Origin of the sequence: Aquiflexum sp. TKW24L (assembly GCF_023502205.1) — a bacterium.
In the GTDB taxonomy this organism is placed as follows: Bacteria; Bacteroidota; Bacteroidia; order Cytophagales; family Cyclobacteriaceae; genus Cognataquiflexum.
On the sequence record NZ_JAMFLG010000010.1, the window covers coordinates 1 to 57,671 of the forward strand.

Sequence of the window (57,671 nt, forward strand, 5' to 3'; positions counted from 1 at the left end):
AAAGGGCGAAACTTATCGAAGAAATGAGCTTTCTATAATTGGATAAATCTAAAGTTAACCAAATGTTAACATAATTCCTGTTGAGGTTCATTTGTTATCTTGTAATATTGCGATATATTAATTAAGCCATTATTCCACTTGCCTACAACTATGAAAAGACTATTCGTTTCCATTTTATTTTTATCAATCATATGGAGTTGTTCTTCCGAAAAGAATTCGAAAACCGAATTAGCTTCTGATGAAGAAAAAAGTTTTCCGGCCGTTTCCACAAACTTAAATTCCCCATCCATGTATCCTGTCCTTAACCAATACATCGAAAGTATTCAATCAGAAATGGAAAATATCCCTGCGGGAAGGAAAAAAGAACTACAAAAACTTGCGCTTTATATCCAGACTAAAAAGAATTCAGGAGAAGCCGCAAATCTAGTTTTCATCTGCACCCACAACAGCAGGAGAAGTCATATGAGTCAATTGTGGGCTGCAACCGCCGCAGAATATTACGGCATTTCTGAAATATTCACTTTTTCCGGAGGTACTGAAGTCACAGCATTCAACCCAAAGGCAGTAGCAGCTATGGAAAGGGCAGGATTTACAGTAGAAAATCCCGGCGGATCCAATCCAAATTATCAGGTAAGATTTGCGGATAATGGCCCAAAAATGGAATGCTTCTCTAAAATTTACGACAACCCATCCAATCCTCAGGAAAATTTTGTGGCCATCATGACTTGCTCGGAGGCAGATAAAAATTGCCCATTCATTCCCGGTGCTTCCATGAGGTCTCCTATCCCTTACGAGGATCCAAAGGATTTTGATGGAACACCTCAGGAACAAGCAGCCTACGATGAAAGATGTCGTCAGATAGCCACTGAAATGTTTTTCCTAATGTCAAAAGTCAAAGCATAAATTCTCCTTTTCGATTCATGTTTGATCAAATCAACGGTTGGGTCTCTGACCAACTAGCCATCAGTTCTGGGCCAAGTGCCTATCTCTTCCTCTTTTTGGGTGGTGTATTGGCTAGCCTTTTGCCCTGCGTCTATCCTGTATATCCTCTGACTGTCAATTTTCTCAGAAACAGGAAAAGCGATCTGGGAAAATTCGCCCATCCCCTGATTTACTATGCGGGTTTGGCATCTATTTACTTTGGCTTTGGGATCATAGCCGCTTTGACAGGAGGTGCATTCAATCAGGTTTTGCAATTGCCCTTGGCTAATCTGAGTATTGGCTTGCTATTATTCGTAATGGCTTTGGCGACGGTTGACTTGCTTCACCTGCCGTTTTTTGGAGGTCAGGTCGAAAGCGAAAAAAATGGATTGGGCGGTACATTCGTAATGGGTGCAGGTGCAGGTCTTTTGTCCTCCGCTTGTGTGGGTCCGATTGTAGTCAGCATACTCATTGCCATTGCTTCAGGAGCTTCTGAAATCACTTTTGGCTTGACTTTGGGAGCGGCTTTCAAGATGATGCTTTTTGGTTTGGGTGTCGGAATACCGGTTTTGCTTTTAGGTGTTTTTGGAATGGCTTTACCAAAAAGCGGAAAATGGATGTTGTCTGTTCAATGGGTATTCGCGATTATGATCGGCTATTTTGCCATCGGATATTTTGTCAAAGGACTAAACGGATTAGGATTTAACGACCAAATGGCGAGTTATACCATCATTGGCGCTATACTTTTTGTATATGCGATTTTTCAGATCCAGTCAGTCCAGAAGACCAAACAAGAAAAAATCAAAACCGCTTTGTATTCTCTTTTGGGAGTAATTGGGTTTTTGATCATGGCTTCCAATGTATTACCGGGTCAAGCTGTTGGTGGAAACAACTTGACAGCGTCAAATTCCGATTCGGATAATATCGAACAAAAAGGAGAACTGACTTGGTATCTCAACAAGGAAAATGCTTACAGCAAAGCAGGAGAAACCGGCAAATTGGTATTTGTAGATTTCCATGCGGATTGGTGTACCAATTGCAAGGCTTTTCAGGAGAAAACACAAAAAGACGAACAGCTGAATGCCGCTTTGCAGAATGCTGTTTTGTATAAAGTGTACGACACTTCTACTGAATTTGACAAATACAGAAATGACCCCAGATTCCCTGAACTCAAAATCGGCATCCCTTTCTTTTTGATCACCGATGCCTCAGGCAATGTATTGTACAAGACCAATGACTTTACCAAAACAGAGGAAATGATTTTGTTTTTGGAATAAATTCAAGAGTTTGATTCCTGCTTGAATTGCTTCATTTGGAATTCAGTTTAAGGAATTTGGTTAGATCCTTATCATGAAACATTAGTTTATTTTCACTTTCCATACTTTACTACTATCGCCAACTGCCCTGCATGGTAAGCCGTATGGGTGGTGATCCTTCCCAATGATTCCGCTTTGGTCTTTTTCCCAAATTCCCTTGTTTCGATGATGGTATCCCAATCATTTTGGTTTGCAATGGCTATCTCCAATTGCTTTCCGGCCTCTTCAGTCAACGCCAACAAAGGTTCCAAATCTGTCCATTCTCCGGTATCTCTTCCTGCTTTGAGCGTTTGGGCATCTACTTTGACATCCATATTTCCAAAAACATTTTTGGCGAAAAGTAACTCCACTTCAGCCATGTGCCGGATCAGGAATCCTACCGAATTTGGACTGGCACCAAGTTTTTTGATTAAATCCTCCTGTTTTAAGTTTGCAAGCTGGATGGTAAACCGGGTGCGGCCTTCTCTCCAAAGTTCGATCAGTGCTTTCATGATAGATAAGTTTATTGTTTTATGGGAAGGCATAGCTGCCAAGTCCCTTTGATGATGAGGTCTTCAATATGCCCTGCCTCTTCCCTGTCATTTCTAATGTAGTGCATGTGAAGCTGACTCGGCGGATTGTTTCCCATAGCAGGCATGGCAAATCTTCCGCCCGCTGTCGTCGCTGCAAATCCTATTATCCAGACATTTTGATTATTTAATTCTAGAGGATAGTCATCCTGCTTTTTAGCCATTGGTGAAAAGTCAGCAACGGTTTCAGGCCTGAGAAAAGCAATATGTGCCTCGATATGGTCTACTTTGGCTTTTATCCTAAAAGGAAAACCACCCACCGTATCCAAACCTGCTTTTCCTGCTTCTCTCAAGATGATTTTGGTAAGTTCATGTCTGTCAGAGATGGGCTCTGTAAATATTGTTTTTTGCCAGGCAGCCACATTACTTCTTACCAAAAAAATCGCTTTCTTATCATAGGTTTGCTCCCAATATGGCTGCCTATCTTTATCCAAGCCTGCATAGAGTGCTTTACCATTGAAGACAATGATTTCTCCCTGAAGATTTTCCATGGCACCAATCGCATAAAGAAACTTTCTGTCAGTGATGGTATCCAAATCGATATTGGCTGATAGATTCTTTTCCTTCATGATCTGTGCCGTCGATCCTATAAGTTGGATGCTTTGGGCTTGGCTCAACAATGGAAAAATGGTCAAGGAGAGTAAGAGGATTTTTTTCATGATATAAAGATTATAAGGAACAGCTTCCGGCATTTTTATTCAGGATATCAGTTTTGATAAAATCTCCTTTCAATACAGGTTTCCATTCAAAGCCGTCTATGGCCTTGATTTGAAATATTTCTTTGGCATCAGCATCCAAAAGAAACTGTGTAAAATCGTCCTCCAAATTCCTGAGCTCCAATAACTGACAATCAGAAAGCTCTTTTTGTACCGCAAGTATTTCCATTTCCTTGATGGCTGAGGGCTTGACACCATCCTTGAGATTGACCTGATAGGTGCTACCATCGGAGATTTTTTGCACCACATAAAGTCCCTCAATGGCATCATCCACATAAAAAGTCCCAAATTGATACCTTGCCCCGGTCAGGTAAACAGCCACATCGGTCAGACAGGGAGAAGATTTAGAAACGATCCTCAAGTCTGTCCTATCGATCAGCCCATCCGGAAATAATGTTTCTAAAGCCTCGTTCAAACCTAATGCCCCTACGACCAATCCATCACAAAGATGACCATGGAATTTGACCATGTCATCCAATCCAACTTCCTGTTGAAATCCCAGTCGACCTTTAGAAAAATCTGTATCAGTGGTTTTGAAGCTGATTTCCTTCTTTCGTTTGGGAAGGTAAATGATAACTCCTTCTAGCTTGGTTTCTATTTTATCCAAATGTCCTGTGAAACTTTGGGCATCATTGATAAAATGGATATGGATATTGCTGTTTTGGGGCGTGTATATCCCTTTTCCGATTTGGGAGTAAAAGCCGATCAGTTCACCAGATTCATTCTCATGCGTGTAATTTTCCTGATTTCGCCTCGACTTAAACCCAGAAAATTCCTCTGATCTCGGCGTCACGATATGGGTGACCATCAGGTCAAACTCCCCTGAAATTTTAAAAACAAATGGTTTTGAAAGGTCAAATCCTTTGGATAAAGCAACTTGTTCAATTGACTTTTCTAAATCAGCCATGCTTGTAACTTGCCCGTCGATCGGAAAAGATTCCCATTCTTCTACTTCTCCATAGACAAAAAATGGCGCTTTCACATCCCATTCTTTCTGAATGGAGGCTTTACCATCCAAGTCCGCTTTTCCTGCAAAAGGAATCCCATCTACCAAGGTAATTTCTCCCTGCATTTTTCCCAAAGGACCCAAACCAAAAATCCGGGGATACTTTTTAAGAGTATCCAAGCTGATGTTTGGAGCAAAATTGTTCCTTCCCATTTCACTCATTGCACCGGCTGATTTGATTTCCCCATGTTGAGAATACCCTAGAAAGCTTGTCAAGATCAGGAAAACCAAAAGGGATAATTTTTTCATATTTTACAATTCAAGATATGATGTGGTTAAAGAAGCCAATTGAAAAGAAAACCCGAAACGATGATAAAGAAGGTCACTGTGCCAAAGAAAATGGCGATCATCTTTATGTTCATGACTTTTTTTAGAAGGGTGGCTTCCGGGATCGAAAGTCCTATGGTCGCCATCATAAAGGCAATGGCTGTACCGATGGGAATTCCTTTGACGACCATCACCTGTACAACAGGTAGGATTCCTGCGGCGTTGGCATATAGAGGAACAGCAAGGATTACGGCAAGCGGAACAGTCCACCATTGACCGGCACCAAGGTATTGCTCAAAGAAGTTTTCGGGAACATAACCATGCATCGCAGCACCTATCCCGATCCCGATGATCACATAGACCACGATGCTTTTGACAATTCCCCAAGCTTCCCCGCCAATGCCGGGCAATCGCTGAAGGAATGGCGTGGATTCTGATTCAAAACCTTCCTGAACTTTATTTTTGTTTTGAATCAACTGTTGGACCCAAGGGGTCAGGTGTTTTTCTAGGTTCAGTTTACCCAAAACAATACCACCGATCATTCCCAGCAAAATCCCCACAGCCGCATAGATCAAGGTGAACTTTAATCCAAACATGCCCAAGAAGATGGCAAGGGCTATTTCATTGACCAATGGAGAGGTAATCAAAAACGCAAAAGTGACTCCCAGTGGAATGCCTCCCTGCACAAATCCAATGAACAGTGGTACGGAAGAACAGGAACAGAATGGCGTGATCGCCCCAAAGAGCGAAGCAAGGAAATATTCCAAACCATACAACTTTCTTCTGTTGAGAAAATCCCTCAAGCGCTCAACCGGGAAATAGGTATTGACAATCCCCATCAAGAATGTGATTACAAAAAGTAAAATCAAAATCTTCAGCGTATCATAGACGAAGAAATTGAGGGCAACACCCAGACGGCTTTCTGCCTCTACATTGATAATGCCGAAGATGAGCCAATCTGCGAAAGTTTGTAACCAGTCAAACAATACCTTAGTATTTAATTATGCAAGTGCTGCAATGATTTCCTGCGAAGTGGGAACTTTGCCCTTTATCTTGACCACTTCATCCACGACCACCGCCGGAGTGGAAAGGATATTATAGGCCATGATGTCCTGGATGTCTTCCACCTTTATAACAGTTGCTTCAATGCCTTCCCTTGCAATAACTTCTTTGATGATGGCTTCAGTCTGTTTGCATTTGGGACAGCCTGTACCTAGGATTTTGATCGTTTTCATGATTGTGTTGGATTAAATAAGCTTTCGAATAATTGAGAAGCCTCTGCCCATTTTTCTTTGTTGAGGCAGTATTTGATTTTAGGAGGCATGATTTCTCCCTGTATCAATCCTGCTTCTTTCAAGGCTTTGAGATGCTGCGAAATGGTAGATTGCGCCAAGGGAATCAAGTCTGTCAAATCACCATTGTAGCAGCAGGATTGTCTATTCAGCAGATTAAGTATCTGTACCCTGACCGGATGTCCCATGGCTTTGGCATATTGAGCGAGGAGGATTTCCTTTTCCTCGTAATCTACTTTAATTGCTGTTCTTTCCATATTGAAATTGTACATCGTAAAAGTACGATGAATAGGAATGGATGAAGGTGATATATATCACCCAGGCGTATGATTTTGGTTTGACATGATGCTTAAGTTCATTATTTCATTTTCTGAAAAAGCCAGAAAAAGTATAGGTTAGTAAAAAAGTGACAAAGAGGGATAAGGGAATGGGGGTAACTTTGAGAAGTTGCCCTAAAATGGGTAATGGAATTACTGCTGAAAAGTGAACCATTCCCCAGATTTTACTTCTTTTACATTTTCCATTACCCAAATTCTATGAGTCCGCACCCTCCTTCTTCAAGGGTGTTTTCAAAACTTTTACCAAAAAATGAATGGTGGCTCCCGTAACCAAGCCTTGGCTGATGATGAGCATAATCAATGGAAGTAGGTTCATTTTGCTAACAGTTTGGTCCTTTTGATATTTGCGATGTGTACTAACATGGTGATGAACAGAAATAATACTACCAACTGAATTCTTGCAAAGTTGGCATAGAATACCTTATCCTCTATTAAATCCCGATCAGTAGCGCTCTTTGCCTCTGTTAGTTGGCTCTTAAGCTCATACAAAGACAATTTTCTGATAATAGAGCCATTATCTAACTCCCATCCCTGTCCACTCAGTAGGTTGTTGATATTGGTGGTCCAGTCATTTCCCTGAGGTGTCACCAATGCCCCTATAAAAACCAGTAGCAGCAAAAACGGGGTTACATATTTGATGATGAACTTAAACACATTGGGAACCTTGATGTCAGCACCATCCGTGATTTCCTGCCAACCTCTGTTTATTCCAAAAATCCATGAAAATAAAACGGATTCTAATAAGGCAAACAATACTAAGCTGACTGTTCCTCCCCAGTAATCATATTCATCAAATACCCCGAGATGATAATAAAAGACCGTCGGCAATCCCATAATCAAAGCCAAAAGTCCAAAAGACCAGGCGCCCCTTTTCATTCCCCAGCCAAATTCATCTTTCATAAATCCCATCCAGGGTGTTCCCATGGCAAGTGAAGAGGTAATGCCTGCAAAAAACAACAACCCAAACCAGAATACTCCGGAAAACATCGCCATGGTAGTGCCCCATTGCTGAAACAGAAAGGGCATCGTCTGAAATGCCATTCCAAATCCTGCATTTTCCAATACCCAATCCAGACCCAAAAATCCGGCGGCTATAGGAATAACAATGGAGCTTCCAAGAACCACCTCGACAAATTCATTCATAAAGCCTGCAGAAACTGCGTTCAATGCGACATCATCATTGGCCCTGAGGTAAGAGGCGTAACATTGGATAGTGCCCATTCCTACCGATAGCGTAAAGAAAATTTGTCCGGCAGCTGCAAACCATACCTTTGGATTAAGTAAGGAATCAAACTGTGGTGTCCATAGAAAATTCAACCCATCCCATGCGCTTGCATCGGGGAACTCTATAGAACGGCCGGATTCTCCCAAAGTCAAAGCCTTCACTGCTAAAATAATCCCAAAAAGGATCAAGAGAGGCATGCCGATTTTGGCTGCTTTTTCGATCCCTCCGAGGCCTTTCGATAGAATATATACATTCAGGGCCAATACCAAAACATAGAATATGACAGGTTCATATGGGATGCCGGTACTGTTGGAACCAATCGAAATGTAACTGTCAAAAAATTGTGCCACCTGCGTTTGGGACATGCCTTCAAATGTGCCCAACATGGTGTGCAGGACATAAGACAGACTCCAAGTCTCGATATAGGTGTAATAGGCCACGACGGCAATGTTTGTAAAGATTCCAAACACTCCTATATATTTCCACAGACTCCCTTTGCCCATCGTATCCAAAATGAATGGCGTACTATGGTTACCGTATTTTCCTCCAAACCGACCGGAAGACCATTCAATAAACAAAAGGGGTATACCCATTACCAAAAAACAAACAAGGTAGGGAATGATAAAAGCGCCTCCTCCGTTTTGGACAGCCTGAACAGGAAAGCGGAGGAAGTTTCCAAGACCTACAGCATTACCTGCCATAGCGAGAATAAGGCCCAACCTAGAACCCCAGGCATCTTTGGCCAATGTTTTCTTTTCCATGAGTATATGATAGAAAAGCTAAATTAAAATGTGAGTGAATGATGTGGTTTATGTCCACGGTCTACTGTATCGACATACAGGACACGCAATAAAAATTTGGATTACTTCAAAAAAAGAAAAATATAGGATGCATTTGGTCCAAAAGGCCGGTAAACCGCAATCCTTTGATACTTCTAAAACCAAAAAGTGAATGAGGTAAATGGATAGATCGGTTTACAAAAAACCAACAAATACTCCCAAAATGCTTGTTGCTATTATCATGAGAAAATATGGAAGTAGTATTGCTTCCTGTAACCATGATGTCCTGCCAATCAACAGAAGACGGGCAATTGTTTCTTGTAAGGTTTTCATAAACCGCCTCAGTGGAGGGATTTGCAAGGCTTTCAAAGCTTTGAACATCTCCTATTGAAAAAGTGAAGATGGAGATAAAGAATATCCCGGATGCAAATACTTTAAATACATCAAGCAGCTGACCACCCATTCTTTGAAATTTTGCTCAAAAGAAATTAAAAATACCACACTTAACAAATGACTACCAAATATTTTTATTGATTCATTTTGATTCTGAAAAAATGTGGAAGGTAACCAACTGTAAATAAAACATCACGATATTTGTTGGGCCTAACTATGCGATAAATATCTGGGACTTCCGTCCTATTGATTTTTTGAGCGGAGGTATTCGGTTTTAATAATAGAAATATTAATTACATTTTAAAGATTTGAGAACTTTATGACGCTTCTATTTATATATCTTTTTATTGCCCTTATCACATCGTTTTTATGTTCTATAATGGAGGCTGTTTTGCTTTCTGTCCCGATCTCATATTTAAAATCAAAGTCGGAATATGGCGACACAAGCGCAGACGCCATGATAAAACTCAAGGAAAATGTTGACAAACCTTTGTCAGCCATCCTATCCTTAAATACGGTAGCACATACAGTAGGAGCGGCCGGAGTAGGAGCACAGGCGACAATTGTTTTTGGTGAAGCCTACTTTGGAATTGTATCAGCGGTATTGACCCTTTTGATCTTGGTACTTACTGAAATCATACCAAAAACACTTGGAGCAAACTATAGTAGGGAACTTGTAGGATCAGCTTCGAAGGTGATCAATGGAATGATTTTTATTACTTACCCTTTGGTGTGGCTTTCTTCTATATTGACAAAAATGCTGGCGAGAGAAAAATCGGAACTGACCACGAGCAGAGAGGAGATTTCTGCATTGACAAATATTGGTACACATGAAGGGATTTTTGCAGACAAGGAAAATAAGATCATCCAAAACCTGATCAAACTTAAAAGTGTACAAATCAAAGAGGTTATGACACCTCGGATGGTGGTGGTCACTGCAAATGAGGAAATGACTTTACAGGAATTTTTGAAGAATAAAGAATTTTTGCACTTTTCTAGAATTCCGATTTATTACGACAATAGGGATAATATCACAGGTTATGTATTTAGAGAATTGGTTTTTGAAAAATTGGCAGAAGACCAGTTTGATTTAAAACTTAAAGACATCAAACGTGACATTATTTCCTTCCCTGAAGACATTACCCTATTCGATGCATGGGAAGAATTGCTTCAAAAAAGAGAACAAATATCTTTGGTTATAGACGAATATGGGGGAATGGATGGAATTACCACATTGGAAGATATTATTGAATCTTTGCTCGGTTTTGAAATTGTAGATGAAAAGGACAGAGTGGATGACATGCAGCAATATGCTGTAAAAAGATGGCAAGACAAGCAGAAAAAATACGAACTTTTGAAAAAGGACAAATAGTGGTTAAGGAGATTCTTATGTCATAGGAAGTCCAACTTTTTAATAGTTACCGGAAACACCTTGGGCAAAACAAATTACCAATAAAGTACGCCGAATGGTAGAAAAAAGAAAAGACAGGTGGAACCTATCTTATCTAAGTTGCAAAAAGCCTAATAATAATTTCTTATAATGTTTTTTTCTAGTTAATTATCCGTGGTAGGTAATTATCGGTCTCATTAAATTCACCCAAACAAAATCAACCATTACAAAAACTCCAACACTATTGACCTATAAGCAATAGTGGAGGTATATCTTACCTTACCACGGATAATTTAAAAAGTGTCCTTTATCACGATTAAAATGACTGCATATTTATATTGCCCGTACCTCTTAAGCTATAATCATTTTAATAAACAAAGCTGAAACAATTTACTTTGGCGGGTTATCAAAATTTTTGAGAAATATTATATATTCTTTGGATTTTTCAGGAACCTAGACTTATTACGTGGGAAGGATTTTGTAGTCCTTTAACTGCCTTACCTGTCTTTTCAACTAACTTTCTTAAATTTTTTTACCTAAACCCTTGTTTATTTTCAAGGCAATAACTACATTTTGTTCTAGGTACATGGTACCCACAGTTTCATTCATACACCCTAAATAATCCAATCAATGGAAAATCGAATCTCGATCGAGATCCCACCTGCGGATCTCCAGGCCATCAAGGCCGCTCTCCAACAAGTACAGGGTCTTTTGGCCCCCCATGTCATCGCACTCACACCCGAGCAGCGCAAGACTATCCCCAAGATGAGTGACGGCACGGAGCCTTTTGTAGACAAGGTCATGGACTATGCCATCAACAATGCGGAGTTTCTTCCGCCCTTTGTCAGTCAAGGCGAACTCCAAAAAGATTGGAATGCCACCTCCAATCTGCTTCCGCTACTCAGGATGGTAGATCAGATCAAAGACAACATGAGCGATACCGCCATGCTTGCAGGCTCTGAGGCTTATGTGGGTGCGCTGAGTTATTACAACTCGGTCAAGCAGGCCGCGAAGGTCAATGCTCCCGATGCCAAAGCCATCTATGAAGACCTGAGAAAGAGGTTTGAGAAGCAGGGCAGGAAGCCATCCTCCAACGAATAAAGAAAAAAGATTAACCCTTGATTGAAACTTAGACTTAACCGGACCTGCAAGGGTCCGGTTTTTTTATTTCCACGCTTTGAGAAAAAGACCTGTAAGGTTTTCAAAACCTGACAGGTCTATCCAAAGATATCACCTTACCCACTTCGGAGAACCATCGTGTCACCTAAAAGCCGACAGCGAGAGCCAAAAAGGCGACCCGGGTTACCAAAATGGTGAGACGTGTCACCAAAAAGGTGACCGCGAGGTGCAAAAAGGTGACACAGGTTACCAAAATGGCGAGACGTGTTACCAAAAAGGCGACCGCGAGGTGCAAAAAGACGACACGGGTTAGCAAAAAGGTGAGACGTGTCACCTCTGAGGCGACCGCTGTCAGCAAAAAGGCGACCCGTGTCAGTAAAAAGGTGACTCGGGTAAGTAAAAAGGTGACTCGGGTAGGTTATGAAGTGGAGGGGGGTACTTCCGAAGTACCCCCCTTCACTTCGGAGTAAGAATAATCGGTAAATGGTGACAACAACCTGAGAGGCTTGAACTTCTCAGAATTGGGATTTCTAATCCCAAAAAATAAAAGGGTGGAATTACAAAATCCCACCCAGCGGGGGGGTAATAAAGCAGAACAGTTTGGAGGTTTTCCCAAACCTTTAAAATTTGAAAATTAAACTATTCCTGATTGATTAGAACTATGAATAACAATAATTAGTGGTTAATCTACCTTTTTTTATATTTTTGTTGCTTATCCTAATATTTCCTATTATCTTTTTGAAAATATTTTTATCCACACAAAACCCCTAATAACATGAAAAAAGTAAATTTAATCGCATGGAGTTCAGCATTCTTCTTCTCCTTTCTGATTTTGGTTTCCAGCTGTAGTCTGGAAGATTCGTCACAGGCCCCCGACCTGTCCGATGCAACTGCGAGATTATTGAAACCCGATATCACTGTACCTAGTGATTACATTCCTGGTAGCCTCAATGCCCGCAAAAATTGGATGCCCGGTGAAGGATGGGCTAAAGCCAATGATGTATCCTTGACAGGTGGAGCTCTTGGTACAGGGACTGAATCTCAATCCTATAAAGCCACCCTGAAGGCCGGAACCATATCCGGAACCTTCGAAGTTTCCAACTTTGATGAAAATGGTGTTTTGGAAGCTTTTGCAAAAGGGGATGTTACTTGTATGGTCTTCGAAGAAGACTGTAAGACTGTTCGTATGACCGGCGTGATTACCGAGACGAATGTTCCTGGTTTTGTTGGAAGGTATGCAATATGGATAGCTGAGGACAATGGTATCGGATTGGATGCCACCACTGATATCCGGTATGGTCTTGTTAAAGCAACGGCTGATTTTCATTGCGAAACAGGGTTTACAATAGCCGCATTCGGTGCTGGAGCATTCTTTGAAGGAATCGATGCCAACGTCAAAGTCCATTCCAAGGATTGCTTTGGTGACGTGACTGGAGATAACGGAAATTAAAAGAAGACTTATATTAGTTGAAGCAGGAGGGATCAATCTCTCCTGCTTTTTTTTTGTCCTGATGTTGGCTCACTGATATCCATAAATTGTAAGAATGTGACATAAGGATTTGTGATTTTGGATATCATTATAATTGGTAATCCATTGAAATGGTTTTTCTTTCTTGATCCACCTTGATGACCAATGGTTGAAACTATAAGCTATAAATTCTGATTCTCATCCATCTTATTCAATTTCAAAAACTCTTCGTATTCCTGACTGAATGATTTTTTCTGGTGGTGTGCCTTTTGATTTTTGATATAGGTAAAAACCTTCTCTACAATGGATTCAGAAACAGAATATGCAGCATAACCTGTTTGCCATAAAACTTTTCCACTGTAAGATCATTTTGGTTGATATAATGAGAGCTGCTTCCTTTTACCTGTTTGATAACTTCCGTGATTGATTTTTGGGGATTCAATAAAAATAAACAATGTATATGATCTGACATTCCATTGATAATCCTTACCGGACATCCTGATTCACGAAACTGTTCTGAGATGAATTGATGAATCTTAGGTTCAGCAACTGAATTGATCAATGGCATCCTTTCTTTTGTGGCCCAAATGGCGTGGATCCATAATTTGTTATAGGAATGGGACATATGATGAGGGATTTTGGATAATGTTTAATTCAGATTTTAAAACCATTGAAATGGTTCTTGGTCACTCGATGCATCATCCATAGCCCACGGTTTAAACCGTGGGCTATGTCGTTGCAACGTCTTAAATAAAATGGATTTATCCATTTCCCTCCACTATCCTAATCTCCTCGTCTGTCAAGTCATAAACTGGATTACTAAGCAAGGCAAATGATAATTATCTTAACTCCTTAATAAAAGGTTGGAATGCATTTTCAAACTTTGGCAGATTAAGAATGAAAAACTCATTCATAATTGGCCAGTCATTTCCATTGAAAATATTGACCCCTTGATGTTCAATTCTGACTCGGCTCATTTTATTATCAGGAAGTTCCTCCCATCCTAATTGGCCTCCAAATATGCTTTCTATATTTTCTTTGTTTTTATGAAGTCTCTTATATAACAATTTGTTTTTCTCTTTAGTAGATGTTGAAATCGTTAATTCAATCCTTACATGTGTTTTTGTAATGATAAAGTTGTAGGACACTCCACCAATTCCTGCACCTGTTCCTAACCAATGGTCTTTAGTAGGATTGACATTGACAAATAAATTTTTGTGTTTGATAAGAGGCAATATTTGTTGCCAATACTTTTTTCTAATTCCAAATCTGTTTGGCTCAGCTTCGTTTTCTAAAGGGGATTGAAATTTTATGAACAATTCATCTTCCAATTCAAATATTGAAAGTATCTTTTTTAAGTTCGAAAATTTGGAATTGCTATCTATGTTTGATTCAATAAACCAACCATTATTAACCTCTTGGGGAGCTCTAAAATCTGCTTCGCTTCGTGTTATTTTTATAACATTTTGATTGGTCAATAACAGTTGAGAGTTCTTTTCATAAAGGTTTCTAATTACGTAGAAATACATTTGAGCTACCGTGTCTTCTTCAACCTTGGTGTTTTCAAAAATGAAATACTCAAGTTTTTTATTGGTTGGGCTTTCGGCATCAAAAATATTCTGCTCTTCTAAATCAGATTCCTGATTGATTTCAACTTCAGGAAATTCCCAGATTTTTAAGAATCGATCATAGATTATATTCAGACGTTCCTCATATTTTGAAATATCCCACTTGTCTAATGAACTTAGGTAAGAGTTTAACCATAGTCTGCTAAATTGGTAACCTTGTTTTTGGTCATCATTATTCATTTCCTTTTTGGCAAGGAATGACTTATTGCCTAAAGGTCCATTATTACCTGAAAGAGTAAGGTTTCCAATTGTATTTAGATACTTTTCCTTAAAAAGGAAATATTCTTCAGATGATAAATCTTCAATCCAAGTCTCATTAGGGTTTCTTGGGAAGATATGTTCTATTGTAATCTTTTCATTACTTGTATCAACAAATTCACGGTTGTTGTAATTCTCCAGCAATTCAAAAAAGTAATTTCTGTTTTTCGGTTGGGTATTGTACAAATCCTTATCTCTTAAGGCTGTCTTGATATCCTCATTACTTGGAAACTTGGCACTTCCTTTCTTTTTGATTAAAGCTTTAGCAAGGGAATCGTAGTATTCCTCTGTGTCGACTTCTGAATACAAGGTCATAAAAATTTTATTCAATGCACTAGTAGGTAATCCAACAATAAATCTTCTCCAAGCGTAGGACTGTATTAGTTTTAAAATTTTTATCAATTCATTTTTTCCTATCATTCCATTTTCAGCATCCTCGAATACTTGAAGGAGAAAGGGATAAGCCACATTTATTTCTAATCGATTGATATATTCTAATTCCTTTTTGGTATCGGAGTCGGCAACCGTAAATGGATTAATAAACTTCTTATAGTGTATTGATAATGATTTTATATTTTCAAGTTCCTGTTGATACGCTTCATCTTTTTTATTGGCATAGAGACTTTTAAACTCTGCGTAAACCTTACTTTTATTTGGTATTTTTTTATTTCTAAGGGTCAAGTAATCCCTTATATATTCTGACACTAAAGAATTCTGCTTTACTAAATCTTTGGCATTTTCTTCAATGGGGCTCCATACCGTTTCAAAAATTCTATTTTGGTCCTTCGGAGGTAAGTCCATCAAAATAAAGTTTCTTATTAAATCAGATTGGGATAAATCCAATCCCGTTGAGTTCAAACTTTCAAAAATACGCTGCGGATCGTCTTTGTCTCTTTCCAATGAGATTTCAACAAAGATCAATCGATTCAATCCATTCAAGATTAATTCAAAATTATCATCATTGATTACGCTCCTGAAATAATTGTAGTTTTCGATCACATTAGAAAAACCATGGGATATACTTTCGGTACCAAGCAAAATAGATTTGAATGCCAAAGAATTGGTGTCCGTTTGTTTCAGTTTCAATTTACTTGATTCATTTTTAACATACTGATTTGTTAAAAACATATTGTAAAGGCGTTCTGCGTCATGCGATTTACCACTTGATTTTGCAAAGCGATACAGCGCTACATACAAAATATTGATAGTGGTTAATCTCTGCTGACCATCGATAATGACCAATTCCTTGACTTCATTTACTATGAAAATACCTTCATGAACAAATACAATACTCCCTATAAAATGGGTACCCCGATCTTCTGATTGCACAGAGATGATATCATTAAGGAGCTCCTTACATTCTGTATTTGTCCAATCATAATTTCTTTGATAAACCGGAATAACAAACTGTATATTGGGTGTCTGCAAAAAGTTATTTATTTGTGATTGAGTTGCTTTCATCAGTTTAAATTTTATTGTTTTCTATAATGTTAATCTCCTCCTCCGTCAATCCATACAACTCATACACCAAGGCATCGACCTCCCGGTCGAGGCGGGTGATGTCGGATTGGAGGGATTGGGCTTTGGCTTTTTGTTCATGGAAATACGCCATCCATTCCGCTTCTTCTGACAGACTCAGCTTCACCTTGGCCTTGGCCAACTCTCCCAAAAATCCCTTGAAGTCCAAGTCAGGCCAGTTTTGGAGTTTGGTTGAGGGTTTTTCTATGTGGAATTTGGATTGAAGTAATCCCAAAAATCTAGATGTTGAGGACTGGAGATTTTTAGTTGCTTCGATTATCATATCAGCTTTACTTTCAAACTGTTCTTCATTCTTAAATTCTGGAATAGGAATTTGTTCAAAATATTGAGGTTTTACTTCAATATAGCCACCACTTCTGACGACGCAGATTGATTTAAGGAATTCCCAAACCAATTTAGAATTCAGAACACAAAGTAAAGTTTTACTTGAAGTTTGAAGGAAAACAGCAGGAGCATTTACAAAAACACCCTCAGTGTCTAGACTAAACTTATTCTTATTTTGAAGATTTGGAAAAATGATTTTTGGTTGTTCAAACAAATCATAATAGGCACAATTCCTAAGTTCCCACCAAAAATCTCCTTTATCATATCTCTTCTTCCCTCCCTCCTCGAAAGGCATAAGATGGTTTATTATTTCAGGGAAGTCTTTTTTTAATAAGCTTAAAGCGTCATCCTCTTGTATATAAGTACCATATTTAATTTTAGTCCATCCACTTGGGAATAAAATAAGTTTTTGTTGAGGGTCTGGGGTTTTCCATTTTTTGATTTCCTTTCCTTCATAGATCATTTTAACATGATGGGAAATGGGCCAATTAGCTTCAATGATAAATGCTTCATTTAATGCTGTTTTGACACCGTAGTAACATTTACCATATTTTTCTCTTACGGATTTAAATGAGTTTAATTTTTGAAACAAACCAACATTTTCCTTTGGAAGGAACGACCAAGAAGAGTTTTTTAAAGAATTTTGAGGCACTATAACATTTTTGTGTAAGGCAATATCAATGGCTTTTGCCTGTGAGGATTGGGGGATTTTAGTAAATGGAAATTGATTATCTATCACAATTTTTTTGTCCAATAAGATAATAACCGGATATGTAGTGGCCCCATCAAATACCTGGACTTCAGTAAAATCCACATAAGTAAAAATCCTTGAATTCTCTTTTAAATACTTCCTCAATACTATTCCAGCTGAGGTTTTATCAAAGGTGTTAGAGATAAAGCCCATCAATCCAGTATTAGGATTTATTAGGTTGGAACCGAGTTCATAGAAATATGCAAAAAGATCACTAGCCGGATCAAATACTTTAAAGTGTTTTGAAAAATATGATCTGAATTCACTAAGAAGCTCTGCCCTTACATAAGGCGGATTCCCCACCACCACATCAAACCCTCCTTTGGCAAAGACCTTTGGGAATTGGGCTTGCCAGTCAAAGGCCAAGTCTCCTGCTACTTCGGGGTCATCGATCAGGGAGTTGCCTACTTTGATATTGGAGCTTAGGGTACTGAGTTTTCTTCCCTTCTGTGCTGTGCGCAGCCACAAGCTGAGGCGGGCGATCTCCACAGATTCTTCATTGATATCGACGCCGAAGATGTTGTTTTCGAGGATATGGTTTTCCACGTTTGGGAAGACGATGCTGCTTTCGAAGAGCATGGATTCGAGTTCGTCCAGATACCGGTGCTCGGCCATCAGGAACTCCAGCACCTGATTCAGGAAAGCACCCGAACCGCAGGCAGGATCGCAGATGGCGAGTTGCAGCAGCCATTCCCGATAAGCTTTGAGTTGGGTCACAAGCTTCTGGAGCGTGTCTTTCTTTCTTCCGGCTTTCCCCTTGGCGAAGTCTTCGTCGACGATGCCCAGCTCGGTTTTTTTCTCTGTGCAGAGTTTGCCGACGGTATTGTCTACGATGTATTTGGTGATGTACTTGGGGGTGTAGAATACCCCGTCTTTCTTCCGCTTGGTTTTGCTTTTGTCTACCTGCGTTCCTTCGAGGGAAGCGCGGACATTCTCGATATCGTTCAGACTGTGTTCGAAGATATGGCCGAGGATATTGGTATCTACTTCGGATTCGAAGTCATACTCGGTGAGTTTGGAGACGTGCTTTTTGAGTAGGGCATCGGAGATAGTCAAGCTGTCAAGCAGTTCATCAGGTGCAAAGAGTCCCCCGTTGTAGGCATGGATTTCGGCTTTGCCTGGAAGTGCCCGTCCGGTATTCATATAGCCGAAGTACTTTTTGAAGCGGTCATACAGTGGCCGGTACTCGTCCATCTCGGCGAGTTTGTCCCATTGCTTGACGATCTCGGAGATGGAGTTTGGCGGCAGCAGTCCCTTGTCCTCAGCAAAGAAGATAAAGAGAAAGCGGTCAAGTAGCTTTTGGCTTTTTTTATAGAGCAGGAGTTCGTCCAGTCCGGGATTATTGGCGACGGTATCCTGCCACAGTTCCTGCTTGAAGGCGGAGTAATCAGAATAGAGTTTCTTGGTAACTTGCTCCTCGACAAGGAGCGATTCCGTCTTGATCTGTTGTGGGATTCCTTTGAGGAGGTTGTCCTTTTGGAGCAACAGCCACAGCAGGCGGAATTCCTCCTGCTGCATCTGCAGGATGGAGAACTCGATATAATCTACCGCATTGTGGATGTAGAAGCGCAGCTTTTCAAAGTTGCTCGTAATGACATAGATACAGTCGGGATGGTTGTTTTTGTAATTGAAAGCCTGATCCCTGATTTTCTCTAAGTCTTTGGTATCCGTTCCTTTGAGTTCGATCACGGCGATGGCTTTGCCGTCCTTGATGATGGCGCCGTCGGTTTTCTTGCTGTCCTTGATGTTTTTGAGTTCCGTGGTCAGGTTAAAATCCGGATCGGGATTGATCGTATACCCGAGGATGTTGACAAAAAGCTCACGCAGAAATCCCTCCTGAAACTGTTCCTCTTTGGAAGCCCGGATATTTGCCCGGCGCATCGGATCGTGGAAGTAAGTCAGGTAAGCCCCAAAAGCAGCATGCATAGCGGCATAATCCTGACCTGCGAGGTATTTTTTAAGGACTGAATTTTGAAAAAGGGGCATAAGCTAATTTGGGATCAAAAAGGCATTCAAACTAATTGGGTTTTTGAAGATAAGGAAGGAAAGTAACTTATCGGTCAATGGAGGCGAAAAAATTAAGAATGAAGGATGATAAATGATGAAAGAAATTCAGTGGCAGCGTGTCCTTGGCGTTTATTGCCACCTGCTTTAGCTGGTGGATCAAAAAAAGTAATCAGGCTTAAAGGCTTTAGCCAAAGAAAATGTAATAGATTAAACTCTATCCTAAAACCCATGCCGATAGGTCGGCACCACCCAACGTCACATCATACTTCGAAGCTAAAAAGCAAAAGACTACGCCTAGAAAGGTACTTCGGAAGTACCCCCCTCCCCGGAGAAGTACCCTTTACCCCATGGTACAAGTTTGTATTTTTACTTAGAAAAATACCAGCGTTCTACGGATTTTGATCTATCATTCGTTTCAGTGATACTAAACACGAATTTGTTTGTTGAAAATTCTTCAATGACATATGAGGTTGTGGAGCCTCCGGCAGTCAGAAAAAGGTTTGACTTGGTATTTTCCCATTCAAATTCGCTGCCTTCAAAATTCCCACCTAAGTCCTCTCCTGTCCCATCTTTTTTGAAAACTATTTCACCCTGGTTTACACTTTCGCTTTCACCTGCAATAATACCATCAACATATGTTTCCTGTACGTACCTGTCGATATTCCAGGTTCCAATAATCCATTTTTCAATATCCTGTGCATCATCCTGACAGCCGGCTAAAAGGAAAATTGACATCAACATGGTGCATAGATACCCCTTTTTTAAATTTTCTATAACCATTAGAATTAGATTATAATCTATGAATATTTGTTTTTAAATGTAATATCCTGAACCATCCTTAAAGGTCAGGTTCAGGATATTATCCAATTAATCATCAAATTTTTCTTCAAAGGCTTCTATTGCCTGTTCAAATTTTTCCCAAATCTGCTTAGCAAGGTCGGTATTTCCATCAGGGCTGCCTTCATAAATTTCAATAATTCCATCACCATTGCCATCTAAGGCTAAGGCAAGATCAACTCCACCATTTTCAGGGTCGAAAAGCTTCGATAGATCGAATTCAACAAGTATCACACTTAACTCACTTGGCGTTAATACCACATTATCACTGTTTTCGAATTCTATTTCAACTTCATCGTTTTCATCTGTCCAAAATACAAATGGCAGCTCACCGATAAATCCATTAATTACCACTGATTTGTCAAACATTTCAGAGTTGGGATCTTCATTTTCCCGGATCTTAAATTCTATTTCATCATAAGCGGCCACCGGTAAGGCAACATTAGCCAGGGTCTCGGTCAGGCCACTTCCATCACGGAATAATTGTACTTCGAAAGGACCATCAAGCTCCACATCAGAAGCTATGACCCCTGGTGCAAAAAGCGGGTCATTATCATCATATTCAAGTTCCACTTCTTCAATGTTTACAAGAAAAGAAGTAATCTGCACAGTATTTAATAACCTTCCGGAACTCAAGCCTGCAGATGAATTATAGCTGGCGGAAAAATTAATCCGTGCATTTTGGGCTGGTGCTTCCTCCTCCTTATCACAAGAGAAAAGTACAGTTGCTGTAAGCAATGCCAGCAGGCCAATCATTAAATTGAATTTTTTCATAATCTGATCTTTAAAATTCTGTTTAAAACTTTTTAGAATTTGGGTGAAATTATTGATTACCACCGAAATTTATATTTAAAAATCATAACAGCAAAAACAAATAAAACATATTAAAATTATCAAAAAACCTTTTTTATACCGTTTATTAGATTTAAAAACCTTTTATTATTTTTGAAATGCAAATTTCCCACATTAAGAAATAACAGTTTTTTAAGAATTAATGGTGAACCATTCGGTTTTAAAGACTTTTCAACCTTTATATAATGGCGTTGAAAAAGAAATTTTAAGGATGGAGGATTTTTATTTGCATAGGGACTTTCTTCCCGTAATTGGAATTTCGGAAGATTCTTTTTGGAGCAAAATAGTTCGACACCTATTTGGAAAGCTTCAATATCCTCAAAGCTCCCCTTCCCACGATCAGAAAAACAATAATTCCCACAATGAGGTCCGGGTAAATTGATTCGGTCCAAAAAACCAAACCCCCTGCTACCATTACGCCAAGATTGATGATGATGTCATTTGAAGTGAAAATCATACTTGCCTGCATGTGTGCTTCTTTGCTTTTACCTTTTTGAAGCAAATACAGACAAACAGCATTTGCGATCAATGCAAAAATGGAAACCACAATCATGGTCATAAAATCAGGCATTTTTTCTATACCGACAAATCTCCTGACCACTTCCGAAAACCCAATCGTGGCAAGTAAGATCTGAAAGTACCCCGCAAACCTTGCAATGTTCTTCTTTAAGGCAATCGTACCCCCCACAGCAAATAATGCCAGACCGTAAACAATACCGTCAGCCAGCATATCCAGACTGTCAGCCACCAAACCCATAGAATCTGCGATAATGCCTGTAACCATCTCAATGACAAAAAAAGACACATTGATGATCAATACAGCCCATAGCAATTTTCTTTCACGGTCTGTGTTTTCAGTTGCCGTGGAATAATTCACAGCTTCCTTACTCTCGATGACAGTAGTGTCAAACCGCAAATCGTCAAGTTTTTGGAATATCAGGTCATAATTCTCCGTGTGAAAAACAGTGAGTTGCCTGTTTGGAATATCAAAGTCCAAAGATTTGATATTGGTCATATCGCCAAGTTTCATCCGAATCATTTGCTCTTCGGATGGGCAGTCCATTTTTGATATCCTGAAGGTTGTTTTTTGCATGGGAAACCCTATGTTGGGCTGCTAATTTATTGTTTCCACAAAATTATTATATCAGCTTGGTATAAAAAGAATATAGAAGCATTGGCAATAGATACCATAGTGCCGATAGTCACCACCTGTCAATCGGGTATTTGACCTTTTCCCCAAAAGCCATCAACCTCATGAGGAATCTAAATTTAAAAATAAGAAATAGAAATAATGTTCGACCCTTTCAGGGTCGTGGGAAATTGAATCCGTTCCATTTTTTTCCACGGGCAGCAGCCCGTGGCTATTGAGAGGTTTGACCCCGTTCGGGGTCTTTCTCCTCTTTGCGCCAATTGCGAAACCTTAGCGAACCATTGCGGTAAATAAATGATGGTGGTAAAAAAAAATCCAGCTTCTGGAGAAGCAGGATAACATTAGCCTTTTCTTTCTCCCTTCCTCTGTGTCCTCTGAGAGCTCCGTGGTTAAAATTACCAATCCCTGCACCCATTGCGAAGTCTTGGCGACCATTTGAAAGATCCTCCTCTTTGCGCCCTCTGCGAAACCTTCGCGACCATTGCGGTAAAAAAAAAGCGTCCATTGCGGTAAAAAAAAATGAGGGTGGAATAAATCATCCAGCTTCTCGAGAAGCAGGATAACATTAGCCTTTTCTTTCTCCCTTCCTCTGTGTCCTCTGAGAGCTCCGTGGTTAAAATTACCAATCCCTGCACCAATTGCGAAGTCTTGGCGACCATTTGAAAGATCCTCCTCTTTGCGCCCTCTGCGAAACCTTCGCGACCATTGCGGTAAAAAAATTGAAAATATCCGGCTTCCGGAGAAGCAGGATAACCAAATATCCGGCTTCTGGAGAAGCAGGATAACTAAATATCCAGCTTCCGGAGAAGCAGGATAACCAAATATCCGGCTTCTGGAGAAGCAGGATAACTAAATACACAGCTTCTGGAGAAGCAGGATAACTGAAACCTTCCCGTCCATTGCGGTTAAAAGACCCAGTAGCTTACACCTATATTAGCAAGATTTATAAAAATCCCCTTTTATCAAATCCTTTAAACAATTCCATTTCATTTGTGATTAAATTCGCCAATAACCTATCAATCAAATGAAACTCTGGATTTCTGTTCTTCTTTGCCTTTCCCCGCTTTTTCTCTCAGCACAAACCAAAATCACCACCTTGGACAAGAACAGCCAAGCACCTATTCCCGGTGTTTTGGTCAAAATCCAGGGACAAGCCAATCAGGTGACGGATGAAAATGGACAGGTGGAAATTGACCTCAAAAATCCCGGAATCCTGACTTTCCTACATATCAGCTATGAAACGCTTTCGGTTTCAGCCACTCCAAATGAATCCATTACCATAGAACTTATTCCCGTCACCACTTCACTTTCTGAGGTGATCGTGACAGGATTCGAGTCCGAAAGGCCGCTTGTCCATCAAGCCGGTGCGATCAGCAAAGTGCTGGAAAATGAGCTTTACCGCTTCAATGAAAACTCGATCCTAAGTGCATTCAACACCAAGCCCGGCATCCGTGTGGAAGAAAGGGCCCCGGCGAGTTATAGAATCTCCATCAGGGGAAGTTCGCTCCGTTCACCGTTTGGCGTCCGCAATGTCAAGGTGTATTGGAATGACATTCCATTTACTTCTCCGGACGGCACAACGGCACTCAATCTCCTCGACCTTTCGAATATCCAAAATACCGAAATCATCAAAGGCCCTGCAGGCAGTATCTATGGTGCGGGAAACGGTGGCGTTATCAGCATGTCAAGCCGCAAGACAGTGACAGAGAATTACCTTTCCACAGATGTGGGCATTGGAGATTTTGGTTTACTGCGTTATCGGATTGGCATCGATCAGAAAATAGGAAATGGAGGGATCAACGCCTCTTACGTTTCCCAAAAATCCGACGGTTACCGCCAACACAGTGCCATGGACAGACAGGTTTTCCAACTCGCCATGCACAGCAAGCCTTCTGACAAACAAACACTTTCTGCACAGATTCTTTATTCAGACTTGAATTATCAGATTCCGGGAGCATTGAATCCTGCGCAGGTAGAAGCAGACAGAACGCAGGCAAGACCTGGTTCGGTAGCTCAAAACAGCTCCATTGCCCAAAAAACTCTGTATGGAACACTTTCCCATCAGATCAAATTGGGTAGCAAATGGGACAATTCCACGGCTTTGTATATGAATAATACTGCGTTTGAAAATCCTTTTATCTTGGATTACAAGCGGGAGACAGCCTTCAGTTATGGTGGTAGGACAAAGTTCAATTATGATGACAGATGGGGCTCCTTTCCCGTAAAAATAATAGCCGGAGGTGAATACCAATATGGAAAAACCTTGGCCCAAAACTTCGGCAACAGACAGGGAAAAGCGGATACTGTCAGGTTTTCAGATGACCTGATCAGCACGCAGGCTTTTCTTTTCCAGCAATTTGAAATCGAGTGGACTTCCAAAGTCCTCATGACGCTCGGGCTGAGCCAAAACTTTGGCAGGTATGACATCAACAGGGCCATCGATGCAGGGCCAAACGACCCAAGCAACAATACCAAAACTTTTGATCCAATTGTAATCCCAAGACTGGCTTTGGTCTATAAAGTCAATGATTGGTCGGGCATCCACGGGAGCATCAGTTCGGGATTTTCTCCCCCTACGATTGCTGAGGTACGCACCAATGAAGGAAGCATCAACCTCGATCTGGAATCAGAGAGAGGGATCAATTATGAAGCGGGATACAGGGGTAAGTTTGGTATTTTCAACCTAGACTTGACGGCCTTCTATTTCAAACTTGACCAAACCATCACTTCCTACACCAATCAACAGGGCGTTGTGCTTTTCAGAAATGCAGGCCAAACCGAGCAAAAAGGTGTAGAGGTCAGTTTGGACTATGTTTTGTTAAGAAACCAAAATTCCTTATTCCAGGAAATCAAACTCAACCATGCCTTTACAGGACATTATTTCAGTTTTGGAGCATATGAGAGCGGAGGCAATGATTTTTCCGGAAATCAGCTCACGGGAGTTGCACCAAATACCTTGGTCAATATCCTTGATATCCGAACCAAACTTGGATTTTACCTGAACTTCACACATCAATATGTGGACGTCATTCCGCTGAATGATGCCAATACGGTTTTTCAGGAATCCTATAACTTGGTCGGGGGACGGATAGGTTGGAGAACAATGCTGGGAAGCCGTTGGGATCTGGAAGCCTATGGCGGAGTAGATAATCTGCTCGATGAGCAATACAGCCTTGGAAATGATTTGAATGCTTTTGCTAATAGGTATTTCCAGCCTGCGCCAGGAATCAATTATTATGGAGGAATGAAAGTGGGATTAAGATATTGATAAAAAAATAAGGGGATAAAAAATAAAATTTTGTTATCCCCTTAAACCGTATCAAAAAAACCGTGGAAAAATGCTATTCTTTAAGATTCAAATTTACACATGAGGGTAATACCAAAAAATACCGTAAACAGGGTATTTTTTCATAATGTTGAAGAAATTCTCAAGAATTTGAATTTCCATTGACTTTCCAAATCCGGTTCTGTACATCATAGGATACTTTTGCATCAGGAAACTCGATGTATTCTTCTTTACCGGAGTTTTGGGGAAAATAAGGACTTAGATCTTCCCCATTTACCATTTTATCAAACAGCATCAACCCTTTTTCCTGCATTTCAGGAATTTCAAATTTCCAAGTCCTGAACACTTCCTCGTAATAAGTAATGTTTCCATCAGCATCGCGTTGCATTTTTACACCGGTAGCCACCTTTTTGACGATAAGAGAAGGTGCAATCCTGGAAGCCAAAAAATACTCATAGCCATCTTTTTCAAAATATCCCTCCAAACTGAAATCCAGTGCCAACTTGCTGTAATACTCATCAAATGACGAATCAAATTTAGTGGCATGGGTTGCATTTTTGGGTAAATGCCCCAAATAACGTACAGTAGTCAAAAGGATTTGTTGTTGTTCGGATTTTGAAAGATTCCGGTCAGGATGATAAGGATCTTTTTGATTGCATGATGATAAAATCGCCAATGAGCCAAGTAACAGCACTATTATTCCTTTCTTAAACACTTGCATATGTCTTTATCTAAAATAAAAAAGCTTGCCAAAGCTTTGAGCCTTGGCAAGCTAAAATAGAAAATTCAAATTAGTCTACAGCGTAAACTTTGCTTAATGGGTTGAACTCTGCCCATCCGTCAGTCCAATCAGTGGTTCCGTCAAAGCCGCCTATGAAAGGAACAGTTTTGTCAAAGAAAGTGGTTCTGATTGGTTCTGCAAATTTCGCATTATCAAATTTGGCACCTGTTAGTAATGAACCATTGGCCAAAAGAACGAAGGAAGGGTTAGAAGGATATGTCTGAACTGAATATCTTGCAAAGAAGTTTAAAGGGTTCAAACCATAACCTCTGTAGAAATCTTCCCAAGGCTGATCTGCAGCTGGTACTGTTGCAACAGTATTAGATGCATTCCAAATCGCCTGAACGTCGCCAACAACTGCTCCACCTCCTGCTGCAAAGCTTACACCTGCAGTTGGGTTGATCAAAGTATTGTTGACTAGGATACCTGTCCCAGCCTGGTATTGTTGCGTTACTGAAGAAGTATTGAACCTAACACCAAATGGGAATCCGGTAAATACTGAGTTCACAATTGAAACTGCTGTTCTTCTTCTCAAATCGATAGAGTGGAAGTTATTACCTGAAATAGCCCTACCTGCTCTGTCTCTAGGACCATAAACGGTAATATTAGAGAAAGTTCCTGTGGTATAAGGCTGAACATCATTGTCATTAGGTCCATTGTCACATTCAAAAGCGTTTGATTGTGACTGATCTGCATAAAAAGGATTTCTTACATCCAAGCCGAACTGAACGTTTCCAGAGTAACCATAATCCACATCAAATGAATCATCCCAAGAAGAAAGCGAAACCAAATATTTGTGGTTAATTGTTCCACCAAACCACTCAAACCCATCATCTCCACCAAAGGAGACCATAGTATTATCCATTTTTGTAGCTCTTCCGACACCACCCATAGTAATGGAGTTGGTTTCGTTGTTAGGGGTCAATTCTATACCCGCATACTCAACTCTCAAAAAAGTATATTCACCAGAAGAATCTTCGTCGTCCGTGCCACCAAAGATCTGAACAGGATCGATTCCTTCAATTGCAGGATCTACTTGGTTTGTTCTAGCTCTGCCCAAAATCACCAAACCTCCCCAATCACCACGATCTCTTTCTCCCACAGCTTGGGCAGAAGTCATTACGATTGGTTTTTCTTTGGTTCCTTTTGCTATGATTTTTCCTCCTCTTTGCACAATCAAGGTACCTCTGGTTCTCTTTTCACCATAGATCACTGTTCCCTCTTGAATGGTTAATGTAACACCTGTTGGAACAAAAACCTGGCCTTGAAGTAGGTATTGCTTGTCATTGGTAAGTGTTCTGGTAGTCAAAATACCGGAAATTGGTACAATATTAGATACAGGCTCGAATATCGCAACCACACTTTTATCTGCATTCATAGTAACAGAAGCAGGATTTGAAGTACCTGTTACATCACCTTCCCATCTAACAAAAGTGAACCCTGCATTGGCAGTAGCTGTAATATTGACAGCAGCATTTTGGGCTTGTTGCCCTGTGGCTGGTGAAATAGTACCTCCGGCCGCAGGAAGAGCTATTGTTGAAAGAGTGTAGGTCACCGTAGGTTCGGGATCATCACCACAGCTGTAGATAAATGCAGCCAACGCAAGCATGGATAATAATTTTAATGCTTTTTTCATGATTAAATTTGATTAGTTTAATAATAATTTATTAGTAGGAATTAGGTTATTTTAATTTGTAACTGAGACTAAAGCTGAACATGGTCCCTTTTCTCCAGATATACATCGGGTCATCCACATCAAGTGTAATTCTCTTGTCGAAGTTGGAATCTTGGTAAAACCTGTATTGGAAATTTAGCAGATCTTGGATACCAAATTTGAAGGTGGTTCTGTCTCGGAAAGTTTTACTGACAGTCAAATCAACAGCGTGTCTTTCCAATTCATAAATGGAAGGGAAGTTGACATTGCCGGCTACGAAGATCCTTGGGCCTTGGACATTGTAAGCCAAACTTGTCTGGAAGTTGCTTTTTGGGTCAATATAGTAGATGGCAGCATTGACCATATAAGGAGATTGACCTTGTAAAGCCCTTCGGTTTGCTTCAAAAGCAACATTTTCTCCAAGGAATACCTCAGACCATACCAAAGAAGCATTTAAATTGAATGAAAGGTTTTTCAAGAATGGAGCTGAAGTCACAGTGCTCAAGGCTTTTCTAGCTTCGATTTCAACACCTGCCACTTGGGCATCGTCAGCATTGGCATAATTGAATTGCAAGGTTTCTGTTACATTTTGCTGGACTTTCTCTATTGGATCATTGAAAAATTTATAGAATCCACCTATGCTGAACATTTCACCTTCATTAGGATATATTTCCCATCTCAAGTCGAGATTGTCCACTCTTGCCATTTGAAGATTTGGATTTCCGGAGAATCCGGCAATAAATTCAAAGCTGTAGTATAAGAAAGGTGCAAATTCCCTGAATTCAGGTCTGTTAAGCGTCTTGCCATATCCTAACCTCACCAATGATTTTGGAGAGAAATTATAATCAATATTCAAAGAAGGTAATACTGCCAATTCTTCATTATTGACTGTGATTGGTCCTGAGAAATCGCCACTATTCAAATTCTGATCGCTGTATTCGGTCCTGACACCACCACTCAAATTGAACTTGGAGATTGGATAAACACCACCTATATAAGCGGCAGCTACCATGGTGGAAGCATCGTAAATGTCATTCGGTCTAGAACCTTCCTGCACTAACCAACCATCTCCCTGACGGTAATTTTCAGGTGCAAAAGATTCATAAATGGGCGCTCTTACCAATTCCTGTCTGGAAATTTGGTCATGGAACCCTGGGAAAAAAGTGGTGATATATCTGGCTTCAAAATCACGTTGTTTGTAATCTACCAAATACCCTGCTCTCAGAATTCTAGGTCTGTCTTTTTCAACACCTGCAAATTTCTTTTCGAAATTGAGGCCATTGACTACTCCGAATTCATTCATGTAGCCATAGTACCTACCCAAATCTTGGGGTGATGCACTTGGAGGATCAATGATAATCCATTCGCCTTCAGTCACATCCTTGCTAAGGAATGTTCTCAATCTTCTAAAATCAGGCTCAGCATGGTACAGGTAGTTTCCACCCAATACCCAATTCCACTTTGTCTTTTCGTCATTGAACAAATGGGTTCCTTCAATTTGACCTGAGTAAAGGGATTTGGATTCATATCTGAAAGAATAATCCTGAGCACCGTCCGTTCTTTGGACAAAGTCTTTTCCTTCTCTGAAAATTGTCTCATTCAACCCTGATTGGTTGAAGAGATTTCGGAATTCGATCTTGTTGTTGGCATTCAGTCTGAGCAACCAGTTACTCATGATACCCACCTCATTCATCTTCATGTAGGTGTTATCGAAATATTCGTCTCTCTTTTCTGTAGGTCTTCCAGGTTCAGGGAAGAAGTACCTGCTTCTTTCTGCAAGGAAAAATTGGTAGGCCTGTCCCCAGTTGATGCTGGTAAAAGTGGAAAGTCTCTTTCTTCCGACGTTCCAGTTTTTACCAAAGGAAAGCCCTAGTTGTGTATCTGGAAGGGCATTTGTAGAATCCATCCGGTAATTGTTGTCAAGCAATTGTCCTGCTTCTGCCCTGATAACGCTTCCGGAATTGGAATTTAGAAGGTCATCTGTTGACGGAAAACCTCCTGGAAGACTCCTGCTGTTATCAAAACCCAACCAATCGGTATTAGATCCTCTGGTTTGTGAATATTGGTTAAAGGTTGTGTTTTGCCTAAAACCTACTCCCATATGCAGATTGACAAAATCCTCATCAGGTGTATTTTTGGTAAACACTTTGATCATCCCTCCTGCAAAATCTCCCGGTACTTCCGGAGACGCAGATTTGTAGATCATCATCCTATCGAGGTTATCGCTCGGAATCAGGTCAAATGAAAAAGTTCTCTTATCCACCTGTGTGGTAGGCGCAACCGAGTTGTTGATCATAACGACATTATACCTGTCATCTACCCCTCGGACACGGACGAATTTGTTGTCCACGATACTTACTCCCGCAACTCTTTTCATTACCTGGGCGGCATTGCCATCCTGAGAAAGCTTGATCTGATCGGCTGAAATCCCGCTAACCACTTGAAGCGACTTTCTGATTTCAGAGACGATAGCAATATTGGAACCTGTTTCCCGAGTCGCCATCACAACCACCTCATTCAAGTCTCCCAGATCTTCTTCCAAAAGAACATTCATCACAGTAGCTTTTTCTCCTACTACCAAGACGTCCTCAAACCTCATTGTTTTATAAGAAATAAAAGAAACAAGGATGGTATAACTTCCCGGCTCAACTTTGGTGATTTCAAAATCTCCGTCTAAGCCTGTAGCCACGCCTTGGGTTGTGTTTTCGATTCTGACATTGGCACCAATGATGGTCTCGCCAGTTTTTGCGTCAGTAACTATTCCTCTGATCGATCCTGACTGGCCAAACGACAAGCCCGTCAGAAGTAGGAATAGAAGTGTTAAGTAAAATTGATTTTTCATTTAGTGTTATTTGTACAGCATTTTGAACGGCACAAATTTCACTCACTAATGTTAATTGGTAGCTTCTCAAAAATTATCAAATCATTAACAAGGGATGAATAAAAAAAAACAGCCATCACAATTTTTTAATATTGTAATGGCTGCTCAAAGCAAAAATCAAATAAAACCGAATTAAAAATCGGAATCCAATTATTTCAATGTTACCGATTTGTTAATAGGAATCTTCTCTAAGAAAATTTTAACAAGGTCTCGGGTACTGACATTGTCAGCTTCCGCCTCATAATTAAGAATAATCCTGTGATTCAACACATCTTCTGCGATGGCTTTGATGTCTTCGGGAAGTACATAATCCCTGCCTTCCATAAATGCCATTGCCCTGGAGGCAAGATTTAGGTTGATACTGGCCCTTGGAGAAACACCGAATTGGATGTATTTGGCTTCATCCTTTAATCCGTATTTTTCAGGAAATCTGGTGGCAAAAACCAATTCAATGATATAGTTTTCCAAAGGCTCTGCGATTTTTACCTCATTGATCTGTGCACGGATGGCAAAAATATCTTCTTTGGAAAGCACTGCATTGACCTCCGAAACAAAATGCATGTTGGCCATGCGGCGCATGACTTCCATTTCATCTGCTTTGGAAGGATAATCAATGTGCACTTTCATCATAAACCTATCCACCTGTGCTTCAGGAAGCGGATAGGTTCCTTCTTGATCCACCGGGTTTTGGGTGGCAAGCACCAGGAACGGCCTGTCCAATAGATAAGTTGTCTCACCGATAGTCACCTGCTTTTCCTGCATGGCTTCCAGCAAGGCTGATTGCACCTTGGCAGGAGAACGGTTAACCTCATCTGCCAAAATGATATTGGAGAAAATCGGACCTTTTTTTACTTGAAAACTTGCTTCCTGTTGGTTGTAAATCATGGTTCCCACAAGGTCAGACGGCAACAAATCCGGCGTAAATTGGATCCTTTTGAAATCAAGGTGTAAGACTTTGGCGAGGGTATTTACAGTCAGGGTCTTTGCCAATCCCGGAACACCTTCCAATAAAATATGACCATTGGTAAAAAGCCCGATCAAAAGTCTGTTGACCATCCGGTCCTGACCAACCACTACTTTTTTTACTTCATCTATGACTTGCTGAATCTTCTGCTGATGCATATTTAATTGATGATTTGATAATTAATTAAATTCTATCTCCCTGAAATAAGGTTGAAATAAAGTAGATATAAATTGAAATAAAACTTACGCTCAACCCGATTTTTCGACAAATTCTAAACCTAAGGTGAATCCATCTTGTGTCTTGTGTCTCAAATCTTGTATCTATTTATTCGGGCTAAATTATAACAAAATACCCTTTATCCCAATTTATGCTTTTTACTTATTGATAAATGGCAAAAGGAGTTTTTGGTCACCTCTTTCTTTTTACGGAAGGTCTGGAAAAAGTTTTGTCTGATCCCATGTTTTCTCCCTTTTCAAATCTGTCGGCTTTGATTTTTAACAATTTGTAGATTTCTTCTTTACCAAACTCCCTGACTTCGCCGGAAGCAAAACCTTCAATAGTCAAATTCTCCATAGACCACCTGACCAACCGGAGCGTCGGATAGCCAACCGCCGCAGTCATCTTTCGTACCTGCCTATTTTTGCCCTCGGTCAGGGTCAATTGAATCCAAGAATCAGGAATAGATTTTCTATACCTAATGGGAGGATTTCGGTCCGGAAGCATTAGGTTTTCAGAAAGGATTTTGGCAAAAGCTTTTTTGGTTTGGTACAATTTACTGTCGACATTGATTTCAGTTCCAGATTGGAGTTGGCGGATCGCCTCCTCAGTCGGAATTCCCTCCACTTGTGCTAGGTAAGACCTCAAATGACCAAATTTTGGATCAAGCAGGTAGTGATTTAGCGGTTTGTCGTCTGTAATTAAGAGTAGTCCTTCACTGTCTTTGTCCAATCGCCCGACAGGATAGACGTCCGGCGGAAAATCAGCCACATTTTTCAAGGTATCCTCCTCCCCGCTGAATTGGCTGAGGATTCCAAAGGGCTTGTATAAGACAAAGTATCTATTGTTTGGCATAAAATTATTTGGCAAATTACGTGTATTAATAAGATCAATACCATTTTAATTGACAATTATGAAATCCATCTTGGTAAAAATCAAAACTGAAAAGGAGGAAAAAATCCTTACTGACTTTTTAGAAAGCAAGGAATACGAATTTCAAAAAACGCCAGATGAGGCTGAATTAACCTATATTAATAGAATGCTAGATATCGCTGAAAAAGAAATTTTGGAAGGAAAAACTTTAAGTTATAATCTGGTTATGGATCAAGTCCGTGAAAAATATGGATTATGAGGTTATCTGGACAAACAAATCCCAACTGACTTTCAATGAAATCTGCGAATACATCCACAATTTTTTTGGAATTAAGGAAGTTGAGATTTTCATAAAACGAACAGATATTCTGGTTGAAATCATTCAGAAATCTCCAACTATTTTAAGCAATTTGAAAAACGCCCCCATGTAAGACATGGCTTCTTACATAAAAATACCACACTTTTTTATAAAATAGATGAAGATAAAAAAAGGGTTTATCTGTTGCTTTTTTGGGACAACAGACAAAACCCTATCAATCTAAATTTGGAATAATATCAGCTACCGCAACCAACGCAGTCAAAATGGCTGTCCATAGGCTTTACACCTTTGAGTTGCATTTCGAGGTTGTGGATTTGGTCACGGGCCTCCATGTCTTGGAACATGTTGCCGGTCAAGGTGCCTTTCAGGTTATCGATTTCCTGTTGGATGGCAGATTTTTGTTCAGTTGTCATTTTCAAATGGATTTAAGTGGTTACAGCTTCTAATATAAAAAAGTTCTTTATTTTTTGTAAGTGCATGGAGGCCTTTGATATAATTTTTTCTCAAGACATTGAAGTGGATTCCGTGTAAAATGGGTTGGCTTTGGATTTCAAATCCCTTAAATTTCTTAAAATATCAAATAAAATGCTCGACAATCCCACGATCAAAAACCTCACCGAATTCAGAAAAACCCTTCATCAATTCCCTGAACTTTCTGGTCAGGAAAAAGAAACGGCCAAAAGAGTCCTTGACTTTTTCAGCTTTTTGAATCCTGACAAAACCATCACAGGATTTGGAGGAACAGGCTTGGCTTTTGTTTTTCAAGGAAAATATCCCGGACCGACCACTTTATTCCGCTGCGAGCTTGACGGCCTACCGATCAAAGAAGAAAACAGCATTTCCCATCTCAGTACAATCCCAAACACCTCCCATGTCTGTGGGCATGATGGACACATGGCTATTGTCAGTGGCTTGGGTACTTACTTTTCTGCCAATAGGCCGCAAATAGGACGGGTTGTCCTACTTTTCCAACCTGCCGAAGAAACCGGCGAAGGGGCAGAAGCAGTCATCAAAGATCCCAAATTCGCTGAAATCCAGCCTGATTTTGCTTTTGCCCTTCATAATCTTCCCGGATATCCACTTCATCAGATTTTGATAAAACAAGGCCCTTTTGCTGCGGCATCCGTGGGGATGAGTATTCATTTCAAAGGTAGAAACTCGCATTCTGCGCATCCCGAAGCCGGTAACAGTCCTGCGGAAGCCATGGCCAAAACCATTGTAGCATTGGAAAAACTTCCCCAAGGCGTCGAAAAATTTTCACTTGTCACCGTCATCCATGCTGAGTTGGGAAGCCTTGCATTTGGGACCACTCCCGGTACAGCGGTGGTCAGGGCGACTTTACGGGCATTTGAAAACGAAACCCGGGACCTCTTGGTTTCTTATGCCGAACAATTGGCTACACAAATTGCCGAAGAATATGGATTGGGAGTTTCTTTTGATTTTGTAGAAAGTTTCGCGGCGACACACAATAATCCCGAGGCATGGCAAATCGGTTTGGATGCGGCCAAAAAATTGAATTTGGATATCCGCCATGTCGAAAAACCGTTCAGATGGTCGGAGGATTTTGGCCTTTTTTCTTCCCATACCAAAACTTTGTTGTTTGGTCTAGGGTCAGGAGTGGATCATCCGCAACTCCATGAATCCAATTTTGATTTTCCTGATGAGTTGATAAAAACAGGGGTTAGCATGTTTGTGGAAATTGCTAATGGATTGCATACATAATGATGCAAAAAGGATTTGAAAATATAAAAGAGCCTTTTCAAATCACGAATATTTATTCACCTAAATCCACTTTGCTGCAATATGACTTTTACTATAAAGCTTCAAAACCACCCACTCACCATTGAATCCACTTCCTCAAGGACAACTTTGAGTTCGTCGTAGGATTTGGCTGAGATTCCCATCAGGAATTCATGGTTGGCGACCTGCATGCCGCAAAATCCAAAAATTCCAAGACCCATTAATTTCCTGACGGATTCATCCATACCATTTTCTTTGATAAAGGTTTCATCAGCTCCTGTGGTCTGAATGATGCTGACTTTTTTATTTTGGAGCTTTCCTCTTATTCCTTCTATATCAGCCTCAAATGCAAAAACCGGCGTGAATACCCGATCCAAATAGCCTTTCATCATTGCCGGGGGTGACCACCACCATGTCGGATAAATCAGAATGAGGTGATTGGCCCATTGGATTTCAGCCTGTTCGGTGATGACATCTTGGGAAGATTCGCCTGCTTGGGAATCGTATCTTTTCCATTCTTCCAAAGAAAGAATTGGGTCGAAACCCATCATGTATAAATCCCTGACATGCACTAAATGACCTTTTTGTAGCAACCTTTCTTCCACCGTTTTGGAGATAGCATGATTGAAACTATCCGGATTGGGATGGGCCAATATGATCAAGACATGTTCCTTTTTTATCTCAGCAGAAAGACTTTGAACCAAAAAAATATGGGAGAGATAAAACAGAAAAAGGACTTTAAGAAAAAATAGTGATTTTGGAAATGGCTTCATGGTAAATAGGGCTTAAGAGAATTTACATTTTTTTGACTACTTCTTTTTTCGGAATCCGGATACTCCACATCCCTCTCAAATCACCTATTTTGTGACCTGTGGCATTGTCTTGGGGGTACAATTCGCTAAGGGCTTTTTGAGTTTCCGCACTGATGTCAGTTCCCGGTTGGCCATGACAGCTGAGACACATTGCATTTGGGATTTTGATAGCTTTGCTGTATAAATAGACCTCACCATTTTCAAACTTCTGGATACTTGGATCAAGTGGAAGCTCGTTTTCGGCATTGTATTCATACGCCTCTAAAATCCCGATTTCATCCTCTGTTGGTTTGTCTTGGGGATTTCGGAACCTGTTAGATACCCGGCGGACGGTTACTCCATATTTGGCACTTACTTCTTGGAGTATAGGTAAAGCTTCAACATTGCAAAATTGGATGGCACCTGGGACTCCTTTTTCCTCAATGGCCTTTTGCAGAGCACTGATCAGTTGCTGCTGTGCTTCGGTGCTTATTTCGTCTCCCCACTTCATACCTGCCTGAATTATATCTGCCTCGTTGAGTTTTTTGACTTCCATGCTTTTGTTCACTTCCTCAAAAACCTCCTTGCTTACCCTTTCATTTGACCCGCAGGAAGATAAAAGGATGATTATCAACAAAAACCCGAATATTTTTTTCATATTTTTTTTAATTCTCAAGTATAAAAATAAGGTTAAAAGATGAGTTAGTAAAAAGTTTATTGCTGTTTGTGGTTTAAATGTCCTAATTAGGCAGGTTTCGGCTTTCCCGATCCATGCCGAAACCTTTCATTTTTGGTTTAAAGTCCTATTTTTGTATTTGTTGAATCCCCTCTATTGATGACAAAACGCATACTAACTCTTCTGATTTTTATACTTATCCATTCTTTTGGTTATTCCCAGACTTGGAAAAGAGTAGGTGGCCGAGGCAACCAATTGACAGATATTTCCTGGGCGACAGAGGAAACAGGTTATGTTTCCGGCAACCAGCTTATTTTAAAGACTATCGACGGAGGCTTGAGTTGGGTGGAGCAGGAAGCTCCCACCAAGACCAGAATGTGGGGAGTCGATTTTTTTGATGAAAACCTAGGCTTGATGGTAGGGGAAAAGGGAGAAGTCTTCCGAACCTCAAATGGAGGTTCCAATTGGGTATCAATCAATACAGGCACAAGCAACACCTTGCGAAGTGTGAAATTCCTGACCCAGACCCGCGCATACGCAGTGGGTGATGGGGGTGAAGTCTACCGAAGTACCAATGGCGGACAGAGTTGGGCAAAACAATCAGTAGGAACGACAGTAGACCTCAAGCGCCTCTATTTTGCAAACCAGGATACGGGATATGTTGCTACTGCAGACGGGAAAATCGTCAGGACATTTAACTCCGGCAACAACTGGTCAATCCAAAATACAGGCCAATCCAACCCGCTCAATGATATCTATTTTTCTTCAGGAAAAACAGGCTTTTCAGTAGGTCAAAGTGGATTGATCCTCAAAACAGCAGATGCAGGAACGACTTGGACCACAGTAACTAGCGGAACAGAGCGTAATTTGACCGCTATGTCATTTAACAGGTCGAATCCAAATCTAGGAGTCATCTTGGGTGAAAATGGCACCGTCTTAAGGACAACTAATGGCGGAATCACTTTTGATGGCATCAATATTTCCAATATCGAAACGTATTTTGGAGCAAGTTTCAGAAAAACCTCCAATGTGATTTTTGCTGTAGGAACAAATGGTACCATCATATCATCTGTTAACTCAGGTGCGAACTGGACTGTGCGACAAACAGGCTTGGATGTAAATTACAAAGCAACCCAGTTTAGGACAGCGACATTGGGTTATATTGTTGGGGAGCGGGGTTTGTTTTTGGTGACATCCAACGGAGGCACCACGCTGACCAATAGATCCCGACCGGTCTCGGGAACCTTTCATGACCTTGCTTTCACGACAAATGCATTTGGATATATTGTTGGAGATAATGGAGTAGCGCTTCGGACAGGCAATTCCGGTGCAAACTGGACTTCCCTAAATCCTCCAATTGACAATACGATTTATGGTTTACATTTTTTTGCAAATGCATCCGGCTATGCGGTAGGAGAAAACGGGTTTATGGCAAGGACAATTGATTCAGGGGTTAATTGGGAGAAAATTTCTGTAAGTGGAACATCTGAGACACTTCGTGAACTTATATTTTTTGACAACCTGGCTGGTGTGGTCATCGGTCAAAACGGATTTTTGGCCAGGACCGAAGATGGGGTACAATGGCAAAAAGTAACCGTGCCTACGTCGGAGGACTTGATAGATATGGATATTTTGGATCCCAATTCTGCTGTAGTGGTTGGAAAGAATGGTACTGTTTTAAAAACTTCCGACAGGGGAATTTCTTGGACCAAAATCACTTTATCAGAAACAAAAAACCTCGCAGCAGTGGATTTTCTAGATGAGTCTATTGGTTTTGTTGCAGGTGAAAAAGGACTGATGCTCATGACCCGCGATGGCGGTTTGACTTGGACCGTGTTACCAACCGGAACCTTTCAGGATTTTTCAGGGATCAGTTTCGGCGATTTGAGCAGTGGCTTTGCTGTTGGAGAAAACGGTTCCTTGTTCAATTACAGCTGTCAGGTACCCGAGACGCCCACTGTTATATTTGGAGAAAGTAATATCTGTATCAGTCAGCAAGTCTACCAAGTGCAAAACACGGATGCCGATGCTGTTTTTGAGTGGCGCGTAGATGGTGGGACGATTTTAGAAGGTCAAGGCACTAGCAGGATTACAGTCCGTTGGGATGCTTCAGGTAGAAATGCCGTACTAGTGAGAGGAACTAATAACTGTGGCAATGGTGGCACTATGGGACTCGAAGTACTGGTTTCCACTACTCCTAGAAATATTACAGAAATACAAGGTGAGGGCGTGGTGTGCTTCGAAAATTTTGAGGAATACCAAGTCAACGATGTTCCCGGTACAATTTTCATTTGGGAACTCACAGGAGGAATGATTACCGAGGGCCAAGGGACTTCCAAAGTGAAAGTCCAGTGGACGAAAGGAGGACAAAATGAGTTGAAAATCAAACCGACCAATCCCTGCGGTGAAGGGACTTTCTTCTCAAAAGCGATACAAGTAATCTCTCCGCCTAGCCAAACATCTGAAATCATAGGCCCCGATAGAGTAGGCTTGACAGAGGAAGTGTATGAAGTGACCAATGTGCCTGATGTCAATTTTCAATGGCAAATCAGTAACAATGCCGCTAGGATTATCTCAGGTCAGGGGACAAATAAGATTACTGTCATGTGGGAAAAGCAAGGGGATTTTACCATTACTGTCAAGGGGATGAATAGCTGTAATTCAGGACCGGAAACCTCGCTGAAAGTGAATGTCAATTTCATCACAAGTATTGGAAAAGAACCTTCTTCAGGTAAAACAAATGTATATCCCAATCCATCACAAGGTGATGTCTGGGTATCCTTTGCCGGTATCATCGGTGTCAATCAGGTAAAAGTCTCCGACATCATGGGCAAGGAAATACAAGAAGTAAAACCAGAGTTGGGAGTTGATATGGTAGTTTTCAATAACCTTCCAAAAGGTTTGTATTTTGTCACGGTCAGAAGCAGGGAAAAAGAATACAAACACAAACTTCTGGTAAGATAATCTTTCCTTATTTTAAGGAAGTACTGGTGTCCATAGTATGGACAAATTGAAATAAAATTTCTCCAATTTGTATTTTTCAATATTTTATATTTTTTTAAAGAAATTATTATAAAGTTTTTTTTATAAAATCAGAATAATATTTTTTATCTCTATTGACAATAATCAATAATTTATTGTCATTTGCCTGCATAAACCCAATTGAAATGCAAGAGAGATATTTCCAACCAGAGAGTTTAATGATGACTCATGGGTACAAGCCTGAGTTGTCAGAAGGTGCGATTAAATGCCCCATTTTCCAAACAAGCACATTTGTTTTTAAAACAGCGGAGGAGGGCAAGGCTTTTTTCCAAGTTGCCTATGGCAAAAGAGAAAAAGAACCAAACGAAGAATTGGGATTGATCTACAGCAGACTGAATAATCCTGATTTGCAGATTTTGGAGGAGCGACTATGTTTGTGGGATCAGGCCGAGGAATGTGCTGTTTTTGAAAGTGGCATGTCCGCCATTTCTACTGTAATGTTGGAATTTTTGAGGCCTGGAGATATATTGCTTTACAGCAAACCTGTCTATGGTGGCACGGATCATTTTATCAACAAAGTCCTGCCTCAATATGGCATCAATAATTTTGGATTCACGGCTGATCAGTCCGCAGATGAAATTCTTGACAAGATCAAACAACGGGGATTGACCGATAAAGTAAAAATGGTCTATGTAGAGACCCCTGCCAATCCAACCAATGCACTTTTTGACCTATCAGTTTGCAGAGAGGTAGCAGACCGCCTGAGCACTCCTGAAAAGGAAATCGTGGTCTGTGTCGACAATACTTACATGGGTCCACTTTGGCAACATCCATTAAAGCATGGGGTGGATTTGATAGTGTATTCGGCTACCAAATACATCGGCGGACACTCTGACTTGATCGCAGGGGCAGTCTTGGGAAATTCCAAGCATATGAAGCGGGTAAGAACCCTGAGGACATTTCTTGGCAATATGGCAGGACCTTGGACAGGTTGGCTGTTGATGAGGAGTCTGGAGACACTCAAAGTCAGGATGACCAAGCAGGCAAGCAATGCCGTGGAAGTGGCGGACTTTTTAAAATCACATCCAAAAGTCGAAAAAGTTTATTACCTCGGACATCTTGAGCCGGGGGATCCACAGTATGATATATTCAAAAAACAACAAAATTCTGCTGGGGCAATGCTTTCTTTTGAAATCAAAGGAGGAGAAAAAGAAGCGTTTATGTTTTTGAATAACCTTAAGCTAATGAAGCTCGCAGTATCTTTGGGCAGTACAGAATCCCTTGCAGAACATCCGGCTACAATGACACACAGTGATGTTTCAGAATCCGATCGAAAATTATTGGGTATCAGCGAAAAATTGATCAGGCTTTCCATAGGTATCGAGCACCATTCCGATATCATTTGGGATGTCCAACAGGCTTTGGAAAAGGCCTAAAGAGAGAAGAGCTTCCAGATTGGGAAGCTCTTCTTTTTAAATTTTCAAGATTGGTATGAATTTTTGAATTTAGACTATTCTGCAATTATCAAAACAACGACCAATGCCAGAATTGTCAGGGTCGTCACTCTGAGTAAAGCGAAGAGTCTTTTTTATTTTGAGATCTTTCATCCTTCCCGAAGAAAACGGGACAGGCTGTACCTCGGATTCAAGACGACGCGAGGGGAGATTGCAGTAAGTGAGGTTCTGGACTGTCGACTGTCGTCTGATTACTTTTTCCCCAACACATCACACCTGTCATAGGCAGGATCAATGTCAATGAACACATCTTCTTTGGCTGTGGTAAACCACCTACTGAGCATTCCTTCCTCTTTCTTCCTTCTCGTAGCGGCTTTCATTTTTTCATAATCATCCTCTAGGTTGGCCCGGTGGGCAGGAAACCTTTCTTTGTAAAATAGAATCCTGACTTGCGGACCTTCTCTTTCGGTTTCAAAACGGATAGGGGGAGTAATAGAGCCCACTTTCATACTGTCCAAGGTGAAATATAAAACAGGGTCGTCAAGTGTTCTTAGTGTCAGCCTGCTTGAATTGTTACCAGGATCCACAAAATATCCCCCATTATCAGAAGTCGCTCTGTCTTGTGAGTTTTCTTTTGCGGCTTTGGCAAATTCAATCTTTCCTGATTGGATCACAGTCCGGATACTGTCCAAAAATCTTTCGGCATCCAGAATATCCTGTTCGGATGGCTCCGGCCTGATTAGAATATGACGGGTATTGAATGTGTTTCCTCTTTTTTCCAAAAGCTGAATCATGTGAAAACCAAAAGTAGTTTCTACCGGATCGCTGATTTCCAAGGGTTCCAAACCTAGTGCCGTTGCCTCATATTCCGGGGCGAGCTCTCCTCTTCTAAAAAATCCAAGTTCACCGCCTAATGCAGCAGATCCCGGATCTTGCGAATATTGCTTAGCTAAGGTTTGGAAATCATTTTTTCCATCCATGATCTGGGCTTTGAGTCCACTTAGCTCCGCTACAATATCATTTTTTACCTTTTGGTTTACTTCCGGTTTTCTGACAATCTGACCTACCGTCACTTCTGCGGAAAAGAAGGGCAGGGAATCTCTAGGTATCTCATTGAAAAATTTGCGGACATCAGCAGGTGAAATTGACAATCCTTCGGTTATTTTAGCCTGCATTTTGGAGACAATAAGTTGCTCCTTCAACATGTCATGAATTTCTGATTTCAGTTGGTCTGCTGTTTTTCCATAAACTTCTGCCAACATATTTTCATCTCCTCCAAACTGCTGCATGACCATAGAAAACCTCTGATCCGCTTGAAACAGCACCTCTGCATCATTCACCAACACAGAGTCAATTTCTGCCTTGGCCACCATCATTTTACTGATTAGCAATGATTCAAAGACCTCACATCTTGTAGGTGGTTGGATATCCTGCTGGGATTGGGAAATGGCTTCAAGGTAAGATTTTTGGATTTCAGACTCCAGCAAAATATAATTATTGACTTTGGCTACAATTTTATCAATGACCTGACCTGAAGGTGGGGAAGGTTCTGTTTTTACTTCCGTTTGTGCGATTGCCTGAAGGGCCATCAGATTCAATGCACAAAAAGCAAGCAAATAATTTAATCTACTCATATATCTTAAATTCATTTTTTTCAAGTGCTCTGTTATAAACTTCTTTCTGTAATTGATCGACGAGTTCAATCCTTCTTTTGTTGATCAGGATTTTTGTGATCTCCTCCCGGACAAATTCCAGAGGTGGAACTTGATCTTGTAATTTGTATTCTATTATCTTGATAAGATATTTAAACCGCTCATCCTCAGTCGTAACATACTTGTTGCTTCGGACCAATTCCACTTTGTTAGGATGGTTAGCCAAAGGGGTATTGATAATGATGTCATCCAGTTTGATCCAAGTGGAGTCTTCAAGAAAATAATTGGTTCCCGAATTAGCCGCCAATTCTTTAAATGAATCTGAATCTTTTTGACTTTGGGACCGAAGCAGTCTTTCAACTTGACTGTTTTGCGCAGACCCTTTTTCAATTTTCACAAAATTCAACCTGACGATGATTTCCTTTAGGCTGAAGTTGACTTTATTAACTTGATAATAATCTTCTATCTCTTTTTGACTGACTTTATAATCTAAGTTTTCTTCGACATACTTTTTTTCAAATTCGTATACCATCAAAGCATATTTATAATCTAGTAGTTTCCTGTTGATTTCTGCCTCATCAAACGCCATTGACTTACCGGCTTCTTTGATCAGAAGTTGCTTTCTGACCCAAGACTGCACGTATCTGTTTGCTAGATTTGCACTGTCTTCAACAGACTTACTTTCTGAACCGATAAATAAAAGCTCCGACCAGTGAAGATTTTGGTTGTCTACAGTGGCAAGGATAGGATCATTTTCTACCTCTTCCTGTGATTTGAACCTAAAGAAGTCGCAGGCACTGATAGTGGACAGAAAGAAAAGGATAACAAGATTACTTCTCCACCGCAAGGTCAAATATTTTTTGTTTTTCCTCTTCATTGATCTCTACAACGTATTTTTCCTTCAGGGAAGCGATGAGTTTTTTGTCGAGATATTCCTGATAATCCTGGATTACTTTTCCCCTTGTTTCTTCAAATTTCTTTGGTCCAGGTAAAACTTTTTCTCCAAAAACCACCATGTAGGTTTTGTTTTCCAAACGCAGTTCCTGAAAATTTTTGGTCAGATCCGCATTTTTCAGAATCGGATGCTGCTGCCATTCATAGATTCCTTCCGAAATGGTGAAGGCAAGTGGATTATTGAGTAGAAATGTATTTTCTAAACGGTCTACGAGGTTTGGCTGGTATTTTTTGTCGGCCAAAAATCTTCGGACTGAAGGTATACTTTCTTCTTTGGCCATGGTTACAATCAAAGCCTGCACCCTTTCATTCCATTGGTATTTTTCCACGTTTTCCTGATAAAAGGCTACTTGGCCCACACTGTCTTCGATGGCTTTTTGCCAAACCTGTTCGTTCATCAGCGAGAAAAGCAAGATTCCGTCTCTGTATTCCTGGATCATCAGCCTGTATTCCTCGTTGTTGGTCATCAAATCGTTGATTTCAGCTTCCTGAAGCTTCACTTCCACAAATTTGTCAAACCAGGTTTTAAAGTAATTCTGGGTATTGGTTCTTACCACCTGCCTGTCCTCTTGAATAAAATCAAGAAGGCCTTTTACAGTATTAGGGGTTTTGTTTATACTGAATAAAATCGAGTCAAGTAGGTTTTTGGTCTCTATGGTATTTGCTATTTCCTGTCTTGCAGTGGAAGAAAAGAGGCTATTGATCGAATCAACAAAAATCTCGTTCTCAACATATAGATACTTCGATTTCTGGATAGCTATTACTTGCGATTGGATCAAAGTGGACCGGCTATCCCTTAGGATTCTGGATTTGATAGAAGATTCCATCTCCTCATAGCTTGCAAGTGGTTTTTTGTCTTCCAACCTGATAATATGGTATCCAAAAGGTGTTTTGACCGGAGGTGAAATTTCTCCCTCTTCCTGAAGGGAAAAGGCAGCCCTTTCGAATTCAGGTATTACAGAACCCAAGCCAATCCAAGGCAGGGAACCTCCGCTATTTTTGGTTCCAGAATCCTCAGAATAAAGATTGCAGATTTCTTCCCATGAGCTTTCGGGTTTTTGCAGCTCAGTGTATATTTCGCTAACTCTTCTTAATATTCTTTCTTCTGTTACTGGATCATTTCCTTGGGACCTTACCAAAATATGTGAAACTTTTACTTCACCCGGGTTGGGTTGTCTGTCCTCCAGCTTGATGATATGGTATCCAAAGCTGGTGATTATCGGATCAGAAATCTGCCCAATCTGCATAGAAAAGGCAGCATCCTCAAAAGCGGAAACCATCTGTAATGCTGTGAAATAACCCAAGCTTCCCCTGTTTTCCTTGGCTGAAGGATCATCGGAATGTTGAAAAGCCAATTCGTTGAAATCCGCACCTTTTTCGGCTTCTTCCTTCAGTTTGAGCGCCATTCTCAATACTGAAACCGAATCTGCCTGACTGGCATTTGGTGGAAACTGCAACAAGATGTGGCTGGCTTTGACTATCTCCTTCATCCTGTTATATGCTTTCATCAACTCCCCCTCCTGAAGGGAATTTTTGATCAAAAATGGCTGAGTAAGGTCATCTTTGAATACCTCAAACTCTCTTGCAAACTCCTCGGTCCTATCCAATCCAAGGCTTTCCGCCTCTTTGACTTTGAGCTTGTAATTGATAAAAAGATCCATATTTTCCTGAAATTCAGCTTCTGAGATTTTGTTCTCAGAATTTTTGAATTCTCTGTTTTTGGATAACATGTGTAAAAATTCATCTCCATATACCGCATTGTTGCCAATTGATATTAATGGTGACGGAATGTTATCCTGATTTTCTACCTGCATGACAGTAGATTTCGGGCTACATGATAATGCAAAAATCAGGACTAAGAAAAGAAATCGACTTGTACTAATCATAAATGAATTGCCGGAAAACAAGTGCAATGTTACAAATTAAATTGAAAAACTCGGGACGCATTGACGATTAAGATATCCTAATTAACAATTATTTGGAATTGAGATTTTTATATAGGCGACAGACATTTTTGTTTTCAAAAGATTCAAACTCAATTTTATCCATGATTCTTTTGACTAGAATGATGCCGATACCTCCTTTTCTTTTCGATTTGATCACCTGAGATATTTCAGGTTCTTGGTATTCGAGAATATTAAATCCCTCACCAAAATCCACTATTTCAAAAACAAGCATACTTTGGGATGAAATTACATTGAGATCAATAAATTCTTTGGAATTGCAGTCATGCGAGTGGATGATCATGTTGGCACAGACTTCTTCCACAGCCAAGATCACCTGATGCTGCTCGACTTCAGACAGCTGGGTTTGCTTTAGAATTGCTTCCAAAAACTGTCTCAGGTCCGACAATTGGGCTGTATCGCAATATAATCTTAATTGGGAATTCATATTTCAACCCTCCAGAGCTTCTTCTTTTGTATGCTTGATAGTAATCAATTGGTCAAGTCCTAGGATGTGGAAGACTTGGAAAACTTTTTCTTTCAGAGCATAAATGGCCATTTTAATATTGTTTTCTTCAAATTCCTCAAGGTAAGACATGAATACGCCAAGTCCCGCTGAAGAGATGTACTCTAGACCAGAACAATCAATTAAAATGATTTTTGCTCCATTTTCCACCACCTGACTCATGGCTGCATCCAATTCTACGGAGTTGCTAGCATCAATCTCTCCTGTCAATTTAAGGACCCAACTTTCATTTTCAATTTGTTTCTCTATGTTAAGCATCTTATTAATTACGGGTTTGTAAATGTTTGGTTATGAGTTGAACTTGATTACCATGATGGAAAAGTCATCATCGGGTATTCCTCCCTCCCCTACAAATTGATATACATGGTTGATGATCTCTTTCTGGATTTTGTCTGCGCTGAGGTGTTTATATTTTACCAAAGTGGTTTTGAGATTATTGTATCCAAATTCCTCCCCTTTTTTATTTGTGGCTTCTATGATCCCGTCTGTGTAGAGCACAAGGACATCTTCCTTTTCATAACTGAACTCAGATTCATGGATGTAATTCCTATAATTGGTATTGCGCACAATTCCCAAACCCAATCCATCGGCACTTAAGTATTCGGCTTTATTTTCACTATGGTCATAAAATAAGGTAGGACAATGCCCGGCTCGACTGTACCTGATGGATTGTTGGACTGTATCCAATAGAAAGTAAGAAGTGGTGATAAAGTGGTTTCTTTCCAGACATTGGCTTAGGGCAGTGTTGGCTTTGTATAAAAACTCGCCGGGGCTAGGATTGAGCTGTACCAAGCTATGAAATATCCCTTTCATTTGGGACATATTGAAGGCTGCGGAAGTACCCTTGCCCGATACATCCCCGATAATAATAGCAAATACTCCTTCTTCTAGGTTTTTGGTCTCGTAATAATCCCCGCCCACTTCATCTGCCGCAACAGAAAATCCGCAAATTTCAAATTTTTCATTGTGGTGAAGCTCTTTGGGCAATAAACTCCGTTGCACACGCTGGGCAATTTTTAACTCCTCTTTGTACCTTTCTGTTTTGATAGCCTCATTGAGCAGTCTGTAGTTTTCTACCGAAATGGAGGCCTGCCCCACAAAAGTGGTGATGATATTGATCATCTCCTTGTTAAATCCGTCCCGCACTTCTTTGACCAAGTACATCCTTCCGATTGTTTTTTTATTGACTACCAGTGGAATCAAAAAAGCCGATTTGTAAATGTTATGGGGGATTTTTCCATAGAATTTCCTTGCATCGTTGTCATCCAGCGTCCATTCAAACTCCGAAAATGGTTTAATGGTTTGGAATAATGTGATGATCTCCTGACGGATATCTTCATCAATGAATCTTTTTTGGATCAACTGTGGGATTTGGTCTTTGTCCAAAATCTCAAGCCAACCGCCATCCGCGTACGAAGCACTCATGCTTGAATCAATCAGAATATCCAAGACTTGGCTTTCGTCCTGTCCGGGTTTGATGGATTGACTGAGCCTTTGAAAATTGATGGCTTCTACCAGCTTTTGCTCAAATACAGAAGAAGTCGGAAGATTGAACAACGTCACCAAAAAGCTGAAAAGTGTGTATATAAATACAAAAGCAAAAAGCCCTAACAAGAACAGGTTGTCTGTAAGGTTGAGAAAAGTAATGTCACTGTCACTGTAGGACAACATTCCTGAAAAAAGATAAGTGGTACAGATCAGGATGATCACCAGAAATAAGATGGACTTCCATTTTTCTTTGAAAGTCAAATAGGGAATCCATTTCAGGTTGATTGAAAGTGAAGCTGAGAAAATGGTCAGGAATACCAAGCCAAAAAGGAAACTGTAGTCTAGATTATTACCATTGAAGAAAACGAAAAACATACTCATCAACATCAAAACCTCAAAAGCCTGCCACTGCTGTACGACTTTTTTTGTTTTCTGGTAGAGTATTAGATGCTTCCAAAGCAATGAACAGGAAACGAGAAAGAGCGTAAGAAAAGCAAAATTAACATGGTAGAAAAAGTTGTTTAGCAATGGGTCCGAACCCAATTTACTTTCCCCAAGCATCCTGTAAAAGATGTTGATCGCCAATGTAATAAATGACGCTAAGAGCCCTGTTGAAACACCCCTCCAGATGAGATTCAGAAAATCAATGTTTTCATTTTTATTGATCGAGTGGTTGTAAAAAATATATACAAGAATAAAGAACAAAATCTCCAGGATGTAGGATATCTCAGGAGCAAGGGTATTCTCCATCTGATTCACTGACTGGAAAATTCTCGTGATATCTACAAAAAGTAAAGCCAACCAAGTCAGGATGGCCACCAAAATACTTACTTTACCGATATTTGGAGTTGGGATTTTAAGCATTCGTGGAATTTGAATACAATAATACTGAAACAAACTTAATTTTCCTGAAGGCGTTAAAAGCCATAAGTCTAAATAAATGTTAAAAAACTCTATGCGATTATACAAGATTTCTTTTCTAATGCTATTCATTTTTTTATACAGTTGTTCTACTGCACAAATCAATAAACTTCTCAAAGACGTCTCCTCAGGACAAATTCCTTTGTCTCAAAATGAGGTAGCAGAAGGTTTAAAACAAGCCCTTGAGCAGGGTATTTCGAAAGGAACCGACCTTGCCTCGGTGACTGATGGGTATTTCAAAAATGAAATCATCAAGATTCTACTTCCGGAGGATGCCCGCAAAGTAGAAAAGACCTTGAGGCAGATGGGATTGGGAAGTGAAGTAGACCGTGCTTTGTTATCCATCAACCGAGGCGCAGAAAGTGCCGCCAAAGAAGCCAAGCCGATTTTTGTCAATGCAATCAAACAAATGACGATTCAGGATGCATTTGGAATCCTAAAAGGTGATCAAACCGCAGCGACCGAATACCTGAGAAGAACCACGAATGCCCAGTTGGTTGCCTTATTTCAGCCCAAAATACAAGCGTCATTGGATGAAGTAGGTGCCACAAAATATTATGGAGATCTCGCAAAATCTTACAATTCAATACCTCTGACCAAACAAAAAATCGATCCTGATTTAAATGCTTATGTCACTCAGAAAGCAATAGATGGTCTTTTTACGCTAATAGCTGAGGAGGAGAAAAATATAAGGGCAAATCCGACAGGCAGGACTACAGACCTGATGAAGAGGGTTTTTGCCCAACAGGATTGATCTAAAGAAATACAATTTCTTCGATGACACCTTTGCCAAACTTGGTTTCAATCAGTTCCATGACTTTGGTACGGTTCATTTTCAATTCATTCTTGACGGGTCCTGAGGTAATTTTCACAAAAAGTTTCTTTTCCTTAATATACAGGCCGGAGGTGCGTGAGGCGACCATTTTGCCCATCAGTTCCGGCCAAGCCTGTAGCAGTAACCTCTCGTCAAATTTGTCCTTGAGCCTGTAGGCTTTCAACAAATCTTCAAAAGCCTCCTTTAATGGTGTCGCTTCCTTCTTTCTACCGCCGTTGTTGCCGTACTTTTCCATCATGTCCAAAGGTAATTTTATTTAGGGTAAAAAAAGAGATTCAGCAATACTGTCTGCCAACAATCTTCCTTTTTTGGTCAGGATGATTTTGTTGGTGTCTTCCAGAATGAGTTTTTCTTGCCTTAACATCTTGAAGGTGTCTTTTTTCAAATCTGCCAGGTCATAACCCGAATAGTCCTTTAAATAAGTCAGGTCTGTTCCCCAAATGGTTCTCAGAGACGTGAGGAGGTAATCGTTGGCAGCATCTTCTTTACTGAGAATTTCTTTGGCGTAGATACTTTCCCCGGTTTTCAGCTTTTTGATGTATTGGGCATTGTTGGCAATATTCGATCCCCGGTTTTTGCCGTCAAAAGAATGTGCACTTGGACCAATTCCAAGATAAGGGACACCAAGCCAATAATTGGTATTGTGGATGGCAAATTGATCGGACTTCCCAAAATTGGAAATCTCGTATTGAACATAGCCGGCATCTTCCATTGACTGCATGAGGATTTCAAACTGTTCAGCAGCAAAATCCTCCGAGGCAGCTTTGTATTTTCCTTTTTTGTGCCAATTTCCAAGCGCTGTCTTAGGCTCAACAGTCAGACAATAGCTGCTGATATGTCTGGGGTTTTGGGACAATGCGATCTCGAGGTCTCTTTTCCAGAGGTCATGGTTAGTAGATGGAAATCCATAGATCAAATCAACAGATAACTTTTCAAATCCTGTTGACTTGGCGGATTCGATGGCTTTCAATGATTCCTCCGCTGTATGTGCACGGTTATAAAATTTTAGGATCTCAGGATTGAAGGTCTGTATGCCGATGCTCAACCTGTCAATTCCCAAAGCTTTCCAGTTTTGGAGATTTGAAGTACTGAGGTCATCGGGATTGGCTTCGAGGGTCACCTCTTCCAAATCCAAAGAATACCTTGTGGTGATTTTCTCCAAAATCCTTTCCAAATGATGTTTTGAAAGTAATGATGGTGTGCCTCCGCCAAAATATACTGTCTTGACGGCATCTCCTTTTTGAAAAAAGTCCTTCCTTTGTTCGAGTTCGAGGCAAATGGAATCAACCATATCCTCCATCAAGTCCTTATTGGTACTAAAGTGGAAATCACAATAATGACATGCCTGCTTACAAAATGGGATATGGATGTAGATACCGGACAATTTATTTACTTTAGCCTTCAAAGATACTTAAACCTGCTGGTCAAAGTTGAAAAGAATCCTCATTTTCCTGTTTCCATTATTTTATATTTTCTGCTCTTCCGGATATTCTCAAGAAGGGAAATGGCTCCGTTGGGAATTGGTAGGAGAGCTGGGTATTCAGGAAGAAGAGATTTTTAGGGATTCTGCAGCGGTTTCAAATTTTATCAGAACAAAGTATCAAGAACTGTACAGCTTGGGTTATTTGGCGCCAAGAGAAGCAGTGATCAAATCCACACCTGATTCGCTCTGGCTCAAAGTGGATACAGGGCAAAAGTTCGAATGGGTAGCGTTGAGGCCCGGCAATGTGGATCCGCTGTTGATGGTTAAAGCTGGTGTGGACATGAAAAGGTTTTCAGGAAAGCCTTTCGATTATAGACAGGTTTCGAAACTCTTTGAGTCTCTTCTCAAAGAGTCCGAAAATAGAGGTTATCCTTTTACAGCCATCCGACTGGATAGTTTGGAAAGAACAGGAAATGGTTTTTCGGGATCATTGGACTTGGATTCAGGACCAAAAATTACTTTTGATTCCTTAAAAATCACAGGTGACACCAAAACTAAGCCTGAATTCTTATCCCGTTTTTTACAGATCAGGCGTGGAGAGGTTTTTTCCCAGAAAAAGATTGATGAAGGAATACAGCAAATCCGCGGACTTCCATACCTCAAATGGGCTGGAGAACCTGAATTGAGTTTTCAAAACGAGGAAGCGACCTTATACCTCCCGATCAACGACAGAAGAATCAATTCCATTGATGGTATCATCGGTTTTTTGCCAAATGAAAATGAGGGAGGCAAAATGCTGGTAACGGGCCAATTCGACATTGCACTTTATAATGTAGCCGGGACCGGCCGGAATTATGAATTGCATTGGCAGCGGTTCAACCAACTATCACAAACCTTGAAGATAGCAGGATTTGAACCTTTGCTTCTCGGGTCAAACATCGATGCAAGCATTTCTTTTTCTCTTTTGAAAGAAGACACTACTTTTCTCAATAGGGATTTCCGACTCAATTTTGGATATAGGTTCAATTCTGACGGCTATCTCAGTTTCTTCACCAGAAGGCAGGCAGGGGATTTGCTTGCCGTCTATGGACTTGAAGAAATTACCCAGCTTCCAGAGGCGGGTGATTTTAGGTTCAATAATTACGGCCTGAATTATCGCCATATCTGGCTTGATGATGTTTTCTTTCCTAGAAGAGGGGCTTTGGCTCAAATAGAATTTGCAATTGGCAATAAAAACATATTGCAGAATACGGGCCTTCCACCTAGTCTGTATGAAGATATTGAACTCAAAACATTACAATATTATATGGAGGGCAAGTTGGAAAAGCATATTTATTTTTCACCGCGCTGGGGGATTTTCACTAGACTAGCAGGAGGCATGGTAGAAAATAAAAATATTCTATTAAATGACCTTTTCAGAATCGGAGGTCTTCAAAGTGTCAGGGGCTTCAATGAAAATTTCTTTTTTGCTGACAAATACCTCTATCTCAATTTTGAGCCGAGGTTTTATTTTGATACCTACTCTTATTTTATGATTTTTGCCGATATGGGAAGATTTGGAAACAGCATTCAAGACCTTGGAATAGATACTACCTTCTCTGCAGGGATGGGATTGAGTCTTGAGACAGGAAACGGTATCTTCAATTTCATATATGGTTTGGGGCGGTCTAACAACCAGGATTTTTCACTTAACCTTTCCAAAATTCATTTTGGATATACCGGTAGATTCTAACACATGAAAAAAACACAAATCAGATTTTTGCTATTTTTGCTTTTTTCAGGGGTTTCTTTTGGGGGATTTTCCCAGGTTTTGGAAAACTATAACCATGGCATCCGCGAGATGTATCCCGAAACTATCCGAAAATCAAACACTGAAATACAGGTTAATCTGGATCTGAAGACTTTTCCCGGCAGCAGTTTTAAATTTGGCCTTCCTGCAAAATCAACTTTGTTTTTGGATAATAAATTATGGTTTCAGACCAAGGATGATACCACGTTTGTCATTGCTCTGGCTGACTTAGAAAGTTTCGGGTCAGATTTGGATTCCATTGGCACGTCTATGACCATTATCAAAAAAGGAATCAGTGCAAGTGATATTTCTATTGAAAAAGGATTTTTTGAGAATTTGATTGCCCCGGTAGAAAAAGTAAGTGCTAAAAAATTAGTGCCTCCAAAAAGAGAATTAGATAGTTTCAATGATTTTTTCTTTTTTGCAATTATTACAATATTGTTCCTGATTGCTGTCTATAAATTAATTTTTCCATTGGTGCTCAAATTGATATTGATGCCCACCTCAGTATTTTCGGCAGAGGATTTTTCGGAATCCAATTCTGTGCAGAAGTTCTTTTCTTTGGACGTCATATTTTATTTGATGTTAATGAATATGATGGCTTTTTTGCTGCTCATGTTTTGTGTCAAAGCAGTGGGCAATGAAAGCCTAAGGTTTATTGTAAGTGGGGACCTAAACCAGCTTTTTCTGAGTTGGCTCCTAGGATCTACCTTACTTATATTCATTGCTGTTTTGAAATTCGCACTCTTGAGGTTTCTTGGATATGTGTTTGATTTGAAAAAAATTGTGATTCCCCATTTCTTTTACATGCTGAGGATTATTTCCATAACAATATTTGTAATCGCATTCATTGTCAGCGTTATTGTTCTGAACGGATACTTTGAATTAGAAATAACAGTAAAATATTTGCTTTATGGCTTTTTTGGGATTTATATGGTTGGCGTGCTAATGCTTTTTCTAATCATGTCAAATAGAGTGTCTTTTAAAAATTACCATTTATTTGTTTACATTTGCAGCGCGGAAATAGTCCCTCTTTTATTCCTATCGAAAGTAATCATAGGGTAAGATCAAGTGCAAAAGTTCAAATGCTGAAGTGAAATATGACGACTAAATCTACCAAAGACAGATTAAACCAGGTAAAAAGTATATTAGTTTCTCAGCCAAAGCCAACAGATGAGAAATCACCATATTTTCAATTAGCTGAAAAATACCATTTAAAGATAGATTTCAGGCCATTTATTCAGGTTGAGCCAGTTTCAGTAAAGGATTTCAGGAGGCAGAAGATTGATATACTCAAGCATACTGCAATTATTTTTACAAGTAGGAATGCAATTGACCATTTTTTTACAATCTGCAAAGAACTTAAAGTGGAGATGCCTGCTGACATGAAGTATTTTTGTATATCTGACCAGACTGCTCATTACCTTCAAAAATATATCGTAATCCGTAAGCGGAAGCTCTATGTTGGTCAAAAAACCGCAGCAGATCTCTTTGATTATTTTAAAAAGCATAAATCAGAGAAATATCTGTTTCCATGTTCAGATATCCGAAAAGATGAAATCCCGGAATATATGGCAAAGAACAATATTTCATACACAGAAGCCATCATTTACCATACTGTAGCAGCAGACCTTTCGGATCTCCGAGACATCAAATATGACATCTTGGCTTTTTTCTCTCCCTCAGGTATTAAATCATTGAAGCAAAATTTCCCTGATTTCCAACAAAATAACACTAGAATTGCCGCTTTTGGACCAACCACCGCCAAAGAGGTAAGGGAACATGATTTGATTTTGGACATAGAAGCTCCTATGCCAAATGCACCAAGTATGACAGGAGCACTCGAACTTTACATAAAAAAGGCAAATAATTTGTGAAGTTTTTAATCTTTTATAGCGAAATTGAGTTTAATTGTGTAGAATAAAGTTTACATCATTAGTTATCGGTACATGGTTAAACATATTTTTACGATATTGAAAAGCCTCCTGCTTATATTGGCAGGTAGTTTTTTTGCTTCGAGCGTCAATGGCCAACAAGATGCTCAGTTTACCCAGTATATGTATAATGGTGGATATTATAACCCTGCCTTTGCAGGAAAAGAATCAGGATACAGGTTTTCTGCCCTACATAGGTCCCAATGGTTGAATTATTCGGGAACCGATGGTCCGGCTCCTATTACCCAATTGGTAACTGCCTCAGGCTCCATAGACAAACTTAAATTAGGTGTGGGCTTGAATTTGGTTAACGACAACATAGGTCCAACCACCAATCAGGAAGCAAATCTATCTGTGGGCTACCACAAGAGATTAAGAAGGGGCGTTTTGAGTATTGGGGTAATGGGTGGTTTTTTTGCTACTACGATCAGGTTTGATGAGTTGAATTTTGTGAATCCCGATCCAAATATTCCGGCATCTGGAAATGAGACTCAAATGAATTTCAATTTTGGGGCAGGGGCCATTTATGACCGCACCAAATACTATTTGGGAATCAGCAGCAGACATTTGAATGAGCCTGCCTTTGATTTCGGAGAAGGTTCTCTCGAAAACCAACTTAAAAACCATACTTACGTATTGGCAGGTTATAGAATTAAAACTTTTGCACAATGGAATTTTGAGCCGAGTGTTTTATTGAAAACAGTCTCGTTCAATAATTTTTCTTATGATGTAAGCGTTATAGCAACATATAACCAAAAGGTAAGTGGAGGATTGGCTTTTAGGGGCGAAGAATCCGTATCACTTTTGATGGGTTACAGTATCCTAAAAGATAAATCTCTAAGGATTGGATATGCATTTGATTTGGTTGTCGGGGGTATAGAAGCCAAAGCTCCTACCAGTCATGAATTCATGTTATCCTATGTACTTCCGGACGTAACGAGGGAGTTCCAAAGGACAATCCAACGCACTCCCAGATTTAGGTTCTAAAAAATAAATATTAGAAATTCAGCCATTTAATTTGTGTATTTCTAAGAATTTACTTTAATTTTCGCTCTTGTTGCTTATCCAAAAAGTGACATGAATTTGATAAATGGTTTAATGTAATTTATGTCTAAAAAAATGAAGACACGCGTTTTAAGCATAATTTTAGCGGTTTTGGTAGTGGTAGTGCTACCGGGTTGCGGACTTTTGGGCAAGAAAGGATCTGCCAGTGAAAAAGACAATAGAAGGGGTGAAGTTACGGGTGTTCCCAAGCGGGTTGTCTGGCAACAAATCCTTCCTCAAGAAATGGTACCAATCAAAGCCGGGACTTTTTGGATGGGACAGGCGGATGAGGATATAGCCTTTTCCCAATCATCTCTCAACAAGCAGATTACTATCTCTGAATTTTACATGGATAAGTATGAAGTATCCAACAACAAATACAGACAATTTATCGAAGCGGTAAGGTTGGGTGAGTATACTTATAGTACGCCGACCACTTTGAAGGAAGCTCCGACTTTTGATATCAACACAGTACTACCGGATACCACAGTTTGGAATACAAGTTTTACTTATCATTATGGAGATCCATTGATGGAGTTCTACTTTGACCACCCTGCATTTGACAATTATCCTGTAGTAGGTGTCAGCTGGGAACAAGCCAATATGTATTGTCAGTGGAGAACCTATCACCTCAATGCAAATGACAAGGCGGATTTTGATTATCCTTCTTTCAGGTTGCCTTCTGAAGCTGAGTGGGAATATGCTGCCAAAGGTGGTAAAGAAGTTGCAAAATATCCTTGGGGTGGACCATACCTTAAAAACAAAAGAGGATGCCTCATGGCCAACTTCAAACCTGGAAGAGGTAACTACATTGATGATGGATTTGCTTACACTGCTCCTGTTGATGTTTTTGCTCCAAACGGATTTGGACTATACAACATGTCAGGTAACGTAGCAGAATGGGTATTGGATTCCTACAATGCTGTCAGCGGATCTGTGACCTGGGATTTGGATCCTAGATATGATGATCCTAACGAAAAAAGGAAAGTAGTTCGTGGCGGTTCTTGGAAAGACATCGCTCATTATCTTGAAACCAGTACCAGAACTTATGAATTCCAAGATGTAAAAACCGCTCACATCGGGTTCAGGACAGCGATGACCTACTTGGGTAGATCAGGTTCAATGGATATCAGTAACAACAGAAGAAGAAAAAAGTAAATTGAATAATATCTTAATCACTCACACTCACCTCTAAATTTTTAAACAAAAATGGCAACAAAAAACAAATCATTCATCAACACATTCTACGGCGATATCATGCCAAAAATATATGGTATCGGAGCTGCTGTAGTTATCCTAGGAGCGATGTTCAAAATTCTTGACTGGCAAGGTGCCAGTTTGATGATCGGTGTGGGTCTTACCACAGAAGCCGCAATATTTTTTCTTTCCGCATTTGAGCCAAAGCATGAAGACGTGGACTGGTCAAAAGTTTATCCTGAACTAGCAGGTGAAGAACCGGCAGAAAGAAAATCTACCAAAAAAGATCCAAAAGACAATCTTAGCCAAAAGTTTGACGAGATGTTGTCAAATGCCAAAATTGGGCCTGAATTGTTTGATAGCTTGGGTAAAGGAATTCAAAATCTCGCTACTTCTGCTGAAAAAATGGGGACAATTGCCGATGCTGCTGTTGCAACCAACGAATATGCCAGCAATGTGAAGACTGCTTCCAAGACTTTAGTGGATATCAACCAATCTTATGGAAAAACAGCCATGGCCTTGACCGAACTTTCATCTGCCTCTGCAGATGCCAAAGAATATCATAGCCAAGTGGTGACGGTTACCAAAAACCTTTCTGCACTAAACAATGTGTATGAGATGGAACTATTGGATGCTCAATCGCACCTTAAAACTCTGAATAAATTCTATTCCAATATCTCTTCTGCAATGGAAGGATTGAGCGAAGCAGGAAAAGAAACAGAGCAGTTCAAAACCGAATTGGCTAAACTCAATCAAAATGTAAGCTCATTAAATAAGGTTTATGGTGGAATGCTTTCTGCCATGAAGGGCTAAGCCCAAGTCATATAAATGTTAATCTTTTAGAAAAAAATATGGCAGGCGGAAAAGAAACACCAAGGCAGCGGATGATTGGTATGATGTACCTTGTATTGACAGCACTGCTGGCACTACAGGTGAGCAACCAGATTCTCCAAAAGTTTGTGCTGTTGAATGATGGATTGGAAAGGACTTCCAAAAATTTCATCAATAAAAATGAATTTACTGTTTCCTCTATTGCTTCGACAGTAGAAAATCAGGGAAATAACGCAAAAGATGTACCCAAGGTTGATGCTGCAAAGGAGGTCCGAAAGGCTACTTCCGATGTTTATGCATATTTAGAAGAATTGAAGCAGGAACTCTTGACAACTTCAAATGCGAGAGATGATCAAGGTCAGTTTAGCAACT

General features: G+C 40.2%; 49 protein-coding genes and 1 pseudogene (1 of these 50 running past the window's edge). 20 read left to right on the forward strand and 30 right to left on the reverse strand.

What is annotated here, in order from left to right; all coding sequences use genetic code 11:
• Positions 1-150: 150 nt before the first annotated feature.
• Entirely contained in the window at positions 151-903 is a 753-nt protein-coding gene (locus M3O96_RS08615; RefSeq protein WP_249719937.1) for a low molecular weight phosphatase family protein, read from the forward strand.
• Between the two features lie 17 nt (positions 904-920).
• A complete protein-coding gene (locus tag M3O96_RS08620) occupies positions 921-2,198 on the forward strand; it encodes a protein-disulfide reductase DsbD family protein (protein ID WP_249719938.1) in 1,278 nt (425 codons plus the stop codon).
• A gap of 92 nt (positions 2,199-2,290) precedes the next feature.
• Here M3O96_RS08620 and M3O96_RS08625 read toward each other — a convergent pair whose 3' ends face one another.
• The 8 genes from M3O96_RS08625 to M3O96_RS08660 all read right to left on the reverse strand — a co-directional run bounded on the left by M3O96_RS08625 (position 2,291) and on the right by M3O96_RS08660 (position 8,892).
• A complete protein-coding gene (locus tag M3O96_RS08625; protein WP_249719939.1) occupies positions 2,291-2,728 on the reverse strand; it encodes a DinB family protein in 438 nt (145 codons plus the stop codon).
• Between the two features lie 11 nt (positions 2,729-2,739).
• A complete protein-coding gene (locus M3O96_RS08630) occupies positions 2,740-3,465 on the reverse strand; it encodes an acetolactate decarboxylase (protein WP_249719940.1) in 726 nt (241 codons plus the stop codon).
• Positions 3,466-3,475: 10 nt separating this feature from the next.
• Positions 3,476-4,777, reverse strand: a complete 1,302-nt coding sequence (locus M3O96_RS08635) for an acetolactate decarboxylase (RefSeq protein ID WP_249719941.1) — start codon at positions 4,775-4,777, stop codon at positions 3,476-3,478.
• 26 nt (positions 4,778-4,803) lie between these two features.
• Positions 4,804-5,781, reverse strand: coding sequence for a permease (locus M3O96_RS08640; RefSeq protein ID WP_249719942.1), 978 nt, complete (start codon positions 5,779-5,781; stop codon positions 4,804-4,806).
• A gap of 15 nt (positions 5,782-5,796) precedes the next feature.
• On the reverse strand, positions 5,797-6,030 hold the full coding sequence (locus M3O96_RS08645) for a thioredoxin family protein (RefSeq protein WP_249719943.1): 234 nt from the start codon (positions 6,028-6,030) through the stop codon (positions 5,797-5,799).
• Positions 6,027-6,344 (reverse strand): ArsR/SmtB family transcription factor, encoded by a 318-nt coding sequence (locus M3O96_RS08650; RefSeq protein WP_249719944.1) that lies wholly within the window; start codon positions 6,342-6,344, stop codon positions 6,027-6,029. The genes M3O96_RS08645 and M3O96_RS08650 overlap by 4 nt, the downstream gene beginning before the upstream one ends.
• 393 nt (positions 6,345-6,737) lie before the next feature.
• Positions 6,738-8,411 carry an SLC5/6 family protein gene (locus M3O96_RS08655; protein WP_249719945.1) on the reverse strand — a complete coding sequence of 558 codons (1,674 nt, stop codon included), beginning with the start codon at positions 8,409-8,411 and terminating at the stop codon, positions 6,738-6,740.
• Between the two features lie 106 nt (positions 8,412-8,517).
• Entirely contained in the window at positions 8,518-8,892 is a 375-nt protein-coding gene (locus tag M3O96_RS08660; RefSeq protein WP_249719946.1) for a hypothetical protein, read from the reverse strand.
• Between the two features lie 249 nt (positions 8,893-9,141).
• Between M3O96_RS08660 and M3O96_RS08665 the strand changes: the two genes are divergently transcribed.
• From M3O96_RS08665 to M3O96_RS08685, 5 genes are all read left to right on the forward strand, one after another.
• Positions 9,142-10,194, forward strand: coding sequence for a CNNM domain-containing protein (locus tag M3O96_RS08665; RefSeq protein WP_283773973.1), 1,053 nt, complete (start codon positions 9,142-9,144; stop codon positions 10,192-10,194).
• Positions 10,195-10,923: 729 nt separating this feature from the next.
• Positions 10,924-11,313 (forward strand): hypothetical protein, encoded by a 390-nt coding sequence (locus tag M3O96_RS08670; protein WP_249719947.1) that lies wholly within the window; start codon positions 10,924-10,926, stop codon positions 11,311-11,313.
• Positions 11,314-11,389: 76 nt separating this feature from the next.
• Positions 11,390-11,644, forward strand: coding sequence for a hypothetical protein (locus M3O96_RS08675; RefSeq protein WP_249719948.1), 255 nt, complete (start codon positions 11,390-11,392; stop codon positions 11,642-11,644).
• A 7-nt stretch (positions 11,645-11,651) separates the two neighbouring features.
• Positions 11,652-11,801, forward strand: coding sequence for a hypothetical protein (locus tag M3O96_RS08680; RefSeq protein WP_249719949.1), 150 nt, complete (start codon positions 11,652-11,654; stop codon positions 11,799-11,801).
• Between the two features lie 305 nt (positions 11,802-12,106).
• The gene (locus tag M3O96_RS08685; RefSeq protein ID WP_249719950.1) at positions 12,107-12,781 is read left to right on the forward strand and encodes a hypothetical protein; all 675 of its coding nucleotides are present in this window, start codon (positions 12,107-12,109) and stop codon (positions 12,779-12,781) included.
• 200 nt (positions 12,782-12,981) lie between these two features.
• On the opposite strand, the pseudogene tnpA reads toward M3O96_RS08685, so the two are convergent.
• From tnpA to M3O96_RS08715, 6 genes and pseudogenes are all read right to left on the reverse strand, one after another.
• A pseudogene (gene tnpA / locus M3O96_RS08690) lies at positions 12,982-13,424 on the reverse strand (IS200/IS605 family transposase).
• A 214-nt stretch (positions 13,425-13,638) separates the two neighbouring features.
• Positions 13,639-16,146, reverse strand: coding sequence for a DUF4268 domain-containing protein (locus M3O96_RS08695; protein ID WP_249719952.1), 2,508 nt, complete (start codon positions 16,144-16,146; stop codon positions 13,639-13,641).
• A gap of 4 nt (positions 16,147-16,150) precedes the next feature.
• Positions 16,151-19,285, reverse strand: coding sequence for an Eco57I restriction-modification methylase domain-containing protein (locus tag M3O96_RS08700; RefSeq protein WP_249719953.1), 3,135 nt, complete (start codon positions 19,283-19,285; stop codon positions 16,151-16,153).
• 387 nt (positions 19,286-19,672) lie between these two features.
• Positions 19,673-20,041, reverse strand: a complete 369-nt coding sequence (locus tag M3O96_RS08705) for a lipocalin family protein (RefSeq protein WP_249719954.1) — start codon at positions 20,039-20,041, stop codon at positions 19,673-19,675.
• Positions 20,042-20,173: 132 nt separating this feature from the next.
• Positions 20,174-20,917 (reverse strand): hypothetical protein, encoded by a 744-nt coding sequence (locus tag M3O96_RS08710; RefSeq protein ID WP_249719955.1) that lies wholly within the window; start codon positions 20,915-20,917, stop codon positions 20,174-20,176.
• A 373-nt stretch (positions 20,918-21,290) separates the two neighbouring features.
• Positions 21,291-22,088: a cation efflux transmembrane domain-containing protein gene (locus tag M3O96_RS08715; protein ID WP_249719956.1), complete on the reverse strand. Its 798-nt coding sequence runs from the start codon at positions 22,086-22,088 to the stop codon at positions 21,291-21,293.
• A gap of 1,081 nt (positions 22,089-23,169) precedes the next feature.
• Between M3O96_RS08715 and M3O96_RS08720 the strand changes: the two genes are divergently transcribed.
• The gene (locus M3O96_RS08720) at positions 23,170-25,413 is read left to right on the forward strand and encodes a TonB-dependent receptor domain-containing protein (protein WP_249719957.1); all 2,244 of its coding nucleotides are present in this window, start codon (positions 23,170-23,172) and stop codon (positions 25,411-25,413) included.
• A 160-nt stretch (positions 25,414-25,573) separates the two neighbouring features.
• Here M3O96_RS08720 and M3O96_RS08725 read toward each other — a convergent pair whose 3' ends face one another.
• The 5 genes from M3O96_RS08725 to M3O96_RS08745 form a co-directional block, all read right to left on the reverse strand.
• Complete coding sequence (locus M3O96_RS08725) at positions 25,574-26,152, reverse strand: hypothetical protein (RefSeq protein WP_249719958.1); 579 nt, start codon at positions 26,150-26,152, stop codon at positions 25,574-25,576.
• 70 nt (positions 26,153-26,222) lie between these two features.
• Entirely contained in the window at positions 26,223-27,848 is a 1,626-nt protein-coding gene (locus M3O96_RS08730; RefSeq protein WP_249719959.1) for a beta-helix domain-containing protein, read from the reverse strand.
• Positions 27,849-27,894: 46 nt separating this feature from the next.
• The gene (locus M3O96_RS08735) at positions 27,895-30,708 is read right to left on the reverse strand and encodes a TonB-dependent receptor (RefSeq protein ID WP_249719960.1); all 2,814 of its coding nucleotides are present in this window, start codon (positions 30,706-30,708) and stop codon (positions 27,895-27,897) included.
• A gap of 189 nt (positions 30,709-30,897) precedes the next feature.
• Positions 30,898-31,869 (reverse strand): AAA family ATPase, encoded by a 972-nt coding sequence (locus tag M3O96_RS08740; protein ID WP_249719961.1) that lies wholly within the window; start codon positions 31,867-31,869, stop codon positions 30,898-30,900.
• A gap of 250 nt (positions 31,870-32,119) precedes the next feature.
• Entirely contained in the window at positions 32,120-32,782 is a 663-nt protein-coding gene (locus M3O96_RS08745; protein ID WP_249719962.1) for a pseudouridine synthase, read from the reverse strand.
• Positions 32,783-32,840: 58 nt separating this feature from the next.
• On the opposite strand from M3O96_RS08745, the gene M3O96_RS08750 reads away from it, so the two are divergent.
• Positions 32,841-33,059: a hypothetical protein gene (locus tag M3O96_RS08750; RefSeq protein ID WP_249719963.1), complete on the forward strand. Its 219-nt coding sequence runs from the start codon at positions 32,841-32,843 to the stop codon at positions 33,057-33,059.
• A 296-nt stretch (positions 33,060-33,355) separates the two neighbouring features.
• Here the strand turns inward: M3O96_RS08750 and M3O96_RS08755 are convergent, their stop codons facing one another.
• A complete protein-coding gene (locus M3O96_RS08755; protein WP_249719964.1) occupies positions 33,356-33,532 on the reverse strand; it encodes a hypothetical protein in 177 nt (58 codons plus the stop codon).
• Positions 33,533-33,704: 172 nt separating this feature from the next.
• Between M3O96_RS08755 and M3O96_RS08760 the strand changes: the two genes are divergently transcribed.
• Entirely contained in the window at positions 33,705-34,841 is a 1,137-nt protein-coding gene (locus M3O96_RS08760; protein ID WP_249719965.1) for an amidohydrolase, read from the forward strand.
• Between the two features lie 101 nt (positions 34,842-34,942).
• On the opposite strand, the gene M3O96_RS08765 is transcribed toward M3O96_RS08760, so the two are convergent.
• Complete coding sequence (locus M3O96_RS08765) at positions 34,943-35,632, reverse strand: NAD(P)H-dependent oxidoreductase (RefSeq protein ID WP_249719966.1); 690 nt, start codon at positions 35,630-35,632, stop codon at positions 34,943-34,945.
• Between the two features lie 22 nt (positions 35,633-35,654).
• The gene (locus M3O96_RS08770) at positions 35,655-36,308 is read right to left on the reverse strand and encodes a Tll0287-like domain-containing protein (RefSeq protein WP_249719967.1); all 654 of its coding nucleotides are present in this window, start codon (positions 36,306-36,308) and stop codon (positions 35,655-35,657) included.
• A gap of 177 nt (positions 36,309-36,485) precedes the next feature.
• Here M3O96_RS08770 and M3O96_RS08775 point away from each other — a divergent pair, with 177 nt between their 5' ends.
• Complete coding sequence (locus M3O96_RS08775) at positions 36,486-39,290, forward strand: YCF48-related protein (RefSeq protein ID WP_249719968.1); 2,805 nt, start codon at positions 36,486-36,488, stop codon at positions 39,288-39,290.
• Positions 39,291-39,493: 203 nt separating this feature from the next.
• Positions 39,494-40,744, forward strand: coding sequence for a cystathionine gamma-synthase family protein (locus M3O96_RS08780; protein WP_249719969.1), 1,251 nt, complete (start codon positions 39,494-39,496; stop codon positions 40,742-40,744).
• Positions 40,745-41,013: 269 nt separating this feature from the next.
• On the opposite strand, the gene M3O96_RS08785 is transcribed toward M3O96_RS08780, so the two are convergent.
• The 6 genes from M3O96_RS08785 to M3O96_RS08810 all read right to left on the reverse strand — a co-directional run bounded on the left by M3O96_RS08785 (position 41,014) and on the right by M3O96_RS08810 (position 48,189).
• Positions 41,014-42,351 (reverse strand): peptidylprolyl isomerase, encoded by a 1,338-nt coding sequence (locus tag M3O96_RS08785; protein ID WP_249720051.1) that lies wholly within the window; start codon positions 42,349-42,351, stop codon positions 41,014-41,016.
• Positions 42,352-42,388: 37 nt separating this feature from the next.
• Positions 42,389-43,261 (reverse strand): peptidyl-prolyl cis-trans isomerase, encoded by an 873-nt coding sequence (locus M3O96_RS08790; RefSeq protein ID WP_249719970.1) that lies wholly within the window; start codon positions 43,259-43,261, stop codon positions 42,389-42,391.
• Positions 43,245-45,254, reverse strand: coding sequence for a peptidylprolyl isomerase (locus M3O96_RS08795; protein WP_249719971.1), 2,010 nt, complete (start codon positions 45,252-45,254; stop codon positions 43,245-43,247). The genes M3O96_RS08790 and M3O96_RS08795 overlap by 17 nt, the downstream gene beginning before the upstream one ends.
• 88 nt (positions 45,255-45,342) lie before the next feature.
• The gene (locus M3O96_RS08800) at positions 45,343-45,759 is read right to left on the reverse strand and encodes an ATP-binding protein (RefSeq protein ID WP_249719972.1); all 417 of its coding nucleotides are present in this window, start codon (positions 45,757-45,759) and stop codon (positions 45,343-45,345) included.
• Positions 45,760-45,762: 3 nt separating this feature from the next.
• Positions 45,763-46,095: an STAS domain-containing protein gene (locus tag M3O96_RS08805; RefSeq protein WP_249719973.1), complete on the reverse strand. Its 333-nt coding sequence runs from the start codon at positions 46,093-46,095 to the stop codon at positions 45,763-45,765.
• A 30-nt stretch (positions 46,096-46,125) separates the two neighbouring features.
• On the reverse strand, positions 46,126-48,189 hold the full coding sequence (locus tag M3O96_RS08810) for a GAF domain-containing SpoIIE family protein phosphatase (RefSeq protein WP_249719974.1): 2,064 nt from the start codon (positions 48,187-48,189) through the stop codon (positions 46,126-46,128).
• Positions 48,190-48,307: 118 nt separating this feature from the next.
• Here M3O96_RS08810 and M3O96_RS08815 point away from each other — a divergent pair, with 118 nt between their 5' ends.
• Positions 48,308-49,000 carry a DUF4197 domain-containing protein gene (locus M3O96_RS08815; protein ID WP_249719975.1) on the forward strand — a complete coding sequence of 231 codons (693 nt, stop codon included), beginning with the start codon at positions 48,308-48,310 and terminating at the stop codon, positions 48,998-49,000.
• Between the two features lies 1 nt (position 49,001).
• On the opposite strand, the gene M3O96_RS08820 is transcribed toward M3O96_RS08815, so the two are convergent.
• Both M3O96_RS08820 and hemW read right to left on the reverse strand, forming a co-directional pair.
• Entirely contained in the window at positions 49,002-49,316 is a 315-nt protein-coding gene (locus M3O96_RS08820; RefSeq protein ID WP_249720052.1) for a DciA family protein, read from the reverse strand.
• A 21-nt stretch (positions 49,317-49,337) separates the two neighbouring features.
• The gene (gene hemW, locus M3O96_RS08825) at positions 49,338-50,465 is read right to left on the reverse strand and encodes a radical SAM family heme chaperone HemW (RefSeq protein WP_249719976.1); all 1,128 of its coding nucleotides are present in this window, start codon (positions 50,463-50,465) and stop codon (positions 49,338-49,340) included.
• 46 nt (positions 50,466-50,511) lie between these two features.
• Between hemW and M3O96_RS08830 the strand changes: the two genes are divergently transcribed.
• The 7 genes from M3O96_RS08830 to porM all read left to right on the forward strand — a co-directional run.
• Entirely contained in the window at positions 50,512-52,236 is a 1,725-nt protein-coding gene (locus tag M3O96_RS08830; RefSeq protein ID WP_249719977.1) for a BamA/TamA family outer membrane protein, read from the forward strand.
• 3 nt (positions 52,237-52,239) lie between these two features.
• Positions 52,240-53,358 carry a DUF4271 domain-containing protein gene (locus tag M3O96_RS08835; RefSeq protein ID WP_249719978.1) on the forward strand — a complete coding sequence of 373 codons (1,119 nt, stop codon included), beginning with the start codon at positions 52,240-52,242 and terminating at the stop codon, positions 53,356-53,358.
• Between the two features lie 35 nt (positions 53,359-53,393).
• Entirely contained in the window at positions 53,394-54,170 is a 777-nt protein-coding gene (locus M3O96_RS08840; RefSeq protein WP_249719979.1) for a uroporphyrinogen-III synthase, read from the forward strand.
• A gap of 72 nt (positions 54,171-54,242) precedes the next feature.
• Positions 54,243-55,214: a PorP/SprF family type IX secretion system membrane protein gene (locus tag M3O96_RS08845; RefSeq protein WP_249719980.1), complete on the forward strand. Its 972-nt coding sequence runs from the start codon at positions 54,243-54,245 to the stop codon at positions 55,212-55,214.
• A 120-nt stretch (positions 55,215-55,334) separates the two neighbouring features.
• A complete protein-coding gene (gene porK / locus M3O96_RS08850; protein ID WP_249719981.1) occupies positions 55,335-56,429 on the forward strand; it encodes a T9SS ring complex lipoprotein PorK/GldK in 1,095 nt (364 codons plus the stop codon).
• Between the two features lie 51 nt (positions 56,430-56,480).
• Positions 56,481-57,281 carry a type IX secretion system motor protein PorL/GldL gene (porL, locus tag M3O96_RS08855; RefSeq protein ID WP_249719982.1) on the forward strand — a complete coding sequence of 267 codons (801 nt, stop codon included), beginning with the start codon at positions 56,481-56,483 and terminating at the stop codon, positions 57,279-57,281.
• A gap of 38 nt (positions 57,282-57,319) precedes the next feature.
• Positions 57,320-57,671 carry the 5' portion of a type IX secretion system motor protein PorM/GldM gene (gene porM, locus M3O96_RS08860; protein WP_249719983.1) on the forward strand. Its footprint extends 1,250 nt past the window's final position, so the window shows 352 of its 1,602 coding nt (coding positions 1-352); its start codon is at positions 57,320-57,322; its stop codon lies off the right edge, out of view.

Bases quoted from the DNA above. Each gene is read 5' to 3' on its own strand.
- M3O96_RS08615 (WP_249719937.1), top strand. From the start codon at position 151: ATGAAAAGACTATTCGTTTCCATTTTATTTTTATCAATCATATGGAGT.
- M3O96_RS08620 (WP_249719938.1), top strand. From the start codon at position 921: ATGTTTGATCAAATCAACGGTTGGGTCTCTGACCAACTAGCCATCAGT.
- M3O96_RS08625 (WP_249719939.1), bottom strand. From the start codon at position 2,728: ATGAAAGCACTGATCGAACTTTGGAGAGAAGGCCGCACCCGGTTTACC.
- M3O96_RS08630 (WP_249719940.1), bottom strand. From the start codon at position 3,465: ATGAAAAAAATCCTCTTACTCTCCTTGACCATTTTTCCATTGTTGAGC.
- M3O96_RS08635 (WP_249719941.1), bottom strand. From the start codon at position 4,777: ATGAAAAAATTATCCCTTTTGGTTTTCCTGATCTTGACAAGCTTTCTA.
- M3O96_RS08645 (WP_249719943.1), bottom strand. From the start codon at position 6,030: ATGAAAACGATCAAAATCCTAGGTACAGGCTGTCCCAAATGCAAACAG.
- M3O96_RS08650 (WP_249719944.1), bottom strand. From the start codon at position 6,344: ATGGAAAGAACAGCAATTAAAGTAGATTACGAGGAAAAGGAAATCCTC.
- M3O96_RS08655 (WP_249719945.1), bottom strand. From the start codon at position 8,411: ATGGAAAAGAAAACATTGGCCAAAGATGCCTGGGGTTCTAGGTTGGGC.
- M3O96_RS08660 (WP_249719946.1), bottom strand. From the start codon at position 8,892: ATGGGTGGTCAGCTGCTTGATGTATTTAAAGTATTTGCATCCGGGATA.
- M3O96_RS08665 (WP_283773973.1), top strand. From the start codon at position 9,142: ATGACGCTTCTATTTATATATCTTTTTATTGCCCTTATCACATCGTTT.
- M3O96_RS08685 (WP_249719950.1), top strand. From the start codon at position 12,107: ATGAAAAAAGTAAATTTAATCGCATGGAGTTCAGCATTCTTCTTCTCC.
- M3O96_RS08695 (WP_249719952.1), bottom strand. From the start codon at position 16,146: ATGAAAGCAACTCAATCACAAATAAATAACTTTTTGCAGACACCCAAT.
- M3O96_RS08700 (WP_249719953.1), bottom strand. From the start codon at position 19,285: ATGCCCCTTTTTCAAAATTCAGTCCTTAAAAAATACCTCGCAGGTCAG.
- M3O96_RS08705 (WP_249719954.1), bottom strand. From the start codon at position 20,041: ATGTCAATTTTCCTTTTAGCCGGCTGTCAGGATGATGCACAGGATATT.
- M3O96_RS08710 (WP_249719955.1), bottom strand. From the start codon at position 20,917: ATGAAAAAATTCAATTTAATGATTGGCCTGCTGGCATTGCTTACAGCA.
- M3O96_RS08715 (WP_249719956.1), bottom strand. From the start codon at position 22,088: ATGCAAAAAACAACCTTCAGGATATCAAAAATGGACTGCCCATCCGAA.
- M3O96_RS08720 (WP_249719957.1), top strand. From the start codon at position 23,170: ATGAAACTCTGGATTTCTGTTCTTCTTTGCCTTTCCCCGCTTTTTCTC.
- M3O96_RS08725 (WP_249719958.1), bottom strand. From the start codon at position 26,152: ATGCAAGTGTTTAAGAAAGGAATAATAGTGCTGTTACTTGGCTCATTG.
- M3O96_RS08730 (WP_249719959.1), bottom strand. From the start codon at position 27,848: ATGAAAAAAGCATTAAAATTATTATCCATGCTTGCGTTGGCTGCATTT.
- M3O96_RS08735 (WP_249719960.1), bottom strand. From the start codon at position 30,708: ATGAAAAATCAATTTTACTTAACACTTCTATTCCTACTTCTGACGGGC.
- M3O96_RS08740 (WP_249719961.1), bottom strand. From the start codon at position 31,869: ATGCATCAGCAGAAGATTCAGCAAGTCATAGATGAAGTAAAAAAAGTA.
- M3O96_RS08745 (WP_249719962.1), bottom strand. From the start codon at position 32,782: ATGCCAAACAATAGATACTTTGTCTTATACAAGCCCTTTGGAATCCTC.
- M3O96_RS08750 (WP_249719963.1), top strand. From the start codon at position 32,841: ATGAAATCCATCTTGGTAAAAATCAAAACTGAAAAGGAGGAAAAAATC.
- M3O96_RS08755 (WP_249719964.1), bottom strand. From the start codon at position 33,532: ATGACAACTGAACAAAAATCTGCCATCCAACAGGAAATCGATAACCTG.
- M3O96_RS08760 (WP_249719965.1), top strand. From the start codon at position 33,705: ATGCTCGACAATCCCACGATCAAAAACCTCACCGAATTCAGAAAAACC.
- M3O96_RS08765 (WP_249719966.1), bottom strand. From the start codon at position 35,632: ATGAAGCCATTTCCAAAATCACTATTTTTTCTTAAAGTCCTTTTTCTG.
- M3O96_RS08770 (WP_249719967.1), bottom strand. From the start codon at position 36,308: ATGAAAAAAATATTCGGGTTTTTGTTGATAATCATCCTTTTATCTTCC.
- M3O96_RS08775 (WP_249719968.1), top strand. From the start codon at position 36,486: ATGACAAAACGCATACTAACTCTTCTGATTTTTATACTTATCCATTCT.
- M3O96_RS08780 (WP_249719969.1), top strand. From the start codon at position 39,494: ATGCAAGAGAGATATTTCCAACCAGAGAGTTTAATGATGACTCATGGG.
- M3O96_RS08785 (WP_249720051.1), bottom strand. From the start codon at position 42,351: ATGGCCCTTCAGGCAATCGCACAAACGGAAGTAAAAACAGAACCTTCC.
- M3O96_RS08795 (WP_249719971.1), bottom strand. From the start codon at position 45,254: ATGATTAGTACAAGTCGATTTCTTTTCTTAGTCCTGATTTTTGCATTA.
- M3O96_RS08800 (WP_249719972.1), bottom strand. From the start codon at position 45,759: ATGAATTCCCAATTAAGATTATATTGCGATACAGCCCAATTGTCGGAC.
- M3O96_RS08805 (WP_249719973.1), bottom strand. From the start codon at position 46,095: ATGCTTAACATAGAGAAACAAATTGAAAATGAAAGTTGGGTCCTTAAA.
- M3O96_RS08810 (WP_249719974.1), bottom strand. From the start codon at position 48,189: ATGCTTAAAATCCCAACTCCAAATATCGGTAAAGTAAGTATTTTGGTG.
- M3O96_RS08815 (WP_249719975.1), top strand. From the start codon at position 48,308: ATGCTATTCATTTTTTTATACAGTTGTTCTACTGCACAAATCAATAAA.
- M3O96_RS08820 (WP_249720052.1), bottom strand. From the start codon at position 49,316: ATGGAAAAGTACGGCAACAACGGCGGTAGAAAGAAGGAAGCGACACCA.
- M3O96_RS08835 (WP_249719978.1), top strand. From the start codon at position 52,240: ATGAAAAAAACACAAATCAGATTTTTGCTATTTTTGCTTTTTTCAGGG.
- M3O96_RS08840 (WP_249719979.1), top strand. From the start codon at position 53,394: ATGACGACTAAATCTACCAAAGACAGATTAAACCAGGTAAAAAGTATA.
- M3O96_RS08845 (WP_249719980.1), top strand. From the start codon at position 54,243: ATGGTTAAACATATTTTTACGATATTGAAAAGCCTCCTGCTTATATTG.
- porK (WP_249719981.1), top strand. From the start codon at position 55,335: ATGTCTAAAAAAATGAAGACACGCGTTTTAAGCATAATTTTAGCGGTT.
- porL (WP_249719982.1), top strand. From the start codon at position 56,481: ATGGCAACAAAAAACAAATCATTCATCAACACATTCTACGGCGATATC.